A 57390-nucleotide genomic window follows, 5' to 3' on the forward strand; every position below is an offset into this window, starting at 1 on the left:
TGAAGAAGATTTAGGGCTTAGAAAGGTGGATCTCTACAGCGAAAAAACCGTTGTGGGTGAGCCAACATCATACTCAACAGTGTCTGCTGGTGAGTCAAAAACGATTCAAAGGTCGTTTGAAAATGCACCTCCGTTGATTCCACATGATGTGGAAGGAATGCTCGATATGACGAAAGAGAACAATGCGTGTACGGGTTGCCACATGCCTGAAGTTGCTGAGGCAGTGAAAGCGACTCCGATTCCGAAGTCTCACTTTTTCGATATGAGAACGCAAAAAGTGCTTACAGAGATGAGTTCTGCACGCTATAACTGTTCAGCATGTCATGTGCCTCAATCTGCCAACGAGCCTTTGGTTCAAAATAATTTTAAACCAGACTATCGTAAAGAGAGTGAGAAAAGTCGTTCAAACCTCATTGATAACCTTAATGAAGGTGTGAAGTAGCCATGACAAATGGTAGCAGAAGAGGGGTTTTTACCTCTCTTTTTGGTAACAAAAAGGCGCAAAAAAATCAAAATGAGTTGTGTGTGCGCCCTCCTTACCATCATGTGGGGTATGACTTTTTGGATCATTGCGTTACATGTAAAGATACGCCTTGCATGAATGCGTGTGAAGAAAAGATTATCGTCCTCTCTGCTGCCACCCATATCCCTTACTTAGACTTTACCAAAGGTGGATGTACCTTTTGTGAAGCGTGCGCAAGGGCGTGCCCAAGTGGTGTTTTAAGTCTTACATGTAACGATGAAAAAGATTTACATGTAAAAGCGAAGATTGATATAATAGCCTGTATGGCATGGCATCAAAGTCTGTGCAATAGCTGTTTGGATGCGTGTGAACCTAGAGCCATTCAATTTTTAGGGCTTTGGAAACCGCAAATAGAGATGGATGTCTGTAATGGATGTGGCATGTGCGTCGGTATCTGCCCCAGTAGTGCGATTATAATCCAAGAGGAGAAAAAGACATGAAATTATTTCTGTTTCTAAATCTCTTGACAAGTGTGCTGTTAAGTGCAGCGTTAGTACCAGAACGAACAATAGAAACTGCTGGAACGGTGCAGCACATAGCTTTGGTTGAGGGAAAGATCATCGCAGGAACAAGCGCAGGAACTCTTGAGGTGTATCAACTGAGTGATGCGACCAAACTTTCTCAAACCAAATTTCCGAATATAAAAGATTTTACTGGCGATGAAGTTGCTCCTAAAGTTTTTTCAGTTGATATGCTAGGCAACACGCTTCTTGCTGTCGTTCAAGCCAGTAACGGTGCGCGTGAGTTATACCTTATAGAAGAGGGTAAGCCTAAAGTGCTCATAGACGCTACGGCTAATCTTTTCATCTCCAAAGCACAATTTGTCGATAAAAAGCACATTTTGGTGGCACTTCTCAGTAATGAGATTTTTTTGTGGGACATTCAAACGAAAAAAGAGATTTACCGCATTCAACCTTCCTCTTCACACTTTAGCGATTTTGCATTGAATGAAACAAAAAGTAGGGTTGCAAGTGCATGTGAGTCGGGTGAAATCACTCTCTTTGATGTTTTAAGTGGCAAAATCACTCAAGTGCTCAAAGGCGGTAATGTGGACAATGTTTATACTGTGGATTTTAAAAAAGATAAAGTGCTCTGTGCGGGTCAAGACAGACGTGGCATTGTTTACACTCTTCAAAATAGCACGTATGAACGATTTGATGGCTCGTTTCTCATCTATGCGGGAGCACTGAGTCCTAGCGTAACGTTGGGTGCGTTTGCCTTTAATGAACAGAATGATATTGTTGTGTTTGATCTTGCCACAAAAGCGAAAGTTCATACGCTTAAAGGGCAAAAAAGTACGCTCAATACCATCATCTTTGCGACGGAGAAAGAGCTTGTCAGTAGCAGTGACGATCAATTTATTATGATTTGGAGAATCCCATGAATATTTCAAGTATTGTGATACAAACGAAGCCTTTACATGTAAAAGAGATTATTGCGATTTGTGAGGCGAGTGATTTTTGTGACTACCATTTTCATGACGAGCAAACTGGCAAAATTATTGTCACGATTGAGGGTGCAGACCTTGACGAAGAGATGGCGAAAATGAAAAAAATTGAGCAGATTCCTCATGTCATTTGCGCTGATATGATGATGGCTTACAGTGAAGATGAGCTCGACGCGGAAAGAGAAAAGCTAGCGCAATCCCCTAGTGTACCAGATATTCTCAACGATGAAACGGTTGCCCTCAAAGATATTGTCTATAAGGGTGATTTGAAAAAGAAAATCAACTAAGGAAGGGTTATGCAAACGACGTATCAGATGTTTATTGAAACTATTGTGCCAAGTGATGAGCTTATTGTCTCTCGTACCGATTTGCATGGAAACATAACCTACGCCAATGAAACGTTTGCCCATATTTCGGGCTATGAGATTGATGAACTCATTGGAAAGCCCCATAACATCGTTCGTCATCCCGATATGCCTCATTCCGTTTTCAGGACACTCTGGCAGACTTTGAAGCAAGAGCAGATGTGGAAAGGGTATGTCAAAAATCTGCGAAAAGATGGCGGTTACTACTGGGTTTACGCCGAAATTTCGGGTGTCTATAAAGATGGCGTATTGGTTGAATACAAATCATTGCGAGCACCTATAGAAGAAGAGACGAAAATTAAGATGCAGCGCGAATATGATGAAAAATGTGAAAAAGAAGAGGGAAAAAGCCGAGTTGTTGTCTATTTGAAAAGCGATATTGTTCATAAAGTTGAAACACTTGCACGTGAAAAAGCCTGTTTAGGCGATACGATCATGAATGACATTTTAAGCGATTCCCTCTTTTAATTCCTCCCTCTGGGTTGAAGTTGACCCTTCAATCCTCCCCATGATTTCATTAAGACTAAATCCTAGCCATTTTTATTTATGATTTTATAATTAATAAAAGTATATTCTTATAATTATATTTAGTATAAATTATAATTAGGAGTGTCAATGGATGAGGTTCTTACGTGCGAGAACAGTAGAGTAAAATTTTTCCCTATCATGATGTATGCGATGGTTATGGGAATGAGTGGTTTAACGATTATGTACCAAAAAGCTGCCCTTTGGTTAGGCTTTACGGATATGATTGGTCATCTCTTAATGATGGTTTCAACCACATTATTTGTTGTTATTTCTCTCATCTATCTTAGTAAATACATCAAATATGCACCCATGGTAAAAAAAGAGTTTTCACACCCCATTAGACTCAATTTTTTTGCAGCGATTTCGATTTCTATGTTAATGCTAGCGATTATTTATAAAGAGGTCAATGTCAATGTCGCTTCCATGTTTTGGTATGCAGGAACGGTTTTGCATTTTTACCTTACCATGTACACGATCTCTTTTTGGATCAATAATAATCAAGAACTAGACCACTCTAATCCTGCATGGTTTATTCCTGTGGTGGGCAATGTCCTTGTTCCTGTGGGCGGTGTAGGGTTTGCAAGCCAAGGGGTTCTGATGTACTTTTTTAGCTGTGGTATCTTTTTTTGGGTAATTCTGTTTGCTATTTTGCTCAATCGTATTATTTTTCACCATCAATTAGCCGTAAAGTTTATGCCAACGATGTTTATTCTTATCGCTCCACCCGCGGTTGGCTTTCTGGCATACTACAAAATGTACGGTGTGATTGATGTTTTTGCCACGATGTTGTTCAATCTTGCCCTTTTCTTTACGCTTTTGGTCGCTTTTATGTACAAAAATTTCATTAAAATCAAATTTTTCATCTCTTGGTGGGCCTTTGTTTTTCCCCTTGCAGCTATGAGTATCAGCGCGATGTTAATGTATCATGAAACTAAAGATGTTATACTTTTATCACTCTCGTATGTGATGGTTGGTGTGACAACAATGGTCATCTCTGTTGTGATGTATCAAACGGTATCGCATGTGCTCAAAGGTGAAATCTGCGTACAAGAGTAAACAACACTTTACAAGGAAAATTAGATGGAAAAAACACTTTTTTTAGATCAATATCCTATTCATTCACTAACCCTGAAGAAAGAAGGATTTCGTTATCAGCATATGTCTCAAATCGTTGATTATTTTAAAGAGAAGATCAACGCTGATCCTGTGGCGCACTTTATCGCAATTTTTGACCATTATGCCCATACAAAAGCACTGGGTGGAGAGATGATGGAAGGGCTCAAAGATGTTCAAAATGTTATTTTTTGTTTTGGAAAAACTATCCAAAATACCAAAATCGTAGCAGTCCGTCCACGAAGTATCGGAATCTGTGAGTTTGAAGATCGCTTTGTGATTGAATTTATGGAAGCACCCAAAGAGGAGATTCATACGATTATGCAACTGTGGATAAAAGCCTTGGTAGCTTAAACTACCAAAGTGCCGTAATCTCTTCGTCTGTAATTTCTTCTTTTAAAAGCACGGGTATTCCTTTTGTGGAAAGCATGCTTTTAAATCCTTGCCCAATGGTTCCCGTGACAAATACATTGACACGTTGATTGACAAAAAGCTCTGTTAAGACTAAAGGGGGTTTCATCTGGTTAGATGTCAGAGGATTTGGAATCATCTGGTGCTCACTAATGTGGTGATTTTCAAGTGTAAAAAAATGAATATATCTACTTTTAGGGCTCAAAGAGCTATAAGGGGAGGTTTCATTTTCACTGCAGAGTGCAACCACATAACGCTCTTTCGTATTTTCCAGATGTAACGTATGTCCACCCAGTAGTGCTAAAGCCACCTTATTTCGAGCAGATTTAATAATACGTGCAAACGTAGGGCGAGAAACTTCCATCTTTGCTGCAGCCTCTTCTTGATACAACTCCAATAAATCCATAAGATAAAGCGCTTCCACCTCTTCGGATAAAAGTGTGATCGTCTCTTGATGTGTTTGAAATTCACGAGGGTTAAATTGGCAACACGGCGGTCTGAATGAAGTAAACCGTTTGCATTTTTGCCGTGGCATAATTCTCCTTTACATGTATAGACTTTTTGCATAACCCATTGAAAAAAGAGTATCGCTTATAGCACATCACTTTTTAAAACTAAAAACATCGCTGAAGCTAAAGGCTATGACTCAATTTTGAGTTTTAAAAATTAACGCACTCTCAGCAAACTCTTTATCTTTTCAAGGGTCATACAAAAAGTTTAATATGCTCATTATAACATGATTTAAAAATACTTGACATATGTCCATTATGAGAGTATTATTTTGAACATATGCTCATTAAGGAGTTTCAATGATAGCAGTACCTGTTAAAACAGAAAAAGGCGATGTGATAGCACCCCTTTTTGGAAAAGCAAACTATTTTAGTTTGATCGATGCGCAAGGTCATATAGCAACACGCGAATGCAGTGTTCAAGGAGGCATGAATGTTGTCCCTTGGTTACAAAATTTGGGCGTTAAAACGGTTTTACTCAATCACGTGGGCGAAAAACCTTTTCATGCACTTTTGGGTGCAGGCATCGATATTTATTATGTCGGTAAAGAGCGAATTATGCTCAAAGAGGCTTTGGATCAATTATATAAGGGCACACTTGAAAAAGTGACAGTTATGAATTATATGAAGCTTTTAGGCGATGACGGAGATCATCATGATAGTGGTGGTTGTGGCTGTGGGCACTAAACCATAAAATACAAAACTCTATTAACATAAAAAAGGATCGCAAATGACAATTATATTTCCAACCATGAAAGACGAAGGGATTGGAGCAAAGAGAGGCGCACATTTTGGTAAGGCAACTTTTTATACAGCCGTTACGGTTGAAGATGGTGCGGTGAAAGAGGTCAAGGTGCATAAAAACCCTGGTCACGTAACGGGAGGATGTGCGAATGCTGTGGCAAACATACAAGCTTTAGGTGCTGATACACTGGTAGTTTCAGGCATCGGTGGAGAGCCTTTGAAAAAGTTTTTAGCGGTGAATGTTTCTGTCTATTTTGATGATAAAAATGAAACGGTAGAAGATTCGTTAAGAGATTTTCTAGCCGGGAAAACAGCTAAAATTGACCCAAACCATACGTGTGCTCACCATTAAGTATTTTTGAATTTCTGCAAGGAAGTGTTCTTGCAGAAATTTTTTGGATCACACTTTATAACCAGATAACAATGTGTATTTTTAATTAATATTTATTATTATTTAGTTATAATTTTGAAAAGGTTGATTTAAAATGCAATGGGTTAAACAGATCGTTTTTTTCTACCGTGATGGTTTTAAACAGATGCGCGTTGGCAAACAGCTCTGGCTCATTATTGCCATCAAGTTTTTCCTTTTTTTTGTTGTTTTAAAGCTCTTCTTCTTCCCCAATATCCTCCAAACACACTTTTCAAATGACATGCAAAGAGCAGACTCCGTGCTGGAACATTTGATGCAAAAATAAAAGGTATTTCCGATGGATCACACACTTCTTGTTGAGTTGTCGCGTGCGCAATTTGCGCTTACGGCACTGTATCACTGGCTTTTTGTCCCGCTTACGTTAGGACTTTCATTTATTATCGCTATTATGGAGAGCATTTACGTCAAGACAAAAAATCCTGAGTGGAAAAAATTGACGAAATTTTGGATGGCGCTCTTTGCGATCAATTTTGCGATCGGTCTTGCGACGGGCATCATCTTAGAGTTTGAATTTGGTACCAACTGGTCAAATTACTCATGGATCGTGGGTGATCTTTTTGGCGCACCGCTTGCGATTGAGGGCATTATGGCATTCTTCTTGGAATCAACCTTTTTTGCCGTCATGTTTTTTGGTTGGGAGAAAGTTTCGCCTAAAATGCACCTTTTTTCCACATGGCTTGTGGCGATTGGCTCGAACCTTTCAGCACTTTGGATTTTGGTTGCCAATGGGTGGATGCAACACCCTGTGGGGATGGAGTTTAACCTTGAGCGTGCGCGCTTTGAGATGAAAAGTTTTGCCGATGTTCTCTTCAACCCAAACGCCGTTTCCAAATTTTTACACACGATCGGCAGTGGTTATGTGATGGGCTCCCTCTTTGTCGTGGGGGTAAGCAGTTGGTTCTTACTCAAAAATCGCCATACGCTTTTCGCCAAACGCAGCATCATCGTGGGCGCTTCTTTTGGATTTTTGGCTTCCATTTTCTTGCTGGTTACAGGCGATGAATCCGCGCATCAAATAGCACAAAGCCAGCCGACCAAACTGGCTGCGATGGAAGGACTTTACGATGGAAAACATCGAGCAGGCATTGTGGCGATCGGTCAGTTGAATACGAACAAAAAAATTGGCGATACGCAAGATGAATTTATCTGGTCGATTGAGATTCCTTACGCACTCTCTTTTCTAGGCTTTCACAACATCAACGCATTTGTTCCGGGCATTGATGACCTCGTACTTGGAAACACAACACTGGGTATTGAACCTGCTCAAAGCAAACTGGACAAGGGCAAACAGGCGTTAGAGGCGTTGCGTACCTACAAAGAAGCGCAGCAGATGAACAATGTTCCAACTCAAGAAGAAGCTTTAGCACTGTTTCGCACCAATGAGTCTTATTTGGGCTATGGCTACTTAGACAAACCCGAAAAAATCATCCCGCCCGTTGCGTTAACGTTTTACAGCTTTCACATCATGGTGGGGCTTGGCAGTTGGTTTTTGGCACTCTTCTTTTTCGTACTCTACTTTAGTATGATCGGCAAGATTGGGAGCAAAAAACTCCTGCTTTACGCGGGGCTTTTTTCCATTCCGTTGGGCTACATCGCAGGTGAAGCGGGTTGGATTGTCGCAGAAGTTGGCAGGCAGCCGTGGGCGATTCAGGGCATGCTTCCTGTGGGCATGGCAAGTTCGCACATTGATGAAGTCTCAGTCATGATCACACTAGGGCTTTTTGCGATTATCTTTACCGCACTTTTAATTGCGGAAGTGAAGATTATGCTCAAACAAATTACAATCGGACCTGAGGAGGCATAAGATGTTTGGAACTTTATCTCTTTTAACGCTTCAACAGTATTGGTGGTTTTTGGTGAGCCTGATTGGGGCGTTTTTTGTGTTTATTACCTTTGTGCAAGGAGGACAAACCCTACTTTACGCCATCGCCAAAGATGACAAACAACGCAACATGCTCGTCGCCTCACTGGGTCGCAAATGGGAACTCTCCTTTACCTCATTGGTTCTTTTTGGAGGTGCGCTTTTTGCGGCATTTCCTCTGTTTTATGCGGTCAGTTTTGGTGGAGCTTATTATGTCTGGATGGCGATTTTGTTCTGTTTTATCCTGCAAGCGGTTTCGTACGAATACCGTGTAAAACCCAACAACTTTTTAGGCAAACGCACGTATGAAGCCTTTTTGTACATCAACGGAAGTGTCGGCATTATCCTCATCGGAATTGCGCTTGGTACACTCTTTACAGGTGGAAATTTTATGCGCAACAGCATGAATTTTTCGGCTTGGACACTGCCAAGTTACGGGCTTGAAGGCGCACTCAATCCCTTTAATGTGGCATTTGGCTTGAGCCTCTTTTTCTTAGCGCGCGTACAAGCAGCGCTTTATTTTATCAATAATATTGAGGATGTTCATATCATCGCCCGTGCCAAACAACAGCTTTTTAAAGACGCTCTTTTGTTTGTGGGCTTTTTTATACTGCTTGTGGTGATGCTCTTGGTGATGAACGGCTTTACGTACCATATGGGCGTGGTCTTTCCCGAATCGCATAAGTTTTTGAACAACTTTTTAGCCACGCCACTGCTTATCGTTACCTTTCTTAGCGGTACACTTTTGGTATTGTATGCCATCTTTAGTACGCTTTTTAAAGGAAGCAGGTGCGGCATTTGGTTCAGTGGTTTTGGCGTGATTTTAGTCGTAACGAGCCTGCTCTGTCTGCTTGGTTTTAACGCCACACCTATTTATCCTTCGCTTTCCGACTTGGCGAGCTCGTTGACCATTGAAAACAGCTCCTCTTCACACTATACGCTCAGTGTCATGAGTTATGTCTCGTTGGGCGTTCCGTTTGTCCTTGGCTATATTTATTTTGTATGGCGCGCTATGGATAAAACCAAAATGACATCAGCCGAAATCGAAGCTGATTCACATCATTATTAGGAGTTATTATGGAAGCAATCAATTATACCTCAGGGTTTTTGTGGCTCTGCACATGGCCTGTTATTATTTACGTTTCATATCGCTTCATTGCGCTTAATATTGACCATTTTGAAGCGTATTTGAAAGAGAAATAACCTTTACATGTAAAGCTCAAATCCTATACTTGTAGATTGAGGACATATGTCAGTTTTTAAGACGATTTAAGGTAAAATCCCCCTTAAAAGTTAATTAAAAAGGTCAATCTATGGGTTTAGGTGTCGGTATCGTAGGACTCCCCAATGTCGGAAAATCAACCACGTTTAATGCGCTGACTAAAGCGCAAAATGCAGAATCTGCAAACTATCCTTTTTGTACCATCGAGCCTAATAAAGCCGTTGTTCCAGTTCCTGATCCAAGACTTGAAGAGCTGGCTAAGATCGTCAATCCTGAGCGTATTCAGCACTCAACGGTCGATTTTGTCGACATCGCAGGACTTGTAAAAGGTGCGAGTGCGGGCGAGGGGCTTGGCAATCAATTCTTATCAAACATTCGTGAAGTCGAAGTTATTTTACACATGGTACGTTGTTTTGAAGATGAAAACATCACGCACGTTGAAAACAGCATCAATCCGCTTCGTGACATCGAAATCATCGAAAGCGAACTCATTTTTGCGGACGTTCAACAACTCGATAAAAAACTCGATCGTCTGAAACGCCAAGCGAAAGTCGACAAATCGGCCGCAGGTATCGCTGAGATCGCCGAAGCACTTCGCGCACACCTTGATGAGATCAAACCGGTCAGTACGTTTGCTAGGCGTGATGATGAAAACTTTCAAATCCTTGATAAAGAGCTACGTTTTCTTTCCAACAAAACGATCATTTACGGTGCCAATGTCGATGAAGCAGGACTTTTAGAAGAAAATATTTTTGTCAAAGCCGTCAAAGAACATGCTAAAGCAGTGGGTGCGGACGTTGTTGTGCTTTGTGCCAAAGTTGAAGAAGAGATGATAGCACTTGAAGAGGATGAGGCCGAAGAGTTCTTAAAAGAGCTTGGCATTGAAGAATCAGGACTTAAACAGATCATTCGTCTTGCGTTTGACAAACTTGGACTTGCATCTTACTTCACCGCAGGGGTTAAAGAAGTGCGCGCATGGACGATTGAAAAGGGTTGGAAAGCACCTAAGGCAGCTTCTGTCATTCACAACGACTTTGAAAAAGGATTTATCCGTGCCGAAGTCATTTCTTACAATGATTTTATCGCGTACAAGGGTGAGGCTGGCTCAAAAGAAGCGGGTAAAATGCGCTTAGAGGGTAAAGAGTATGTCGTCCAAGATGGCGATGTAATGCACTTTAGATTTAACGTTTAGTCTGCTTTAAATGTTTACATGTAAGCTTTTACATGTAAACATTCTTCTTTTTTATTTCAAATTTTTTTTAGGGAGTTATTCATGAAATTATGGGTTACTTTAATGTTTTCAGCAATGGTTCTTTTGGGTGCTGAGACACATTATGCAGTCGAGGATTTAGATGTCAGGGAAGATGGCACTTTAATAGAGGTTAAAACACAAAAACTTGCCAATGGTATCGGTCAATTTTTCTATGAATCGGGAAAAATTAAAAGTGAGACACCGTTCAAAGAGGGCTTACGTGATGGTCTTGGTAAGATGTATTATGAATCAGGAAAGCTCCAAAGTGAAACGCCGTTTAAAAACGATAAGATTGAAGGACTCAAAAAAGAGTATTATGAATCAGGAGTGCTTCGAACCGAAGTTACTTTTGTTAATGACCAAGCCGAAGGTGTAGGCAAGTTTTACTATCCCACAGGTAAACTTCAAGGGGAAACTCCTTTCAAAAAGAACCAACCTGATGGCATTACGAAGCTTTTCAATCCAGCAGGTAAGTTGATCCGTACGATTGAGTTTAAAGAGGGCAACATCGTCAAAGGCTATGATTATAATGATCAAGGAACCAAACTTGAACTGAGCCGTGAAGAGCTTTTAGAAGCGACGAAGGAAGTATCAAATCCAGAAGAAGCTACGAAGTAACTTCTTCCTCGATAGAGTGTTACTCTCCGTTTTCACATTCCCCATCATATGCCATAATACCGTGTTCAAGGTTGAGCACGGTTTTGTAGCCCATTTGCAGTAATATGCGCTGACAGTATGCGCTTCGACTTCCACTGTAACAGTATAAAATAACAGGGATGTTCTCTTTGCCACTGAGTTGGGAGAGCGCGTCATGAAAACTGGTAGTTGGGATGAGGAAGTCCGTTCCTGTGATGCGATTGCTGATCCATTCCATCCATTCACGAGTGTCTACAAGATTAAAATTCACAACGCCATGCTTTCGTGCTTCGAGCAACGCTTCAAGTTCATTGCCATCAATCTGCTTTTTCTTCATTAACGCGTCACACTCTTCTTTGCTGAGTCCTCTGGTATGCGTATGCGCTATCTCTTCCATATTTTCTTCTTTTGCGAGTTCTCGCGCATGTTCAGGTGTACAGAAGATCGTGCAGTGGCATTTGCCCGTTTGGGGAATTTCAACGGTGAGTGCAGGCGTGCAAGGACACAAGCGGTTACCCGCATTAGCTTGTTCTTCGGGTGTGCTACCTATCACCATAAAACAGGGACAGTAACGTTTGCCATAGATGAGTTTATTGCGGGTTAAGCCTTGTTGAATGGACTCTTTGACTTCATCAAGGGGTGTGTAGGCAAATCCAAATTGTTCGCAAACTTTATCGGTAAATGCTTCTGTTTTTTCAAATTCGGCTAAAAATTCGGGAGAGTTCATATCTATTTTAGTTATCAAAGATATTCCTTTTATTTATTTTTATGCACCATTATAAAGAGTTTGCATTGGAAAAAAATTAAAGAAAGGTTTTACATGTAAAGCATCAAGAAAGAGAAGGGGTTACGCTTTACATGTAAAACGATTGTGTTCCTTTTTGACTCAGTTACCTCCTTTACTTTAAAAATGTCAAATTCTTACATGTAAAATCTTTCTTGCGATTTTTTTGCTCTTTTTTTGCTTTACCATTTCCCTAGTTGGTTAAAAAAATAAATTAAAAAAAGAGTTTAAGATGCAAACTTTTCAACCGCAAACGACTTCCAGACTCGATGACATCAAACACCTTCGTGATATCTTTAATGCCCAAAATTCTAAAGAGCTAAAAGTTGCGTTTGATGCGCTGAATCCTTCCTTCACTATTTCAGAAGAGGATTTAGAAGTGCAGTTTAATCGCTACTTTGTAGGTCCCATGGAAACCGTTGCCGATCCATTTGCTTCCGTTTACCTTGATAATCCTGATGTTTTTATGTCTAAAAGTACCTTACATGTAAGAGATTTGTACGAAACAATGGGATTTTCCTATTCGCTTAAAAACGTCATACCAGAGGATCATTTAGGCGTTGAACTTGACGCGTATTACCAACTACTTTTTCTAGAAGAGGCTAAAGAGATAACTTATTTGAGTGACCTTCGTCACTATTTTTTACACGAACACTTAGCCCTTTGGATACCGCGCTTTTTGGAGCGTGGTTTAGCGCAGAGTGAGAAAGATGCACCTGCTATTACCTTTATTTTACAACAGCTCAAATCGTTACTGATAAGAGAAACCACGACAACAAGGAGTTCTTGAATGAGTTATTCCAAAGAAAAAGTTGAGAGCATTCTCAACAACGGCATCAGCCGAAGAAGTTTTCTAAAAGGCTTAGCAGCCAGTGGTGTATTATCGTCACTTCCAGGAGGCATTCTCCAAGCCAATGAAGACCTTAATACTAAAATCCCCTACCTTGGGCAAAAAAATTATCAAACCTTCCGCAATGCGTGTCCTAGAAACTGTTACGACACGTGTAGTATTAAAACCTACGTTAAAGATGGGGTTATGCAGTTTATCGAAGGTGCAACGGAATCCACATACACCCGAGGTGGTTGTTGTGTGAAAGGAAATTCGTACGTTAAGAGAGTTTACTCAGCACGACGTCTTAAATTTCCGATGATGCAAGTGGGCGGCAAAGGTTCAGGCAACTGGAAACGTGTCTCTTGGGATTATGCGATGGAAACGATTGCTAAAAAATTATTAGAGATGAAAAAAGAAGATGGAACTTTGTTGGGGGCAGCACTCACCAAATACTCTGGTAACTTTGGTATCACGCATTATGGTGTTGAGGGAATGTTTAACTCTATTGGCTATACGACACGCCTTGCAGGAACGCCATGCTGGCCAGCGGGAATTGACGCGCAAAACCTTGACATGGGTGATATGTGGTGTAACGATCCTGAAGAGATGAAAGACAGTAAATTTATTATTCTCTGGGGTGTTAATCCTGCGAGCAACTCGGTTCACTCGATGAAATACATCTATGAAGCCAAGAGCAAAGGGGCAAAAGTTGTAGTGATTGACCCTGTATTTACCGAAGCCGCTTCAAAAGCAAGTCAGTACATTCAGATTAAAACAGGTACAGACGGCCTTTTAGCGCTTGGAATGGCAAAAATTATTATTGATGCCAATTTACACGATCAAAAATGGCTCGATGCAAACTCAAAAGGGTACAAAGAGTACAAAGCGTATTTGGATAAAGAGATTAAATTAGACAACGTTTCCAAAATCACAGGTATTCCTCTTGCAATGATTAAAGAGTTGGCTTTATCATTTGTAAAAGCAAAACCTGCGACCATTTGGATGGGCTATGGTATGCAACGTCACACCAATGGTGGCTCAATGATTCGTGCGATTGACGCGTTGGTGGCGGTTTCTGGCAACATCGGCAAATACGCAGGTGGTGCTCGTTATGGACACCTTAGCACATGGGGCTTTAATTATGCGGCACTCAGCCAAACTAAGCCAGAAGGTAGTGTAGGGTACACAGGTCCAGAAGGGGCTAAAGGTGAATTTGCTCAAGTGGGTGGTGAAAAAGCGGCGTATACCGATCGTTTCTTAAACATCAACAAAACGGCACGTGAACTTCTCAATGCAAAAGAGCCAAAAGTAAGACTCTTGTGGGTAGCGTGCAAAAATGTCTTTTCTCAAGATTTTGACCGTAATCAACTCATTCGTGCCTTTCAACAACTTGATCTCGTTGTCGTTGCCGATCAGTTCTTTAATGAAACGGTGAAATGGGCAGACATTGTCCTTCCTGTTGCGACACAGTTTGAAGAGTACGATGTCAATGTCTCTTACTGGCATTACTGGTTGAGTCTTAATGAACAAGCGATCAAACCTCTTTTTGAAGTCAAATCGGACGTTGAAATCGCAGCACTGCTTTCCAAACATATGAATAAACTAGAAGCTGGCTCATGTACCTTCCCTCAAAGTGTTGATACCAAAGCGATGACGATCAAAGAGTTTAACCCTGGCATTTACGAGCAATTTGGCATCAAATCATGGGAAGAGCTTAAAAATGGTTCTGTAAAAGCTAAAGCGGTCATTCCGTATGCTGATGGCAAATTTAAAACACCCAGCGGTAAGTTTGAGTTTTATTCAGACAAAGCATTAGAGCTTTTTGGAAGTGCATTGCCAACCTACCTTGAAGTGCGTAAACCGTACGACAAATTCCGTATGACGTCACCTCACAGTAGATGGAGCTTGCACTCACAGTTTCAAAACTTAGAGTGGATGGAAGATATGCATCCAGAACCGTACGTGTACATCAACCCTGATGATGCTGAAGCCAAAATGGTTAAAGAGGGCGACACGGTAGCCGTTTTTAACAAACAAGGACTCTTACGTGTGAAAGCCAAAGTGACCGATAACGTTCAAGCAGGTACGGTTTTGATGTACGAGCAATGGTACAACAACAATATTTACAACGTCAATGAACTCGTTGATGACACCAGTTCAGACATGGGTGCGTTTAAAACGGGAGCACCAGGTGTTGCTCTTCATGATACCTTTGTCAATTTTAGAAAACTATAACAGGAGATTGTGATGCAAAAAGCTTTTTTAGTCGATGGCAGTATCTGTCTAGGATGTAATACGTGTGCAATGGCCTGTAAAAATCAGTATCATCAAGACGATGGAATTTTATGGCGCAAAGTAAGAGAGATTGGGGCAGAAGATTATTTGATGGATAACAACAATATCTTGCCAACTTTAACGTCGTATCAAAAAGCACCCAAAGTGAAAATGCCGATGGAGCGTTTCTACTTTTCACTGGCGTGTAACCACTGCGAAAACCCAGCCTGTGTGGCAATTTGCCCTGTGGGAGCGCATACGAAAGACCCTGAAACGGGTATCTGTAAACACGACCAAACGATTTGTATTGGTTGTGGTGGTTGTGTCAAAGCGTGTCCATTTGGTGCGTCTAAATTCAATACCAAAATGGGACAAGCTGAGAAGTGCAGTATGTGTTGGGAGAGACAAGCTGATGGTAAAACAACGGCATGTGTTCAATCATGCCCAGTGCATGCCATTACGATTATTGACTTGCATGATCCAAAATACAAAGAGTATGCCAATGCGTCTCCAATAGGAATCGACTATGCGATCAATGCGGAAACACATCCAAGTACACGGTTTATTCTTCCTCATATGCCTAAAGAGGTTTACAGGCAAGCAAAAGGATAGTCTCATGAAAACAACGCTGCGATGGATTTTGAGTCTTTGTGGTGTTTTTCTTTCACTCGCTTGGGGGCAAATTGCCCCAAGCACCTGTAGTTTTGGTGATCCACTTTTTAGTGAATTGTCCCATCAAAAAGCTGTTTTGATTGAGCCCAAAAACTACGTGGTTGGCGAAGAAAACTTCGTTATAATACAACTTGAAAAGCCAAGTCTTCCTTCGGGCTACATGGTGAGTGTCTTTGTCGATACGATTCAATCACCCAAGAGTGAACCTGAAGTGCAAGGGTGGTATCCAAAAACAAATATCAAGCCTTTAAAAGAGGGATTTTATGAATTATCGGTTCGCGTGAACCTCATGTATAAAGGAAGTTGAGGCGGTATGTTGGTTGCAAGTCTTGCAAATACGAAGATTAGCTTTACCGCAAAGAAATCTAAATAACACTATGTTCAAGGAGTCTCAAACGTGGATAAACCCTTTTTAGAACGATTGAAGACGCTCACAATTCTTTATGCTGAAGATGAAGAGGGTATACGAAAAAATATTGCCGCATCGCTTCGCTATTATACTAAAGAGGTGATCGAAGCAGAAAATGGCAAAATTGCCTTAGAGCTCTACAAAAGTGAAAAACCTGATATTGTGATTACCGATATTTTAATGCCTGTGATGAATGGCGTTGATCTTGTAAGAGAAATTCGTAAAACCGATGAAATGACTCCCCTTGTCATTATTTCGGCACATACGGATAGGGAGTATCTGCTCAAAGTCGTGGATCTTCATTTAGAGCAGTACATCATCAAACCGGTGACACTCAATGGCCTTTTAGAGGCACTTTCACGCTGCCTCAAACGTATTACTCAAACGCATACGATTGTCTATGAACTTCCTTGTGGCTACTTGTACGATGTTGATCATAAGTTACTGACGTATGAGGGAGAGATCATTCATCTCAATAAAAAAGAGGCGGGATTTTTAGAATTACTGTTGCATAATAAACAACGCATTGTCTCCTACGATGAGTTACAAGCCCATGTGTGGCAAGACGATGTGATGACCGATAGTGCGCTTCGTTCACTGGTGCGTAATTTACGCAAGAAGTTACCGAAAGATTTTATTACCAATTTATCAGGGGTTGGGTACCGATTTGAGATGTGCTAAACTCTTACTTTTAGTGCTTGTGTGTGTGACCTTTGGTAGGGCACAAGAGTGGAAAAATCCTTTTTATTACCGCAGTGATGATACCACTTCGGTACTGATTAATGAACGCGTTTCGGGTTCTCACATCAAAGTCTTTTTACCGACCATGCCTTATTTGTATGTCTCTAAACTGGTCAATGGTACGCTGGTTCGCTCGAGTGGTAACCATGAAGGATGGGAGTATATGATGGCAACATCGTATACCAAGATAGACGATCTTACTTATGAATTTTCCCTGCGAAAAGGAGTGCTTTTTCAAGATGGAACGCCGTTTAACGCGGATTCAGTGGTCGAAAATTTCACCTATTTTATGAAAGATCCTGTGGTTTATTCGGATATTCATAAGCGACTTAAAGGTGTGAGTAAAGTGGATGATCATACCATTCGTATTCACCTGTATAAACCCTATGGGTTGCTCTTTAGCGATCTGACTTCTATCAATTTGTACACATCCGCCTACCTCAAACGTTATGGATGGAGTACGAAAGAGGGCTCTACGTGTAACAGCATGCAAGCTCCAGGTCCTTATGGATTGGGTCCGTATATCTTAAAGCAAGGCTACGCAACAGGGCGGTTTCAAACGCCTATTTTAGAGCTTCAAGCCAATCCAAACTATTATGAAGCGGGTTTGCCTTACATTGAGAATGTAACCATTTATACAGAACTGACATCTGCCCAATCGGTCAGTATGGCGTTGGAAGAAGAGCGTTTGGATATAACACCGATTCCTTTCAATAAAAAAGTAGAGACGGTTCTTTCTAAGTATGCAAGACTCTATACGAAACCTTCAACGCACAGTATTTCGATCTATTTTAACCTGCTTAAGCCCAACAGTAAATTGAGAAATCAAAAAATACGTATAGCGCTTAATAAAGCGGTCAATCAAGCCAATTTGCTTAATTTTGTCTACAAAAAAGAGGGTGAGCTTGCACCTACAGAAGCTTCCGTGAATTATCGTTCTGTAAAACTGGCAACGGCAAACCTTCAAACATGGGGTGAACATACACTTCATAATCCAGATGAGGAGAAGGAACTTAAAGCGATTTTAAATGGGTTGGAGCTGGATGTCATTACGATGGATCGTTTTATGTTTTTATGGCGAGGCATTGAGTATCAGCTCAAAAAATACGGTGTTACGCTTCATTACACCACAACACCCAATGAAAAAGAGATCTATGAGCAACTTCTCACGAACCGTCAGTCACCTAAAACATGGGATATTTTAACATGGGGTAATGACGATTGGAGCAGTAACAATCCTTGGACAGCGTTCTTTGCGTACCGTATCTCCGATAAATGGTCGGCGATTGATAAAGATGATATCATGCAAGAATACATTGAACATTTTTTTGATGTTGAATTTCAAAGTGAGGCTTTTGATGAGGTCGTCGCAAAGATTGTCAAACGGGCATATGAAAAAGCGTATATGCTTTTTGTTCCATCTCCAAACATTGTGTTAGCGGTCAATAAAGAAGTACGTTATGAGCCTTCATCGGTTTTATTGATGCCTCTATGGAAGGCAAAACTGACCAAGTATCACTGGTCGATTAGGGGTAATGCTGCTTATCCTAAAGAGCGTGAAGCACCCATGTTACCTTTAAGGTTTGATTATGATTAAGTATCTTTCCATGCGTTATAAATTTTTTCTGATGGCCTCTTTGGGCATTTGTGCGATTGTTACGCTCTCTTTTTTAGCGTTTGACATTACTAACAAAGGGGTCGTGAATGTCAACAATGTTTTTGAAGGCTCGAAGCGGGTTCAAACGATTCAGCAGACCTACATTTTACCACTGTTTAAACTCAGGGAACAATCCCTTTCATTGATTATGGCGCCGAATGAAGACTTACGTAAGGATATTCTCAAAAAAATCAATGAGATGCACACGCAAATGGAAGAGCCCTTTAGTAAACTGCCAGCAACGCTCTATTATCAGTGGAAAAACTATGTCACACTCATCTTAGCCAACCAAGCCTACCTCAAAGATGACTTTGAAGAGGGCGCATTTATCAATGCCAATACGGTTGAACGTGATCAGTTTTATGCGCTGATGGATTCACTCGAAGTATTACAGCAAAACGAGCTGACACACTCTTCTGAGACCTATGCCAAAGCCAATAAAGAGGCGATCAATTCGCGTTATTTTATTGCCACTTGGTTGATTATTATTGTGCTTTTGACTTTTTTGGTGGGCTTTTTTATTGCCAAAAATATTGTCGATTCTATTTTACATGTAAGGCATGGACTAAGAGAATTTTTTGACTATCTCAAATCTCCTTCCACTGAAGAAGCCACACGTATTCATATTCCTCTGACGAACAAAGATGAGTTGGGCGATATGGCAAGGCAGATCAATCAAAACATTGAGATCATTCAAGCCAATTTGGAACAAGACAGCCAACTCATTGAAGATGCTACGAATGTCGTAGAAGATTTAAAATTAGGCAATCTCAACCGCAGACTCGTGGCTTCAGGCAATTCCGATCAGCTTAACTTACTCAAAGCTGTGATGAATGAGATGCTGGATAATTTGGAGCTTCGCATTCAACAAGAGATCGATGAGCGCACCCGTCAAGAACAGCTCTTAATTCAGCAAAGTAAACTCGCCGCAATGGGCAATATGATCGGCAATATCGCGCATCAATGGAGACAACCTCTTGGTGAGATCAATGCGCTTTTGATGATCATTCAAGTCAGGCAACACTTTGATGACTTTAATGAAGCCTTTTTAACAGAGAAGATTGAAGAGTGTAATCGCATCACGGCGTACATGTCCAACACGATCAGCGACTTTCAAAACTTTTTTAAACCCTCTAAAGATAAAGAGATTTTTGAAATCAATTATGCGTGTGAACGGGCGAGCTCCATTATCCAAGCTTCGCTTCGTTATCACTCCATTGAGTTCTCATTTAAAGCCACTGAAGAGATCAAAGTCCTTGGCTATCCCAATGAGTTTGCTCAAGCATTGTTAAACATACTCTCCAATGCCAAAGATGTTTTAACCGACAGGCAGATAGAAAACCCTTTCATTCGAATGAATGTCAAAAATGGGGAACAATACACGCTCATTAAAATCGAAGACAATGGCGGTGGTATTTCTGAAGAGTATTTGGAGCGTATTTTTGAGCCTTACTTTACGACCAAACACGCTAAGCAAGGTACGGGAATTGGACTGTACATGACCAAGATGATTATTGAAAACAATATGAATGGCATCGTGACCGTTAGTAACACAGAGCATGGTGCACTCTTTACGATCAAAATAAAGCACCATTAACCTTATTAAACGCTTGACACGTCTTTAAAGTAAAGTTTCAAAGATTACGTTAACACTGCGTACACTTGGGCAGAGTGTCCACTCACTTTTGTGCTCTATTAACTTAAAAAGAAGAATTAACTTCTATTTTTCATCTCAGCCACATTTTTTTGCCACTTTTTTTCACTACTATTCTCGAAACATTTAAGGAGTCGTAGATGAAAATTATCTCAAAATCACTTATTATTGCCACAACATTGGCAATCAGTGCACAAGCAACCCCATTGTACACCAAATGTGTTGCGTGTCATGGTGCTGCGGGTGAGAAATCTGCTTTAAACAAAAGTCTTATCATTAAAGATATGAGCAAAGTAGATTTTATCAGCGCTATGAAGGGCTATAAAGATGGCAGTTATGGAAAAGATCAAAAAGCGTTGATGAAAGTCCAAGTGGCACCACTCAGTGATGCTCAGATTGAAGAGATCGCCTCTTTTATTACAAAAAAATAGCGGTCTTTACGATGGAAACTTGTCAAAAAAGACGTGATTTTATTGGCATGGCACTCGCAGGCGTTACCGCAGTGGGCGGTGTCTGTGCATTGAGTGCGATGAAAAAGAGTTGGGATCCACTCCCAAGTGTTCAATCGGCGGGCTTTGTTACGGTGGATATTTCCACGATAGAAGAGGGTGAAGCGCGCAGTTTTGCTTGGCGTGGGAAGCCCATCTTTGTATTGCGCAAAAGCGCAGACACCCCTAAAAATGCAAGCCGTGATGTGGTCATTGGCGAGAAAGTCTTTACCCTCGTCATTGGACTTTGCACCCATTTAGGGTGTATTCCTTCGTATGAAAGCAGTTCTAAAACGTTTAAATGCGCATGTCATGGTGGCGTTTTTGATGCTAGTGGCATTAATACCTTTGGCCCTCCACCTCGCCCTTTGGATATTCCTCCCTTTAAAATTGCCGGTGAAACACTTGTCTTAGGCGAGGAAGGCGAAGAATACAAAAAATTAACCGCGAAAAAAGCGTAGGAGTAGGGCATGGCAGAAATTAGAAAAAGCGAAGGCTTTATGGACTGGCTTGACCAACGTCTCGCGGTCAAAGCGTTTATGCGCGTGATGATGACCGAATACTGGATTCCTAAAAATATCAATTTCCTTTGGGCGATGGGTGTCGTTTTGGTGGTTCTTTTTGGCGTGTTGTTGGTAACGGGGCTACTTTTATTGATGTACTACAAACCAGACATCAACCTTGCGTTTGACAGTGTAAACTATACGATCATGCAAGAAGTAGAGTACGGTTGGTTGTGGCGCCATATGCATGGTGTGGCGGCTTCAGCGACGTTTCTCATCATCTATGTTCACCTTTTTACGGGTATTTACTATGGTTCGTACAAAAAAGGGCGTGAGATGATTTGGATTACGGGCATGGTGCTGTTTATTGCGTTTTCCGCTGAAGCGTTTAGTGGTTATATGCTTCCGTGGGGACAGATGAGTTACTGGGCGGCGCAAGTGATTACCAATCTGTTTAGCGGTATTCCTGTGATTGGTGATGACGTCGTCATTTGGATACGCGGTGATTATGTGGTGGCAGATGCGACGTTGACACGTTTTTTTATGCTTCATGTGGTACTTTTGCCTTTGGTCATTATTCTCGTGATTGCGGTGCATTTTTACTCGCTTCGCTTCCCGCATGTGAATAATCAAGATTCTGCTGAGTTTGACTTTGAAATCGAGTCCAACAAGTTTTTAGAAGGGCGCAAAAAAGAGTCCAAGGTCGTGCCATTCTGGCCTGTTTTTCTCTCAAAAGACTTCTTTGTGGTTGGCTTTTTTATGACATTTTTCTTTTTCCTTGCATGTTATCAGTTTGATTTTGCGATGGACCCGATCAACTTTGAGCCTGCCAATTCGATGAAAACACCGGCACATATCTACCCTGAGTGGTACTTCTTGTGGAACTATGAAGTGCTTCGAGGCTTTTTCTTTGACATCGGTGGCATTGCGGCAATGAATATTGGTTTGGTTGCTTTTGTGATCGCTAACATCGTCTTTATGATTTTGCCTTTTTTAGATCGCAATCCGATGAACACAGCCCCTGCGCACAAACGACCTATCTTTAAATACTGGTTTTGGCTTTTGGTGTGCGATATGATTGTGCTCACCGTCTATGGAAAACTTCCTCCCACAGGTATGAACGCATGGGTTGGATTTGTCGCAGCCGTTATTTTTCTAGGATTGTTTATCGCCCTGCCATTTATTACCAAGCACGAAGCCAAAGGAGATGAACAATGAAAGAGATCAAAATTTTAGCCATTGTGCTCTTTTTTACAGCGGTGACCTATTGGGGTGTGGAACCTTATGCTCATTCACAAATGCACCCACATGTCGCCCCTGCTGACTTTAGTTTTAAAGACATGGAACCTTTACATGTAAACGGAAATATTGACAATGGCAAAGCCCTTGTCGAAGCCAATTGCATCGCGTGTCATAGCATCAAAAGTTTAGGTTTGCAAGCGCCTATGAGCTTTGAAGAGGCTGCAAGTGCCTATGGTGTTGTACCACCGGATCTCAGTCATGCAGGGGTGATTTACGATAAAAATTACCTTGCAGGCTTTTTGAAAGACCCTGTGGGGGCGACCAAACTTTCGCATAAATTTAGCGATGCCAAACCTTACGCGATGCCGAGTTTTGCTTTTTTAAGTGAGCAAGAGATCGCTGATGTGGTGGCGTATCTAGGTAATATTGTCGCTACCAAAGCTTCCAATAAAATGGTGTTTGAAGAGGCATGTGGCAGATGCCATAGTATGAAGTATGATGGACTTAAAGCGCAAACGCCTACACTGTCTATTCAAAACTATCTTGGAGCCGTTGCTCCTGATGTGTCGATGATGATTCGTTCTAAAAAAGCAGAGTATTTAAACACGTTTATCAACGAGCCACTGAAGATGGTTGAAGGCATTGCCATGCCTCGTGTGGGTCTGACCGAAGCGTCTCAAGAGCAAGTGATCGCTTACATGGAAAGTGTGGGAGATCGTAAAAAAGCTGAGCGTGAAAGCTTAGGCTTAAAGCTCATTGGATTTATGGCTATTTTTACCCTAATAGCGTATCTGTGGAAAGTTCAAATTTGGAAGGAGGTGGAGTAATCCACCCCCTTTTACTTCGTTTTCTCATTAGAGTTCTTACAGAACTCTAAACACGCTTTTAAAGCCAAGCTCTAAAAGCTACGCTAACACTGTGTTTTCTTCGGCAGAATGCCCACGCACCTTGGGTGCTTTTACTTCTTCTAAATTTAATTTTGCAAAAAATCTACTATTTTTTTTCGTCAATAAAACTCTTTTTTCCTGCGATTATTTTGCTCTTTTTTTTATTTAAAATTTTCCTTGAAGCTTCAAATTAATTATTAAAACAACGGGCATATTAAAGGTTTTAGGCAGATGCGTTTATGGGTCTGTCTGGATGCGGTTTTGATTGAAAATAGCGCATCGTTTTTGGCATAAATTAACGTCATAAATACTTTACATGTAAAGTGTTTTTACTACAAAGGAGAAACGGATGAAATTGGCAAATCTTAGCTTGGCAGCTCTTTGTGTTGCAGGACTTAGTACCTGTTCTTTTGGTGCCGATACGTTGGCGGATGCTTTTAAAGAGGGCAAAATAAGTGGCGAGTTAAAGGCATTTTACTGGGATCGTGATCGCAATCCATCCATTCCGAGTGATTCTATTTTTAATATGGGTGTCATGCTCAATTATAAAACAGGTTCTTTGAATGGCTTTAGCCTTGGCTTAACGGGACAATCCAATAATGCCCCCTTTGCGAGTTCCAATGCAAAACAACAATTTGGTTGGGATGAATACGGCTCTGGCGCACAACTTTCTGAAGCATATCTTGCTTACCATACAGGTAAAACTACCGTTCAGGTGGGGCGTATGTTCTTAGATACGCCACTCATTGCCTCGTTAGGTAATCGTATCATCAAAGAGTCCTTTGAGGGTGCAAGCATCGTCAATACCGACCTTCCCAATACGACATTAACCGCAGCCTACGTTCAAAAATTCCAAGCGCAAACCGATGGGGCTGGAAACGTCGGCAAATTTACCACGTATAACAATCCTTACGGAACATCCCCTCTTTTGGAAGATGGCGCATATACCCTCGTAGCGGTGAATAAATCCATCACTGGTTTGACGTTAACCGCAGCGTATGCGGAAGACATTAACACCAAAGGATCCATGGCGTATGCTGAAGCGGCGTACAGTGTTGCTGTGAATGCGTTTACCTATGGTTTGGCGGCGCAATACTATTACAACGACAAAGAGATTACGGGTACGAAAAGCTCTGACTTGTACGGACTCAAAGCAAGCCTTGGATACGGTGCTGTGAGTGGTTATGTAGCCTACACCAGTGTCAGTAACGACGCAACCGTCACACCGGGCATTGGTTGGGGTGCAGACCTTGCATATACGGGCACGATCATACTTTCAAGCAGTTATCCTGCCAATACCGATGCTTATGCCATAGGTCTTGGATATGCGTTTACACCAACGACGACGGTGAATGTCGCTTATACGGTAACGGACGATGATGACCTCTCTTACGGCAAAGCAACCTACATTTCATTGACGGGTAATTATGCCTTTGATGGAGCGTTAAAAGGGCTTAATTTCTTAGCAATGTACGATAAAGAAAATCGTGATTATGCAGGTGCTAAAGATAAAGATGAATTTAGATTTAGTGCCGTGTATAAGTTCTAAAACCAATACACTCTTTTACATGTAAAGTTTACATGTAAAAGAGTCTTTTAAAACATTTCAGGTCTTCCGAAGTAATAGCCTTGTGAGTAATCAATACCCATTTCACACACAATCTCATAAATTGCTTCATTTTCAACAAATTCAGCGACCGTCGTGAGATGCTGTTTTTTTGCAAAAAGAACCATTGTCTCAACAATGTGTTGATTGAGTTCGTTGTGTTGAATATTTTTAATGATGCTTCCATCAATTTTCAGGATATCAGGCTCATAAGAGAGCAATCGCTCAAAATTTGAGTAACCTGTGCCAAAGTCATCAATCGCAATTTTGACTCCTTGGGCTTTAACCGTTTGAATGAATTTCTTAATCATTAAAAAATCTTTGATATCTTCGCTCTCTAATAGCTCGAAAATAATGCGATGTGCTTCTGTATGGTGTTGATGAAGAAGGGTTAAAATGTACTGGGTAATCTCTTCACGTTCAATGTCATGCATGGAAAGATTGATAGAAATAGAAGCTTCGGGTATTTTGTAGAGTGCTGCAAATGAATTGTCTAAGACGATTTTAGTAATTTTAGTATAGTAACGCCCTTTTTTGGGCGGTTTCTAAAAAGTACGCAGGTGTTAAGAGCTGTCCATCTTCGGTAATAAGGCGCACTAAAGATTCGTATTTTTCAATTTTTTGGGTTGTATTGTTGATGATAGGTTGAAAATAAGAGATGATTTTACCTGTATCAATCGCTGTTTTGATCATATGAATGGTCTCTATATTTTTCAGAGCATTGTCATACTCAATACCTGAGAGTCCATCGGCATAGACGATAGATTGTTTATTTTGAATTGCATGGTCGATACCGATTTTAGCGTCTTCAAAAACTTTAAAAATGCCATACGTGAAACTGCAAATAACGGAAATGTCATACTCGATAGAATCGATTTTGACGATGTGTTCTTTAACATTAAGAAGAAACTGCTCTAAAACTTCATAGATTTCTTTCTTTTTTAGCACGGCAACTTCGCCTATCGATGGCAAAGGCATAAAGACCATTTTCAAGATTGTAAACGCGCTGAAATCCCCAGCGATTAGGCATCAGATAGAGCATAACTCTACCAAATGTATCTTCGATTTTACCGACACTGGCTTTGTCGTAAAACTTTTCCAAAATAGGATAGTCTTCAATTTGCACTAAAATGAGAACGGAAAGACGGTTCGCTTCCAAAAAATCAAAAAGCTGTTTTTTATCGCTCATAATAGCCGTAATGTCGTGGCGCAAGGAGATGTACTCTTCAACCTCGCCCTCTGGGTTTAAAATGGGCTGGACGGTTGTTTTAACATAGTACGTATCGCCGTTCTTTGCGCAGTTTTTGACAATGCCTTGCCATGTTTGTTTCTCATCTTTAATTGTTTTCCAAAGGTCTCGAAAAGCAGCTTTGGGCATATCGGGATGACGAATGACGTTATGCGATTTACCAAGAAGCTCTTCTTTGGAGTACCCTGAAATTTGACAAAATTTATCATTGACAAAAGTGATAACACCCTTAGGATCGGTTTTAGAGATGATTGAACTGACGTTGGTAATGTTTTCGTACTGTTTGAGTAAAAGTGAATTTTTCTTGTTTTCATAGCGTAAATGCAGTTTTTCAAGAACACGGTTGAGTGTTTGTGTCAGTTGTGCTTGATGCAGAGGTTTGAGCAGGTATCCATCGACACCTATTTCGATGGTTTGAGTGAAATCATGTGCCTCATCCTGTGAAGAAAGGACAATAATTGCAACTTCAGGATTAACCTTTCGTATACTCTGAATCATCTGAATGCCGTTCATGCGAGGCATCGTAATGTTGGTTATAACAAGATCGATAGTATCGTGGTAGCGTTCATATAAATGGACACCATTTTCTCCATCGACTCCTACGATTATCTTGGCAAAAAACTCTGAAAAAAGGTTTGTTGCTATCTCTCTATCGTGGGCATTGTCTTCAATGTAAAGAAGCGTCTTCTCTTGACTGGTCTGTTGGATGGGCGCTGTTTGCATGAATTCCATTGATTAATCCTCCTATAGGTTGCCCAAACTGGACTTGTGTGATACCACCAAGTTCGAGATTGATAGATTCTTTTTCAAAAAGCATAACAATGGTTGAACCCATTTCAAAATGACCAAGTTCATCGCCTTTTGAAATGAAAAGATCGTCATAAAGATAGCATTGCTGAAGGCTTGACTTGGCATTGGTTTGGATGGTCTTATCAAAGGTAAATGCCATTTTCCCGACATTTAAAGCACCCACAAAAACCATGTAAAAAAGGGTGTCTTCTTTGGTATAGCATTCTAGTACAACACGTTCATTTTCGAGAAACAATCCCTGCACTTTTTTTAACCAACAAAAATTGACAGGATACAGTTTACCTGGAATATGTAACGCTTTTGTAACACGCATATCAATCGGTGCATGGTAACGGTGATAATCACGAGGAGAGAGGTAAAAATTAACATAAGAGCCGCCCTCTAAACGGTCTTTCTCCTGTTTTGCAATGTAATCACCTAGCAATTTTCTTACACTGTAGCTAAACCCTTTAATTTGAAGGGCTAACGCATTTTCTATGGTTCCAAAAGCACTGACAAGACTATCGCATGGCGAGATGATCGTTTCTTTATTGATATTAAAAAGGCGTCTGGTTTTAAATTTTCGGGTAAACAGCTTATTTAAACTTTTGTAAGCAGAAGCTTCTTCAAATTCCATCAGATCAACCTTCATCATGGAAACATAGGTTTGATTAATGATGCGTTGTATTGGACTTGGAAACTCTTTGGATGCAAAAATACCAAAAAGACGAGACGCAATAGAACTTTTAAAATTAGGATAGCGTTGCATATGACCCTTTTATATAACCTTTTTCGCCTTTTAAGAACGGTAAAAAAAGTATGAAATTTTTAAAAGAATAGATTATACCAAATGAAATAACTTTTTTGTTGTTCAAAGAGTATACAGGCTAAAATTATGCTACGATTTGACATCTTAGAAAGAATGAATTTTATTTAAAATTATGCAAAGGTTTCCATGTTTAACGCGTTTATCACCGAGCCTAAAATGCTCCAAAACCTCAATGATTTGGGCTATGTGTCCATGACACCGATTCAAAAAGCGTGCATTCCTTTAGCGCTTGCAGGTCGTGATCTTGTTGCTAAAGCCAAAACAGGTAGTGGCAAGACAGCCGCATTTGGAATACCCCTTTTGATGGCGTTACATGTAAACTCCATGCGCATCCAATCGGTGGTACTTTGCCCAACCCGTGAGCTAGCCGAACAAGTCAGCGCGGAGCTAAGAAGGCTTGCCAGATTTGCCCACAATATCAAGATCGTCACCCTTTGTGGTGGAGCTCGTTTTGTACCGCAGTGCATCAACCTAGAGCATGGCGCGCACATCGTGGTAGGAACTCCTGGGCGCATTTTGCAGCATTTGCAAGAGAAAACCATCAATTTTGAACACATTAAAACGCTCGTACTTGATGAAGCGGATCGCATGCTCGACATGGGTTTTTACGAAGACATCGAAAAAATCATCGCCAAAATGCCAACCAAACGCCAAACGCTACTTTTCTCTGCCACGTTCCCCAAAGAGATCGAGCGCATGTGCAATGAAGTGCAAAATGACGCTTTACATGTCAGCATCGAAGAAGAAGCAACCACGTCTCCCAACATCACCCAAATCTGCTACACCGTCGAGCCACGCGAAAAAGAAGAAGCACTTAAAGGTGTTTTACTGGAAAGCGATGCTAAGTCGGTCATCATCTTTTGCAAAACCAAAATCGGTGTAGCGGAACTTCAAGGCTACCTTTTAGACGAAGGCTTTGATGCACTTTCCTTGCATGGCGATTTAGAACAAATCGACCGTGACGAACACCTACTTCTCTTTGCCAACGGCAGTGCGCAAATCCTCGTAGCGACCGACCTTGCCTCACGTGGCTTGGATGTCAAAGATATCGAAATGGTCATCAACTACGAACTCCCCCAAACCATGGAAATCTACACCCATCGCATCGGACGAACAGGACGCATGGAAAAAGAAGGCATGGCAGTCAGCTTTGTCACGCCACGCGAAGAGAGCTTCCTTGAAGAGCTTAAAGAAGCCAATTTTGCCTTTACATGTAAAAGCCTCAGCGACTTAAATCCAACCCTATCAAAGCCCAAAAAAGCCCAATACATCACGCTTTGCATCGATGCAGGCAAAAAACAAAAAATGCGCGCCGGCGACATCTTGGGCACACTCACCAAAGACTTGGGACTAGAGGGCAAATTCATCGGCAAAATTGACATCTTAGAAAAATTTTCTTACGTCGCCATAGCGCGTGAATACGCCGATAAAGCGTTTGATGGACTGTGCGCCACGACGATTAAAAACAGACGGTTTAAGATATGGAAGTTGGGGTAAACCAATGAAAAAAACGCTTGCCGATTTTCAGCCTTTAAAACCTGCGGAACAAGAACTTTTTGAGTGTTGTCAACGTGGAGATATTGCTATTATTGGTGAAGAGAGACCAACAGAAAAAATAGAAACGAATGAAATACGAGCAGAGTTTTTACGATGGCTTATCCTTTTTTCAAAAATAGACATTAATCCAAAAGGTATACAACTTTATGGTGCCTGGATTAGTGGCATCCTTAATTTAGATAATGCTCAGTTTTTAAATGTTTTGGGTTTTTGGAAATGTGTTTTTGAACAAAAGCTCTCTATCATAAGGACTACTATAAAAGACATTTATATGGATGGTTCTTTATGTGAACAAGGTATTCGTGCTGATGGATTTAGGTGTCATGATTTACATTTACGAAATGGTTTTGAAGCAAAAGCAGAAGTTCGTTTTGCAGGTGCTAAAATTAAAGGAAATTTTGATTGTACTAATGCAATCTTTAAATCACTAGATAAAAAACAGAAAGCTTTAGATTGCAATGGCATATATGTTGATGGGCATGTATTTTTACGAGATGGTTGTAGTGCTGACGGAACAGTGCGCTTTTCAGGAGCAAAAATTAAGGGTAATTTTTCTTGTTTAAAAGCAACATTTAAAGCTTTCACTGAAGAAGAAAAAGCTTTAAATTTTAATGGAATGATTTTAGGAGGGGGGTTACAATTACGTGATAATTGCACAATATTAAATGGAAAAGTTGATTTAATCAATTTAACTGTCAATGTATTAGATGATAAAGAATTTTGGGAACAAGTTACATTAAAAACGGTTTATCTAGATGGTTTTAATTACGGACATATTTATGGTGATACCTCTGCTTCTTTCCGCCTTAAAAACATGCTTGGCAAAGTGTCAGAATTTAGTCCACAACCATATAAGCAACTTACCAAAGTCTTACGTAATATGGGACATGATAGAGATGCCGATGAGGTAATGATAGCTTTACATGATAAAAAGCTAGAATTTAGCAAAGAGTCTTGGCTGTATAAAGTGTTTCGTAAGATTTACAAATGGACTTCAGAGTATGGCTATCGCCCGATGCGTATCTTAAAAATCATGTCAGGTATTTGGTTCCTTTTTGGATGTATTTATTGGTATGGTGCAAATGTTACTGTTTTCGCTCCTTCCAATCCATTGATTTTTCAAAAGCAAGATTATAACTGCACGATTGATAAAAATGGTACAAAATGGTTTGCTTCTCCCCAAGATTACAATGCTACTAATAACTGGTATAAAGCATCGCCTCCTGAATACACAACGTTTCAACCCTTTTGGTATTCGCTTGACATCATCTTGCCTGTGGTGGATTTGAAGATGGAGAAAGATTGGGGTGTGGTGATTCCTTCGCCTGATGGAAGTTTTTTTACAACCTTCAATTATTTTATTCGTTTTTTAACATGGAGCGAAAATATCATTGGTTGGATACTCAGTTTATTGCTTGTTGCGATTTTATCGGGACTTGCGAAAAACGAAAAAGAGTAATTGCTCTTTACATGTAAAGCGGTGAGTTAACCTCTCACCACCTTCAACCAGTTATAAATCGTAGCTTTCGAGACATTTAACACCGAGCAGATATACCCCACGACGTTGCGAATGGCGAAGATGCCTTCGCTTTCTAAGAAAATCACCAACTCTTTTTTATCGTCGCTTGAAAGACCTGATAGGGCGATGTTTTTACTGCTTAAGTACTTCTCTATCGTCTCCTCGGTATGTTCTCTCCAACTTTGGGAAAAAAGTACGGAAGGTTTGGGCGCGGAGTCGTTTACATGTAAAAAGCCTTTGAGCGATTCAAACAGCGTTTCGATGGGTTCAGTGTTGTAATTAATGCAGATCATTCCGATGGGTTTTTCCTCCATGTCTCGCACGATGATGCTCACCGCCTTAAGGCGTTTGCCATCACTACTGGTTTTATCGTACGGTCCGACCCAGTTTTCTTTGATGCCATCTAAGTCTTTGAGCTCACTAATCATCGCATCACCCACACGACGCTTTGAGAAGGCATTGACGATGTGAACGAGCTTCTTGGCTTCCAAGTCGTGCATGACGACTTCAACATTGGGGTAAAACAGTTTCGTGATGGCATCGCACAAGGCGACATAAGGTTTAAGTTCTTTTTTCATAGGGAAATCATAACACAACTTTTGAAAAATTATCTTGATAAAGTGTCTAATTTAGACTATAATTCTAAAAACTACAACAAGGAATGAACATGGCAATCGGTTTTATAGGACTCGGAAATTTAGGAACGGCGATCGCAAAACGGTTAATGAGTATGAATGAAGAGGTTTTAGTGTGGAATCGCACCAAAGCGAAAGCCGAAGCCAAAGGTTTTGTGTGTGAAAGTTCCCCCAAAGCACTTATCGAAAAATGTGACACGGTGCTCATGTGTCTGTTTGACTCAGCAGGTGTACGCAATGTTCTCACGATGGAAAACGGACTTTTAAGTGTCAATCTCAAAGGCAAAACCATCATCGACCTTACGACCAACCATTTCAACGATGTCATTGAATTTCATGCGATGGTTGAAAAACACGGAGGCAGTTACCTCGAATCGCCTGTTTTAGGCAGCGTTGTGCCAGCCAGTAAAGGTGAGCTCACTGCCGTTTGCGCGGGGCGTGAGAGTGTTTATCTTACATGTAAACCACTTCTTGAAAAATTTGCCTCAACCATTTTTCATCTCAAAGAAGCTGGATTTGCGGCGAAGATGAAGCTGATTAACAACCTCTGCTTAGGATCATTTATGGCGACCATCGCAGAGTGTACGGCTCTTGGTGAGGCGTGTGGCATTGATAAAAAAGAGCTTTTAGAGATTTTGGGCGCGGGTGGTGGAAAGTCATTGGTATTGGCAGCAAAAACACAAAAACTCATCGATGAAGACTTTAGTCCGCATTTTAGCACTTCTGCGATTACGAAAGATTTGCATTGTCTGCAAGACTTGGCGTACAGTCTGAACCGTCCGCTTTACACCGCAAGTGTCACCAAAGAGCTTTTTTCCAAAATGAAAATGATGGGCAAAGGCGATGAAGACTTTAGTTCGATCTATCAGCTTTTCAAAGCGTAATTTCACCCTTCGGAGAGCTTTACATGTAAAGCTCTCTTGCTGGAAAAAGGATGCTCTCTTAGAGTGTTTTAAATTGAGCGAGAGAGAGGTTCAGGTCTTCGGAGAGTTTGGCAAGGTGTTCAGCCGCTGCGGCAATTTCTTCGACACTTCTAGCATTCGTATTTGAGATAGAACTGATGTGTCGAATACGATCAATGACATGAATGGCTTTTTCACGACCCATATTGGCATCACTGGCGGTTTGAATCGCTCCCGTTTTGGCGTTCTCCATACTGGTAACCGTTGTTCTCATCAGCGTTTGTGTCGTTTCCGCTCGATCTCCTAGCTGTTGAATTTCTGTTGCACTCTTACGCATCATCTCTGAGGCAGCACTGACGGATTGAACAATGACGGCAACGGTTGCATTACTTTCCACAAGGCTTTTTTGGGTACGTTCCGCAAGTTTTCTCACTTCATCTGCGACCACGGCAAAACCACGACCATGTTCACCTGCACGAGCCGCTTCTATGGCGGCATTGAGTGCTAAGAGATTCGTTTGCTCGGCAATATCGGCGATTACGGAAAGGACTTGTTTAACTTGCGCAACGTCTTGATCCAAATGTTCAAGTCTGGAAGAGAGGTCTGTTTGATTGACAACGACGTTTTTGAGTTCATCGGAAACGGCAAGCACCTCTTCTGAAGCATTGGTCAGTTCGTTTGAAACATTGGCAATCACGTGACCCGATTGTTGAGAGCTATTGGAACTTACTTCTAAAATAGAGACAACGGATTCTGTTTCTTGTGTGGTCTCTTCAATCTCGCGTGCTGCATTTTCGGTACTTCGACCAATATGAAGTGAAGTGCTTGAAAGCTCTTCTGCCACGGCTGCATTTTCTTGAGCACTCTGTTTTGCTCCATCGATTGCTTTGGCAAGTTGGGCTAAAAGGGCATTGAAGATGTTCATCATTTGTGCAATTTCATCCTTCTCACCCGTTTGTATTTTATAATTGAGATCTTTATTTTGAGCGATGTAGGTGCAACCATCAGAAGCTTTTTGGATTGAAAGACGAATTTTGCTGATAATAAATAAAAAAAGTAACGTGACTACAACCATTAAAATAACAGAAGCTGTAATGCCGATAATTTTTGAGGTTTCCAGTGATTTAAATTCAGACTCTTGAATCGTACTGCTTAATTCTTTGATCTTTGTTAGAAGTTTAAAATAATGCTCGGCTCCTTCTTCACTCAGCTTTTGAAGCAGTTGACCGTCTTTAGAATCGATAAACTCTGGCGCATGGATTTTATACGTATGTTCTTTAATAATACGAAAACGTGTTTCATTGCCTGTATGATAGGCAACCGTGCTCTCTTTGATCGTATCCAAGTTTTTGGAATACACTGGATTTTTGACTTCTTCCCTTAAGATATCAATCGTTTTGATGATTTCTTTATAGGTTAAATCATAGCCGTCATAATTTTTTGTGTCATAGTTGAGTTGATAGCCTCTAGCATAGGTTCCAAGCGTAGCACTTAAAGAACGCAATGCACCGACTGTTTCTATCGTAGTCGCTGTATTACGGGCGATTGTTGTACTTGAAATGAGAAGATAGGTGAGACTTCCGGTACTGAGAAGAAACAGTAATAATAAAAATATCATTTTGGATTTGATCGTTAATAACATGTGTTGCCTTTGTAAAAATAATATAACCTGAAGTGTTATAGATTGACAACACTTCAGGTTATTTCTAACCAGTCAAACTGGAATCTAAGCCCTTTGTTTTTCATATTAGACATCTTGCAAAACTCATTTGTATTCCACAGCAAAACCACGGTCAAAGTTGATTAATCCACATATCAAATTAAAGCGTAGATTGAATCGTTTTCTTCTGTTTCTGTATTTTTGGGTGAGTATCTGAAATGTTTTGATTTTAGCATTCACATGTTCAACACATATTCTAGCACTTGCTTTTTGTCTGTTTTCCTCTTTTTGCTCCTCACTCAAAGGATGAAGTTTGGAGGCTTTATGGGGAATTTGACAATGGCTATGTTCTTTGGCAATACCCAGATATCCCAAATCAACATAAACACAGGTCTTGGGCATCAAGGGGAGATTAGATTCTTGAAACAGTCTAAAATCATGTGTCGTACCTTTAGCGGTATGCACACACATAATCCTCTCCTCTTTATCAATCACAATCTGTCCTTTAAGGGTATGACGCTTTTGCTTACCTGAGTAGTACTCTCTTTGCTTTTTTTGGGTCTTTGACAAGGCGTTTCTGTCGCATCAATGACAACAAAAGAGAGGGCAACATCACTTTTATAGAGTTCTCTCTTGCTTGGCAATGAAAATCTACCAGACTTAATCAACACTTCTTCTACTTCACATACAATCCTTGAAGCCGTTGATTCACTCACACCATAATCAAATCCAATATGTTCAAGGGTGCGATACTCACGATAATAGCCAAGCATCAAAAGTACTTTATTTTCTGGTGAAAGAGATCTCCTCCCTCCTACACCTAATCCTTTTTTACGATTCTCATCGTATTGCCTAAACACCTCTATCATTGCGTTAAATGTCTCTTCATTAACGCCAATATGGCGCTTAAAATCTTTGGGTTTATGCTTTTGCATTTGTTCATATTTTTTCATGCCTCTTGCCAAGCATTTTTAGTGCCTTTTATTTGAGTTTTGCAAGATGTCTATTAAAAATTTTATATCAAATTTATAGCATGAGAATAGCATGCTCAAAAATAGTACCAAAGTAATATTGTTTTAATATAAATTATTTTTTAATGTATTTTGCGATTTTTCAACTTCTGTGCTATACTACGCTTTATAAATTTTCTTAAAGGAGAACAGATGGAAACTTTTATCACCCATCAAACCATACACCAACCTCAGAGCATTGCGCAATTTTCTAACGCATCACTCGTCGTCGTCCTCCTCCTGAAGCTCCGTTAAACCTTCATTCTTAACCCCTTTTTTTTCACTGTTGATTTTTAAATTGGCTTTTTAGCCCTGAGGACACCTCTACCTAATCAGCTCAATTTTTATCATTTTCATTGTTGTTTTTCTTGTCCTAACACAAGATTTTCTGCCTGATTTTGGCATGTATGAGCCTATAGCTCATTTGAACACTTAAGGATATTTCTATGCAAACTGAACAAACTTTTAAAAAATACAAACCGTACCCGTTGGTACATTTAGCTCACCGCGAGTGGGCAAGTAACGTTATCACAAGAGCGCCTATTTGGGTTAGTACGGATTTAAGAGATGGCAACCAAGCTTTGGTTGAGCCGATGAATGCGACCAAAAAATTGGCGTATTTTCAAAAATTGGTCGAGATGGGATTTAAAGAGATCGAGATCGCGTATCCGAGTGCGTCGCAAACGGACTTTGACTTTTGTCGAACATTGATCGAACGGAACTTAATTCCTGAGGATGTTAGGGTTGCGGTTTTGATGCCTTCCATCGAAAAATACATCAGAAAAACGTTTGAAGCGATGAAGGGGGCTAAAAAAGTAACGATGCACCTTTACAACCCAACGGCGGACAATCAGCGCAAAATTGTGTTTGACAAAAGCAAAGCGGAGATCATCGCTTTAGCGGTTGAAGGGACACGCATTATCAAAGAAGAGGCGGCAAAATTTAAAGGTGATGTGATGTTTCAGTACTCACCCGAGAGCTTTTCGCAAACGGAGTTGGAGTTCGCACGCGATGTGGTGAATGCGGTTATCAGCGAGTGGATGCCCACGAAAAATGCACCGATGGTCATTAACTTGCCGAACACCTTGGAAGCCTGCACGCCGAACATTTATGCCGATCGAATCGAGTGGATGAGCAAACAGATGTTGGAACGCGACTCCGTTATTTTAAGCGTTCACCCGCACAATGACAGAGGGTGTGCGGTAGCGAGTGCGGAGATGGCGATCTTAGCAGGGGCACAAAGAGTAGAGGGAACGCTTTTGGGCAATGGCGAGAGAGCGGGCAATGTTGACTTGATTACCTTAGCGTTCAATCTTTACTCGCAAGGGATCGATCCGATGTTAGACATCTACAACATCGATACGATTTTACAGGAGATCATTACATTGACGCACAGTAGCATTCCTCCCCGTCACCCTTATGTAGGTTCTATGATTTACACGGCTTTTTCGGGTACCCATCAGGACGCAATAAAGAAGGGTATGGAGTACCAGAAGGTGGCGTTAGATGGTTATTGGCACGTACCGTACCTTGTGATCGACCCCAAGGATATCAAGCGGGATTATCGCGATGTGGTGCGCATTAACTCCCAATCGGGCAAAGGGGGCGTGGCGTATGTGCTGAAGGAGTTTTACGGCATTGAGACGACCAAAAACATGCAAATTGAAATTGCGTTGGAAGTCCAAAGGCTTTGTGATGAGAAGGGTATTGAAGTTACGGCAGAAGAGATTTTTAAAGTTTTCAGGCAAATATGCAAGCTTTGAGCTTTACATGTAAAGAGGAGAAAATGATGAGTGGACAATGGAAAGCAGATGCCTACGCGGCAAATTCAAAAGGGCAAGCGGTTTGGGCGCACGAGTTAATTGAAAAGATGGAGCTTATGGGTGATGAATCCATTTTGGATATTGGATGTGGCGATGGAAAGATTACGGATACGCTCAGTCGCCGCACCCGTAGTGAAGTGGTTGGCATTGACTTTAGTGATGAGATGATCGCGTATGCTAAAGCGTCTTTTTCAAAGCCTACATTTATGCAGATGGACGCACAAGCTCTAAGCTTTAACGAGCGTTTTGATGTGGTGTTTTCCAATGCCGCGTTGCACTGGGCAAAAGACCATCACGCCATTTTAGAAGGTATCTATCAAGCGCTAAAGCCAAAGGGCAGAGCGATTTTACAGATGGGAGGAGCGGGGAATGGCGAAAAAGTGTTTGAAGCCTTCACCCAAATTCTTCCAGACTATGCAGCATATTTCGGAAGATTTGAGTCACCTTATACCTTTCATTCGGACATTACGTACGAGGCATTGTTAAACAGTATAGGTTTTAGTACGCATCAAGCGCATTTAGTGTTTAAAGATATGGTACATGAAAATCTTAAAGCATTTCGCGGTTGGCTTGAAACCGCGTGGTTTCCATTTATCAATCCTGTGCCACATGCGCTCAAAGAGACATTTGTTGAGGCGTGGATAGAGGCGTATAGTGCGCTTTGCCCACCCGATCATGAGGGTAGAGTGCATGTGGGTATGATGCGCCTTGAAGTGCAATTGAGCAAGTAAAAACGTTTACATGTAAAGATAAGGATTCAAAGGATGAAGCGATGATGATCAGTGAAAGTCAACACGAAAAGTATCTCACACGTTTTACCAATGGTATGTTAAGTGCCTACGCCGATACGACAAAAAATAAAGGAGGTTTAGAGCAAGGCTTTAGACCTCATGAACTCTTGGAAGCGGCGTTGGCGTGTTGTATGAATATGTCACTTAGAATGAATGCCGAAAAACTTTGTATTCCCCTTAAAGAGGTGAAAGTGCAGGTTTCTTTAAATCGAGAAAACTCTGAGCAGTCAACATTTGAATACAGTGTATCGTTTGGAGAATCACTCTTATATGAAGACGAACAAAAACTATTGAGAGCGCTTGAGTGTAGTTCGGTTCGTTCGACATTATCAAAGCCATTAGCGTTTAAGCTCGTCAATGAAAAAGCGAATCTGTGATAAAATCGTTCTACTCTTTTACTCTAAAGGTCGTGTCATGATAAGTGTTGAATTTTTGATTACCGCTTTAATTGTAGTACTAATTCCTGGTACGGGCGTTCTTTTTACGATTTCCACGGGATTAGCGCAAGGGAAAAAAGCGAGTATGTATGCGGCTCTTGGGTGTACAGCAGGGATTGTTCCGCATCTTTTAGCGACGATTTTTGGGCTTGCGGCTATTATGCACACGAGTGCCCTCGCATTTGAAATTCTAAAAATTGCGGGGGTTATGTATCTGTTTTATCTGGCGGTTATGACATGGAGGGACAAGGGTGGTTTTGAAACAGAGGCGATTTCAGCGCGCACCAGTGCTTTTTCGCTAGCGTCTAAAGCATTTTTACTGAACATCCTCAATCCCAAATTAACGATTTTCTTTTTAGCTTTTTTACCGCAATTTATTGCACCAGAGACACCATCGCCAGTGTTGGATATGATGGTGTTAAGTGTTGTGTTTATGCTAATGACCTTTGGTGTATTTGTTCTCTATGGTCTTTTAGCGCACGTCTTTCGCCAGCGTGTCATAGCGTCACACCGTGTCCAAACATGGCTACGACGTGGGTTTGCATTGACGTTTGCAGGACTTGGTATACAACTAGCTTCTTCTTCACAGAAGTGACGAAAAACTTTACATGTAAAGCTTTGTGAGTTTCGAATGATCGTCTTTCAAAGAGGTCAATACCTCTTTAGCATTCTTAATTAGATAGCATAGGTAAGAGCATCTTTAAGACTATCGCGGATGGCTAAAAAATCCTCTTTAGCATTCAGGAAAAGATCAACAATTTGCGGATCAAAATGTTTTCCACGCTCATTTTCAAAAAATTCAAAAATAGCCGCATCTTCCCATGCTTTTTTATAACAACGGTCATGGCTCAGAGCATCAAAAACATCGGCAACACTCACAATGCGTGCATAGAGATGAATCTCTGTGCCTTTAAGATTCATGGGATAGCCTGAACCATCGTATTTTTCATGGTGCTCTTTAGCAATGGTCGCGGCTGCTTTAAGGAGTGGTCGCGTAGAGTTTTGTAAAATGGTGTAGCCAATCATCGAGTGTGTACGCATAACCGTCCACTCTTCGTCGCTTAAAGAACCTGGTTTATGTAAAATAGCATCGGGAATCCCCACTTTTCCTATATCGTGCATAGGTGAAGCTGATGCGATGAGGTCGGATTCTTTTTTATCAAGACCGTATTTTTGAGCTAATAGGTGAGAATAGGCCGCGACACGCCTGACATGATTGCCTGTCTCTTTACTGCGGCTTTCTGCAATCTCGCCCATGCAGTAAATAACCTCTTGTTGCGTTGCTTCAAGCTCTACATGTAAGGTAATGATTTCGCTGACATCACGCCGTATTGCCATATATTCTAAAGGGGTATTGTTCTTGTTGAAAATCGGTAATATCGTTGAATAAACCCAATACGCTTGACCATTTTTCTTCTGATTTTTCAAAACGCCTTTCCAGACTTTGCCTTTTTTAAGTGTATCCCATAAATCAATAAAGACTTCGTTGGGGGTATCTTTATGGCGAGTAATGTTGTGATTTTTCCCAATGACTTCTGCTTCTTTAAAACCGGTTGTTTTATAGAAATTTTCATTGGCAAAGGTGATGTTACCATCCAAATCCGTACGCGTCAGGATGGTACTTTTATTGATGGCATTTTCATATTGTTTGGACATATGGTACGCATCTTCAAAGTTCTTTTCAGAAATTTTAAGTTGATTTTGAAGAGAGTCATGAATTTCACGCACATTGCTAATATCGGTTCGAATGCTAATGAATTCAACAATGTTGCCATTGTGGTCAACAATGGGATTAATCACCGCATTGACCCAATACGCGGTACCATCTTTGCGTCTATTTTTGACCACACCTTCCCACTTTTCACCTTTTAAAAGAGTGTCCCACATCTGTTTAAACGTCTCTTTGGGCACACTTGGGTGACGCACAATGCTATGCGGTTGTCCTATTAGCTCTTCATAACGATAGCCTGAGATTTTACAAAATTTATCATTGGCATAGGTGATAATGCCTTCTTTATTGGTCTTTGAGACAATCGTACTGCGATCAACCGCATTTTTATACTCTTGTAAAATCGTTTTTTGATAGAAATTTTCTTTGGTTTTTCGCCCAAAATCAATCCAATAATCGACTTTTTGTAAAAGCTCTTCTTCAATAAAAGGCTTATGAAAAAACTCATTAGCACCTTGCTTAATAAGCTTTCTCACCGTATGCGCATTGTACTGTTCTGTAAGAATAAAAATAGGGATGTGCATACTTTGGGGCATAGATCGAAACTCTACTAAAATGGCTTCGCCCATAGCGTTTGAAGAGGAAAAATCAAGGATTATAAGATCAAAGGGTGTGTTTTTGAGGAGCCCTTGCGCACTGGGACTATCATATGCAATCTCTACGTGATAGTTTAACGGTTCTAAAAGTTCTTGAATATGCTGTGCACTTGTAGGTGAATCGTCAATGACTAAAATGGAGTTGGTTGTATTTTTTAAAAGGGCTTTCATGGTTCTATCAATCTCTTGACCCACAAATGAAAGGGGGGAAGTTTTACACAAATAGCCTAAAACACCATAGTGCGCCCACTCATCACATTGTTGGGTTGTAGCATCGGACGTATAAACAAGAATCTTATGTTTTTCAAAAATATGAAGATTTTGTAAAATAAGCTCCCCTTCACCATCGGGAAGTGTGAGATCTAAAACAATCAAGTCAAAGGATAAAAAAGTGAGAAGTTCTATCGCTGCGTGTAATGTGTTCGCATGTCGTATTGTGTAACCCAAAGTTTTGAGTTCTTTTTGAAGCATTTTTGAAAACATTCGTGAATGATCAATGATAAGAATTGAGCCAACATTGGCTTCCTTTTGAATTGATTTTAGGTCAATTGTCATAAACATTCCTCATAAAACATTAAAGATAGAAAGCAATCAAATAGGATCAAACGATCATTTGTCAATACGTTTACATGTAAAGTAAGGAGGCTTTCCTTTCTTTACATGTAAAAAATATAATTCTACTGAAACTGTCCTAATTTTAGATTGAGATTTTCGGCCAATTTAGAGAGATGATCCGCAGCAGAGGCGATTTCTTCAACACTTCTCGCATTTTCACTGGTAATGGAGTTGATGTTGGTGACAAGGTCAACAATTTTATCCGTATCTTTTGCAATTTGATGCGAATTATTAGCACTAATAGTGACAGATTCCACGCTCTCGTTCATAACCGAAGTTGTGCTAATAATGCTCTCTTCCACATTGATGGAAACAGAAGCTAATCGCCTGATATTTTGAGCATTCTTGGTCATCTTATCGGAGGAATCGATAATGGATTGAACAATAATATTGATGGTTGCATTAATCTCTTGTAAACTTCGCTGTGTGCGTTCAGCCAACTTTCGGACTTCATCGGCAACCACGGCAAAACCACGTCCATGCTCACCTGCACGTGCCGCTTCAATCGCCGCATTGAGTGCCAGTAAGTTGGTTTGATCAGCAATATCAGAAATGACCGTTAAAATTTCTTTAACCTGTTCTGCATCTTTGCTCATTTGCTCTAATTGTCCTGCTAAAGTTGTTTCTGCTTCACTGGCAAGTTCCACATCGTCTTTCAACATAATGACCTCTTTCTTCGCTGATTCCAGTTTATCTCCAGCAAGTTCAATACTTTTTTTCATCTCTTCTGAGAGAATAGCCGTTTCTTGAACAAACTTTTTAATGGTGACAATCTCTTCAATCGTATTATTGACAATCACGGTGCTGTTTTCAGCATTACGCCCAATTTGCATACTGGTGGTTGAGAGTTCATGAGAAACAGAAGCATTTTCAGACGATGAATGTTTGACATCATCAATAATGGTTTCTAGGGTATCGACTAAACTATTAAAGCTATTGACGATCTCTTGAATCTCATTGTTTTTGCCATATTTTATTCTAAACTTGAGCTCTTTATTTTGAACAAAGCCTGAGATGCCATCACGAATAAGGAAGACTCCATTCATGATGTTATTGCGTATGATAATGACAAGAACAATGACAGCAAGCGTGACCATCAGGGATAAACCTATCATGATGGTTGTTGCACTACTTTTGGCACTCATTGCTTCTTTGGCATCATTTTGAGCTAAAGTTTGGTTATATGCCATGTGCGCTTCAAGTGTTTTTACCATATCACCAACGATTGAGCCATGATCGTAAGCAGATGTTTTTGCTTCAGCATTTTTTCCGTCATCAGAAAGTTTAAAAATTTTATCAACCACGGGAATATAAATAGCCATTATTTCTTGTTCTTTTTTGTAAAATGCTTTGTCTGTATCATCGGAAAGCATGACTTCATATTTCTTAAAATAGGTATCAAAAGAGGCATGATACTCTTTGAATTTTGCTTCAAGTCTTTTTTGTTCATTTCTATCCTCTGTCGCTAGATGTTCCCACATCGTAACACGCATCGTGCTAAAATCCTGTAGCATATTGCCCATTATTAATACGCTAGGTAATGAATTGACATTGCACGTATTTGTCTTTTCGTAGACTTGCTCCATCTTCTGGATACTTATGATAAAAACTGCCCCAATACCTAAAATGGCAATAGCTAATATTGCCATCAACTGTTTTGATATGCTCACAATTGACTCCTTTTGAATTAGTGTATTTTAATTTTTAGTGTAAGTATTAAGGACTTTGTGAGTTTTTTTAATTTTTAGACTAATGTATTGTTTCGCGAAGAGTGAATTTAAAAAATATACTAAATGGATATAATGACCTCTTATCAATACGTTTCACACTAAAATCCCTGCATCATTGCTAATAAAAAAATAATAAACCTAATAATAATAAAACTGCTAAAATTTCGATTTGCATTTATTCTTCCTGAAAATACAAAATAACGAAACAATGATAGAATAAGAATTGATTAAAAATTAATACTACGTGTATTGTAAGCCAATATATAAAATACATCAATGTCCCATGGGACATTGATGCAAAAGAGTTATCAAAGTAAACTCATAAAAAAGTCTACCTATGTCAGGAACTGTTTAGAAAGAGCAAGAAGGTCATGAATTCATATGATGCTGAAGCAATTCATGCTCAAATACGCCATAATGTAAAGCTATTGAGAGAAAAAAAGAGGTAAAAGTCAGCTTGAGATGGCTTTGGCGATTGGACATTCTTCAGCAGCATTTTATGCCAAGGCGGAGCTTGGTATCCAGCATAAAAAATTTAATGTTGAGCACTTATGTAAAATTGCTAATGTATTGGAAGTCGATATTTGTGATTTTTTTAAAAATATGGAGGAGTAGGGCTTTACATGTAAAGCCCTTGGAAAGGTTATCCGATGTTGGTATAAACGGCTTGTACGTCGTCATCATCTTCGATTTTTTCGATGATTTTTTCGACATCAACCATTTGTTCTTCCGTAAAAGTGATAGGTGTGTTTGCAATGCGCTCTAGGTTTGCTTTGGTTAAGCTAATTCCAAGACGATCAAATGCGGCAGAAAGTGTTCCAAAATTGGTGTAGTCAGCATAAACCAGTACCACGCCATCTTCTTCCTCAATCTCTTCAAGACCTGCATCAATCAGTTCAAGTTCTAATTCTTCAATGTCCATATTTGCAGTCTTAGCAAACTCAAAAACAGCCTTACGAGAGAACATAAACTCCAATGAGCCATTATTAAGCATCTCACCGCCCGCTTTTTTAAAGGCACTTTTGATGTTAGCGACTGAGCGAGTATTGTTGTCCGTTGCACACTCGACAAAAAAGAGTGAACCATGCGGTCCTTTGCCTTCAAACGTAACTTCATTCAGGGTCTGTGCATCTTTGCCAAGCGCTCGTTTAATCGCGGCATCGATGTTGTCTTTAGGCATATTTTCCGCTTTAGCATTGAGGATAGCCGTGCGGAGTTTTGCATTACTCTCAGGGTCTCCACCGCCTTCTTTAGCCGCCATCATGATCGTACGGCCCAGTCTTGGAAATACGCGTGACATATTTCCCCATCGTTTCATTTTCGCTGCTTTTCGGTATTCAAACGCTCTTCCCATAGGGGTCAATTCCTTGTATGATATTCTAAATAGTGCATTATTATAGCTTGTTTAACCCTTGTTTAAAATAAGAGTTTTTTCTATAATGCTTCAGCACTTCATGCATTCAAAGGATAGTAGAATGGAAAATCTCAAAAAAATTTACAAGAAACATGGGTTTGAACTCATTTGTGTTCCCACAAAAGAGGAAGCACTTAGTGTTGCGATGAGTTTCATTAAACCGCATATGAGTATAGGTTTGGGTGGATCAACGACAGTGAAAGAGGTAGGTTTGTACGATCATGTTACTTCTCGTAAGGATATTACACTTTTTAATCAGTACGAATCTGGAATTAGTATGGAAGAGAATAGCAATCGTAGACACAAAGGAATACTGGCTGACTTGTATATTACGAGTACAAACGCACTGACTAAAAACGGTGAGCTTGTCAATGCCGATGGCAGTGGAAACCGAGTCGCAGCACAGATTTTTGGACCTAAAAAGGTGTTAATTATCGCAGGAGTCAATAAACTGGTTGAAAATGTGGAAGAGGGCTTTAAGCGTATTCATGATGTGGCAAGTCCTAAGAATATTGAACGTATCAATAATCTTGCCATTAGCATGGGAAAAGAACCTCGCTATAACATCAATAATATTGGTAAAAAATTCACGTATATCAATGGTGATGATGAAGGTCGTACCACGATTATTTTAGTGGATGAAGTGCTTGGCTATTAAAATGTTTCTATACGAAGCATTTTACATATACTAAACGGGTATTTTTGTTAGATTCTCCAAGGAAATTTGCATTAACGTAAAATTATAAGAAGTTTATTAAGCTCCTATCGTTAGGATAAGACAAATAGGGCTTAATAACTCATTTTTGTAATATTAAAATTTCATAAGGAGTCATCAATGAGAAGATCACTTTTGGTAAGTGCGGCAGCGGTGTGTCTTGGGGCATCTCTCTATGGGGCAGAGTTTATCAACGTTTTGACGGGTGGAACAAGCGGTATTTACTATCCCCTCGGTGTTGCGCTTTCTCAAATGTATGCTAAAGCAATTCCCGATTCTAAAACAGCGGTTCAAGCGACAAAAGCCAGTGTTGAAAACCTCAATCTCCTTCAAGCAGGGCGCGGTGAAGTTGCGATCTCTTTAGGCGACTCTTTTTCGGATGCGTACAAAGGTGATGTTGATGCTGGTTTTAAAGCTCCCCTTTCTAAACTTCGTACTATTAGTGCTTTATATCCTAACTACATTCATTTTGTTGCAGCAGCCGATTCGGGTATTAAATCGTTTGCAGATATTAAAGGAAAACGTATCTCTGTGGGTGCACCAAAATCAGGCACCGCATTAAATTCTAAAAAGATTTTAGAAGCTGCAGGGATTAAATACGAAGATTTTTCTAAAGTTGAGTACCTCTCCTATGCTGAGTCTGTAGAACTTATGAAAAACAGACAACTGGATGTCACTTTACTCTCATCAGGTGCGGGTGTTGCAGCCCTTCGTGATCTTGCAACTTCACAAAAAGTCGTCTTTTTGAGTATTCCTGAAGAGATCGTAAAAAAAATTGACGATCCTGCGTATCAAGTAGGCATTATTCCCGCCAATACCTATGAAGGCCAAACAAGCGATGTTCAAACTATTTCTGTTCAAAATTTCCTTGTAACTCATTCAGGGGTATCTGAAAAAACGGTTTATACCATGACAAAAACAATGTTTGAAAACTTAGACCAGATGGTAGCAGCACATGCCGCAGCTAAAGGAATTAGTCTTGCGAATGCGGCTAAAAATCCTCCGGCACCTTTGCATCCTGGTGCTGAGAAATACTACAAAGAGATGGGAATTATTAAATAAAAATTGTTGAAGGAATCAGTATGTCTGCCTTAGTAACCGAAGAAGTTCACGAAGATACTTCCGATTTTGAAGAGCACGGTCACCAACGCCAACTTATAGGCTGGGCGTCACGGCTAGTGATGTTTGGTGCGCTCGCATTTTCTGCCTATCAGATATCTGTTGCAGCATTTCATCCGTTTTCGAGTTTGATTATTAGAGCTTTACATGTAAGCTTTTTGATGTTTCTTATCTTTATGCTTTATCCCGCTACCTCAAAGGGACGTACACAGAAAAGTATCCCTTGGTATGACCTTTTACTCGCACTTCTTGGCTTTGCGCTTGGTTTTTACCATTTGGTTTTTGAAGCAGACCTCATTGAGCGTTCAGGCGATCCGACAACCGCCGATCTCGTCGTTGCAACACTCGCTTCACTGTTGGTATTTGAAGCGGCACGCCGTGTAGTGGGGTTTGCTTTAACGCTGGTATGTGGACTCTTTTTGGCATATGGATTTTTTGGGCAGTATTTGCCTCTTTCCATTGCACACCGTGGATTTGGTTTTGATCAAATTGTGAGTCAACTCTACCTTGGAAGCGATGGCATTTTAGGGACACCTACATTGGTTTCTGCTACCTATATCTTTTTGTTCATTCTTTTTGGCACGTTTTTGGAAAATGCGGGCATGATTCGTCTTTTTAATGCGCTTGCTCTTGGACTCGTAGGTCGCGCACAAGGTGGACCTGCTAAGGTTGCCGTTATCTCTTCTGGACTTATGGGAACCATTTCAGGCTCAGGTGTTGCCAACGTCTTAACCGTAGGGCAATTTACGATTCCATTGATGAAGCGCTTTGGATATAGCTCCGTTTTTTCGGGTGCGGTTGAAGCGACTTCCTCCATGGGTGGACAGATTATGCCTCCGGTTATGGGTGCAGTTGCCTTTATTATGGCAGAGACGTTGAATGTAGCATATTCGGACATTGTTATGGCGGCGATTATTCCTGCTATGTTGTATTACTTTACCGCTTTTTGGATGGTCCATCTTGAAGCAGGACGTTTAAAGCTTTTAGGAATTCCTGCCGATCAATGCCCAAATCCTTGGAAAGAACTCAAAGCAAGCTGGTATTTAGCGCTACCTTTGGCAGCATTGGTTTACATGCTTTTTCATGGTTTTACACCTATGTTTGCAGGTATGATGGGCTTGACACTCACTTCGGTGTTAATCTTAGGAGCGGCTCTTGCCGCACGCATTTCTCAAGTTGCATTGCGTTATGTCTTTTGGATCGCCATTGCCTTTGGAGCATCAACCTTTTTACAATGGGGCATTGTTCCAGTTTTAGGGGTGATTGCTCTTTTGGTTGTCCTTAACTTTGTGGTTCAAGGGGGGCGTGATACGCTTCGTACCATGAAAACGGCGCTGGTTGATGGTGCAAAACAAGCATTGGGCGTGGGAATCGCTTGTGCAATTGTCGGTGTCATCATCGGTGTTTTAACCCTTACGGGTGCTGCATCAAACTTTGCAGGGTTTATTCTTGAAATTGGAGAAAAAAGCCTCTTTCTTTCATTGCTTTTAACGATGGTGGCGTGTTTGATCCTAGGTATGGGCATTCCAACCATTCCTAACTACATTATCACCAGTTCTATCGCGGCACCCGCACTTTTAAAACTGGGTGTTCCTCTTATCGTCAGTCATATGTTTGTCTTTTACTTTGGTATTATGGCAGACCTTACCCCTCCCGTCGCCCTTGCCGCTTTTGCCGCTGCTTCCATTGCGAAAGCTTCTGCTATGAAAATTGGCTTTAAAGCAACACAAATAGCCATTGCAGGGTTTGTTGTGCCGTTTATGGCGGTGTATGATCCTGCTTTAATGCTTCAAGGTGATCCAACGATTATGGCTGTGGTGTATATTGTTATCAAAGCTTTGCTGGCGATTTATCTCTGGGGTTGCGCGGCGATTGGGTATCTGTGGTCACCTCTGCATGTGTATGAGCGTGTGATAGCCGCATGTACGGCGGCGCTCTTGGTAGCGGCACTCCCTGCAACGGATGAAGCTGGATTTGCGTTAGGATTCCTATTTATTGCATGGAATTGGTGGAAAAATCGTAAACGATGATGGCTTTATGTATGAGTTCAGGAGCAGTTACGGTGACACTGTTTCTGAATTCTTTTACCCTTGCATGGATGCATTCCGTTGAGAAGATTCGTTGGGAAGAGCAGTGGAGAATAGAAGGAAACTCTTTACATGTACTCTCTGCAAGCATACGTGGAAGTGGGGCAGGGATGGAACCACCGCTAGATTCTATTTTCAAAGAAGGTGCTTGGCACTACACGCCTCATGTCCCACCCCAAAAAGAACTTAGACTTGCCCATTCACCTTTTACCAAAGAGTATGAACTCTGCTTTGATGAGCGATGTACCCCTTTAAATGAGTTTTTTACTTCGCTTCCTCAAATCGACACTATTGTTCTTGAAGCCTGCGAACGCTAGAATACCGCCACTTTTTACATGTAAGGCAGTTTTTGTGAAATCAGAATTTAAAAATTACAGTTATATCTTTTTAGGCTCACTTTTTTTGAGCTTTGGCGTGGTCTCTTTATTTATTCCCAATGCGTTAGTAACGGGTGGAACATCGGGTATGGCGCTTTTGGGACACTATATTTTTCAACTCCCAGTAGGTGTGTTGATGGTGGCGATTAACGTACCACTGTTGTTCTTAGGCACCAAATATTTTGGCAAACACTTTACGGTTCGAAGTATCATTGCCATTGGGTTTACCTCTTTGTGTATTGACTTCATGGTAGAGTATTTACATGTAAGTGCTCTCAGCCATGATGTGATTTTGGCGGCTATCTTTGGTGGTATTGCGGTAGGTATTGGCTTAGGATTTATTTTAAGCGGCCATGCTTCAGCAGGAGGGTCGACTATCATTGCTAAAATTGTGGCATCCAAAACGAGTATCAAAGCCTCATCGGTGATGTTTTTTATCGATATGCTGATTATTCTCTCTATTGCATTGATCTCCCAAAATATAGACCTAGCCCTTTGGAGTATGGTGAGTATTTATATTAGTGCTAAAAGTATCGACATGTTTTTAACGCGTGGCCCTTCTAAAAAAGTAGTTCATATCGTCTCCACAAAAATCGAAAAGCTCTGCGCTGAGATCGTACTGCATTTAGGCAAAAATGGCACCATTGTGGAAGGTGATGGTATCTATGCGCATGAAAATAAACGTATGATCTTTTTGGTGGTGGAAAATCGTAAAATTCCAACGCTTAAAGAATTGATTCAAAAAGTGGATAACGAGGCATTTATGGTCGTGATGGAAGCATCAGAACTATTGGGGCGTGGACACTAAAACTTACTTTTAATGTTAATACTAAACTGGTCACTTTGTTTATCAATCCCTGTTTTATCGTACGACAAACCAAGGTTGAGTCCTTTGGCAATTTCATTAAGTTGAAAGTTGCTGTAAACACCCGTGTAGGAAAGATTTGTTTGCACCTCATTGGCGATAACATAGCGAGAACCTAGCGTAATGTCTTTTCGAGGCGAATAGTTGACATCAACAGCATAGGCGGCAGTATTGGGTGTGTAATTGTTGGAGCTGAGCACTGAAGAGGTTGGCAAAAGGTGGTCTTTTCCCTCTAGGTCACCGTTGGCACCGCGAGCACCACTCAACACTTTTGAGTAAGCGATATAGCTACCAAAATTCTCATAATTCATTTGCGCTTTGGTTCCAAATGCGTTGGTTGTTTCAAAACCACCTTGCATCAAACTTTGACGGTAGGTGTCAGCATAATAGTTAGCACTCAGTTTATACCCAATATCTTCGGTATTTCCATGGTAAAGAGCTTCTGTGTAGTAGATCGTATTGTCGGTACTGGTTTGATGTGTTTCTGTGGCAAAGGATTGGGTAGCAACTTCCAATTTCAATCCCCCGAGCGGAGCTGTTTGATAATGAAAAAGAATTTTTTGTGTTTTGGTGCTCGAAAAGGGTGTCTCTTCCTCTTCATCACCTTCTTTGTAATTAGAACTAATTTTATGGGTAAGATTGCCATCTAAGAGAGCATCCATAAGCGAATCTGCTGCGAAAAGGGAATGAGATAAAATGATGAGGAAGAAAGTGAATTTTTTCATGGTATGATAAAGCGTAAAGCCACCGAAATGACTTTACATGTAAAGCAGGAGGGAATGAATTACATCATTCCGCCCATGCCTCCCATTCCGCCCATGCCACTCATATCTGGCATTGCAGGAGCTTTGTCCTCTTTCGCATTGGTAATCGTAGCTTCTGTTGTCAACAGTAAGCTTGCAACTGAAACGGCATTTTGAAGCGCAATACGTGAAACTTTAACAGGATCAACGATACCTGCTTCAAACATATCCACATACTCACCCGTTGCAGCATTGAAGCCATAGTTTGCTTTGTTGCTGACAAGAACGTTATTTGCCACAACTCCGGCATCAAAGCCTGCATTTTCAGCAATTTGTTTCAAAGGTGCTTTAAGAGCACGTGTAACGATGTCAGCGCCGATGGCTTCATCACCACTGAGGTTCAGTTTGATTTTGGCGTTTGCAAGTAAGAATGCAGAACCACCACCCACGACGATACCTTCTTCAACCGCTGCTTTGGTTGCTGAGAGTGCATCATCGACACGGTCTTTTTTCTCTTTCATCTCAGTCTCCGTTGAAGCGCCCACTTTAATGACCGCAACACCACCACTGAGTTTCGCTAAACGCTCTTGAAGTTTTTCTTTATCATAATCACTGCTTGTCTCAGCGATTTGTGCTTTAATTTGTCCAACACGAGCATCAATTCTTGCTTTTTCGCCATTGCCATTCACGATGGTTGTATTGTCTTTATCGATCACAATGCGCGCTGCTTGACCAAGATCTGCCAATGTTGCTGCTTCAAGTGTGCGTCCTAGCTCTTCACTGATCACTTCACCACCACTGATAATCGCGATGTCTTCAAGCATTGCTTTTCTTCTATCGCCAAAACCTGGAGCTTTAACCGCAGCAATATTTAAAACACCTCTAAGTTTGTTAACAACAAGGGTAGCCAACGCTTCACCGTCAATGTCTTCAGCGATGATCAGAAGTGGTTTACCTGTTTTTTGAACTTGCTCAAGGACTGGGAGAAGGTCTTTAAGGTTAGAAACTTTTTTGTCAAACAATAAAATAAATGGATGCTCTAAAACGGTTTGCATTTTCTCTGGGTTGGTAACAAAATAAGGAGAGAGGTAACCACGGTCAAACTGCATACCCTCAACAACGTCTAACTCGTCTTGGATACCTTTGGCTTCTTCAACGGTTATAACGCCGTCTTTGCCCACTTTTTCCATAGCTTCAGCGATCAATTCACCGATAACTGTGTCAGAGTTGGCAGAAATCGTTGCAACTTGTGCGATCTCTTTTTTGTCTTTAACAGCTTTTGCCATTTTTTTAAGCTCAGCGATGATCGCTTCAGCCGCTTTGTCCATACCACGTTTGACTTCAACTGGGTTTGCACCTGCAGTGATATTTCTAAGACCTTCTTTAAAAATAGCATGTGCTAAAACCGTTGCAGTCGTTGTACCATCACCTGCTTGATCAGCCGTTTTAGAAGCAACTTCTTTGACCAGTTGTGCGCCCATATTTTCAATCGTATCTTTAAGCTCAACTTCTTTTGCCACAGAAACACCATCTTTGGTGATGCTAGGAGCGCCAAAGCTTTTTTGAATGAGAACATTGCGACCACGTGGTCCCATTGTAACTTTTACAGCATCATTAAGTTTTTTAACACCTTCATAGAGTGCATTACGTGCAGTATCTGAAAATAGAATATCTTTTGCCATGTTTATTTCCTTTGTCTAGTGATTGATTATAAAACGCCTAAAAGGTCGTCAATGTTCATTACAAGGTATGTTTTACCATCTATGGTAAGCTCAGTACCAGCATATTTAGCAAATACTACTTTATCACCAACTGAAACAAGACCTTTCTCTGCAACTTTTGGACTTATCGCTCTAACAATACCGCTTAGAGGTTTTTCCTTAGCATTGTCAGGGATGATAATACCAGAAGCAGTGGTAGTTGCTTCTTCGATTCTTTCAAGAAGCACTCTTTTTCCTAATGGTTTGAAAGTCATTTGTATGTCCTTTTAACTAAAATTTTTAGCACTCGTTTGTTTTGAGTGACAAAATTTTACACAAATATAGTAAAAAAGTCAAGAAAAAAGAGCTTAACGTTTAGTCCTATATACTCAATGTTTTTTAATTTTTTGCATGTTCTTAGAATGGGGCTATAATTAACCAAAGTATAAGTTTGATGACTATATAATGCCAACCTCTTTTAACCATGTCAAGGTAGCTCAGCTGGTTAGAGCGCTGGTCTCATAAGCCGGAGGTCGAGGGTTCGAGTCCCTCTCTTGACACCACTAAAACCCCGATATTACGGACTTCCAAAGACTTTAAAACTTCACAGTGCCATTATGGTGTCCTTGTTTTCATTCACACTGTATATATCTATTGTCTTATTAAACGGTTTTCGCTCTGCTGATATGCTTCTTGTATAACGTTCAAACAACATTTGTGGTGTCGTATGCCCTAAAACGGATGCAATCTCATTGACACTGTATTGACCGCTCATAAGAAGATTCGTTGCACACGTATGGCGCATTTCATACATTCTTCGATGAGTAAGTCCACATTTTTTGAGAATATCTACCCACTGATTAGAACCTATAGTCTTGTAATCATAAAAAGGTCGTCCAAAGTGATTTACAAATACATATTCTTTGTCACCACTGAACTCTTTTTGACTCTCAATAAAAGGAGCTAATGTATCAATGATCGGGATGTACCGAATACTACTTTGTGTTTTTGTAGTTCCTTCGACACCCATTGACCTTGATGCACATACATAGATTTCTCGTGTCTCAAGATTGACATTTTCCCACTTTAAAGCCACAATCTCACCTACACGCATACCCGTCATAAATCCAAGTGCTAGATAGTTTTTAAACCATCCGTGCGCTGTATCTAAAATGAGTTTGACCTCATGAGGCATAAAAGGTACCACATTGGGCTTTTTCACTTTTAAAGAGTCCAACGCATCAAAGGGATTTTTATTCACTTCTTCATCTTGAAGTGCTTTTTGAAAAATACCTCTAAAGACAATTTGATACTCTTTAACCGTTTTGGCAGTAAAACGTTGTAAAAGATCACTACGCCATTTATCAATATGTGAAATTCTTAAATCCTTAATAGGTGTATCGCCCAACAAAGGTAAAATTCCATTCTCAATAATTGACTCGTAACGTTTATGTGTCTTTGCAACAGTAGTTTGTCGCTTAGATACGATAAATGACTCAGCATAGTAGCGCACCGTTTTAATGCGCTCTTTTTGAAGGGATAACGTTCCTGTCATAACGCCCATTCTAAGCTGTGGTATCAGCTCTTTTTCGACCTTTTTGACATTGGACGCTGTCCACTCCAGACCTGTAGACTTTCTGATTCTCGCTCCATTGGCGAACAAATCTATCCACACCCGATTGTTTTTTTTGAATACTGACATTGTTTGACTCCTGAGTTGTTTCCCAAAGCCAAGTATCCAGTTTCTCTTTTGCAAATAGTATTTTACCTGCTTTATCTGAATAATGAACTCCAAGAATAAAAGTTTGATCGGCAATTTTATGCCTTATGGTATGTGGGGAGAGGCGCAAATAACTTGCCACCTCTTCAACGGTCATTAAGGGTTTTGCATAGCCCATAATGAGTGCTTTTAACTCCTCTAAATCCTCTTTAGTGATAAGTTCTACGCTTGCCATAGTTCAAGCTCACTTTGCTCATACTTACGATTTTTAATCTCTGATTCGATAGTTTTGAGGTTCTTCATAATCAACGAAATATCCCAATCTTTTTCTGCTAGCTCACTGTGTAAAGCTCTCAAAAGCGCTGATTCAAATTGTTTTAACTCATGAGTGCTTATGGGTGATAAATTAGAGGGGAGGGTTTTAATGGGTGTACGATTACGAGAAAGAACATAATTCACTCCATCTACAATCAAAGGAAGAGGCTTAAAAGGTTTTAAGAGTTTTTTAGTGCGTTCAGTAAGCCAAAGACCACTTCGTTTTAATATCTCTTTCACATCCTCTTGCGATAAATAGACATCATTTTCGACACCTTTATTAAGGAGACTTTCAAATTCAGTCATAAAGACTTTAGAATCATAAACGCTCTTTTTAGGGATAATCTTTTCCAATGCTTCGTATGATTGAGGAATGGCATTAAAGGTATAAGATTGGTCGATATACTCCCATAAAGGATGTGTCTTAGCACGATGTAAACGATTTGCTTCTAAGTCTTTTTGAGAGAGGGTTGTTTTATCCACAAAGCGGATGATTTTCATAGAATGATGAAAGAGTGTCTCTACTTTTTTAAGCCCATCTTCTACGGTTCTAATGCCATAGCGTTTGAAAAAATCACGATGCCATTCAAACTCAAAGTTCCAAATGGGTTTATTAAGGTCAAAGCCATGAAACAAAAAATACGTCTCCATTAACGAGCGTTTTTCTTTACCAACTAGCTCTATTCTTTTATCGTAAAAACGTGCTAAAAAAGGATTGTCACCGATTTTGAGCGATTGATAGCCTCTTCGTCCGCCATCTTCTCGTCTATGTTTGCGCTTTTTACTGACAATAAAGTCTTTTTCAATGACAGAGCTTAGATCAAACTGCACAAAAATATTGCCATCAATACGCGTTAATTCAGATTGAATAATTGCTATAGGAAAGAGGAGGGCTTCAATATGCTGTATTAAACCTACAAGCCCTAATAAGTAGATGCCTGTTGCTTCACATTGCACTTGAATATCTAAAAGATTGGTATTTTTAGAGGGATGCTTTAATCCAATACGAACCCAACGAGAGGTATCAATAAAGAAGTAAAAACCTTTACTCATGCCATTAAAGAAAAACTCTTTATCGCCTATAGAGATGCGAAGTGTATCTTTGGGGATAAAGCCACCGTTTAGCTCTTTAGCAGATACTATCTCTTTTTCTAGTGATTCAAAGAAACCACGATATGCTTCATTGCTTGGATAATAACAATACAGTGTATCGACACCGCTTATCGTTTTAAAATCATAGCCCTTTGAAAGGGAAACATTTTTTAGACACCAGTATCTCATTTGAAGTTGAGACAAGACTTTTTTTATTAGACATTTAGACCTCAATAATGAGGCTCCACACAATCCGAGTATTATCTATTTGTCATATGTGTCAAGCGAAGCGCAGAACTGGTCAGTTTATAGTGTAAAAAAGTTGCGAATTGAAACTTAAACCACCTCTTGATTTTGACCTTCTATGTTTGAAGATTTAGCTTCAAACTTATAGATTTCTGAGTGTAAAACTCCTGTTTGTTTCTTTCTCTTTAAGTCGGTAGCTATCTCCTTGAATATTGATGATATGTGAGTGATGTAACACTCGATCTAATATAGCGGTTGTAACGATTTTATCTCCTGCAAAGACTTGAACCCATTTACTAAATACAAGATTTGAAGTAAAAATGGTAGAGCTTTTTTCATAGCGTTTAGAAATAATTTGAAAAAAGTGATTGGCTTCTTCTTTGCTCATATTGAAATATCCAATCTCATCAATGACAAGTACCGATGGAGAGGCGATAGATTTCAAGAAGCTATCATATTTTTTCTCTTTTTTGGCTCTATTTGCATTACTTAAAAGCTCACTTATGGTGGTAAATCTTACTTTATAGCGATGTTGCACCGCTTTGAGTGCTAGCGCAATAGCAAGATGTGTTTTACCCACACCACTTTCACCTAAGAGGATGATGTTCTCATACTTTTTAACAAATATTAGGCTTGAGAGTTCTTCAATCTGTTTACGGTTCACGCCAACGGAGAAAGTGTAATCAAACTGCTCTAATGTCTTAATAACTGGGAATCCTGCGAGTTTGGTCAACATATTTTTAGACCTTCCTAGTCTATTATCTACTTCCACTCGTAATACCTCCTCCAAGAACTGTGTATATTGCCAATTCTCTTTAGCTGCCATACTGGCAATATCATGATATTTTTCGCCTATGATAGAGAGCTTGAGTTCTTTACATAACTCATCGATAGAGGTATCTAACTCCATAATGCACCACCATAAAATCCAACAGGAAGGATGATGTTTGCAACCATGGGTATAAACTCATCGTAACATTGAATGTCTCTATTGGGGATATATAATTTCCAAGTCTTTGTGAGAATTGATTGGGGAATATTTTTTAGCTACACTTTCAATCAAAGCTTTAGGGTGGATTCCTTGATAGGCTTTAGGCACAGGAAGTAGCTGTAACTGCTCCTGTGCTAACAACTCAAATGGCATCTGTAATGTCGTTTGGTGGATGCGTTTATTGGCGGTATTGTCCAACCATTTTAGAACTTCCGCATTTGCATTATCAAGCGTTAATGTGTAATGTTTCATAGAGAGTCTCACTCGTAATCCATTATGAAAGTTATACCGCAGATAATGGTTAAATCTCTCAACTTTTCCTTTGGTTTTAGCGCGATAGGGTTTGCATACTTTGATACTAAATCCACAGTGTTTGGCAAAGTCAGCAAACAAGGGATTGAATCTATGATCACCTTTACCATAGTCATTTCGTGACAATATGACAGTTTTCATATTGTCATATAAACACTCTTTTGGAACACCACCAAAGTAGGCAAAAGCGTTCATATGGCACCCTATCAAGGTCTCAATCTTCTCATTATTAACGTATTCCACATAAGATGCTCTAGAGTAACCCATCGTCGCTACAAAGGCGGATAAATTATCCTTGGGAAACTCTACCCAGTCAACTTGCATCTGCTGGGCTGGTTTGGTTTCAAAGCGTATAATAGGCTCATCTAATTTGGCTCGAGCTCTAAGCTCATATCTTAGTATGACTTGTTGAAGCCACCTTAGACTTCCATCATATCCAAGCTTCTTAATCTCTTCATAAATGACGGTTAAGGGTATTTCACTTTTCTGCTGCTCTGCCGTCTCTAACATCTTGGCGATATGTGGCAAATAAGGATCAACACTGTTAATCACAGGAGGTCTATTGATATGGGGAATATAATCATCTGGAAGATTGGCATAGCGCCTTACAGTTTCTCTTGAAATACCTAACTTTCTAGCAATGGCACTTTTACTAAACCCTTCAGCTAAAAACTTCTTTATCATTTTAATTTCACCTTTTTTTAACATTCAACTCCTTTCCAAAAAATTGAAAATGGAGTTTAACCAATTTAACTTGGTTCTTTAAGGTTTTAAATCAAAATGCAACTCTCAAATTACATTTTCTACTGACCAGTTTAGCAGTTCGTTTGACAGTACCTGAAGGTCAAGTAAGGCTTTACGTTGAAAATAAAACAGATCCAGCAACACCGATGGAAAAACGCTATGTACGTGTTTCGTGTCAGCAGTGTGAAGATGCGCCCTGTGTTGCAGTGTGTCCTAGTAAAGCATGTCACAGAGATAGCAAAACAGGCATTGTGACGATGAATCCAGATGATTGTATTGCCTGTAAATA

61 protein-coding genes, 1 tRNA gene and 1 pseudogene (2 of these 63 only partly in view) are annotated in these 57390 nt (G+C 40.3%); 42 read left to right on the forward strand and 21 right to left on the reverse strand.

Annotation, left to right across the window (positions count from 1 at the left end):
- The 7 genes from FA584_RS04115 to FA584_RS04145 all read left to right on the forward strand — a co-directional run.
- Nucleotides 1-442, forward strand: the 3' portion of a protein-coding gene (locus tag FA584_RS04115) for a nitrate reductase cytochrome c-type subunit (protein ID WP_096046126.1). The gene continues 83 nt to the left of window position 1, outside the view; 442 of the gene's 525 nt are visible here — the last part of the coding sequence; its start codon lies beyond the left edge, outside the window; the stop codon is at nt 440-442.
- Between the two features lie 2 nt (nt 443-444).
- Complete coding sequence (locus FA584_RS04120; protein WP_167750696.1) at nt 445-963, forward strand: ferredoxin-type protein NapF; 519 nt, start codon at nt 445-447, stop codon at nt 961-963.
- Complete coding sequence (locus FA584_RS04125; protein WP_087438054.1) at nt 960-1907, forward strand: WD40 repeat domain-containing protein; 948 nt, start codon at nt 960-962, stop codon at nt 1905-1907. Before FA584_RS04120 ends, FA584_RS04125 begins: the two co-directional genes overlap by 4 nt.
- The gene (locus FA584_RS04130; RefSeq protein WP_096046130.1) at nt 1904-2257 is read left to right on the forward strand and encodes a chaperone NapD; all 354 of its coding nucleotides are present in this window, start codon (nt 1904-1906) and stop codon (nt 2255-2257) included. The genes FA584_RS04125 and FA584_RS04130 overlap by 4 nt, the downstream gene beginning before the upstream one ends.
- A gap of 9 nt (nt 2258-2266) precedes the next feature.
- Nucleotides 2267-2803, forward strand: coding sequence for a PAS domain-containing protein (locus FA584_RS04135; protein WP_096046131.1), 537 nt, complete (start codon nt 2267-2269; stop codon nt 2801-2803).
- A gap of 147 nt (nt 2804-2950) precedes the next feature.
- Nucleotides 2951-3919, forward strand: a complete 969-nt coding sequence (locus tag FA584_RS04140) for an SLAC1 anion channel family protein (RefSeq protein ID WP_167750302.1) — start codon at nt 2951-2953, stop codon at nt 3917-3919.
- Nucleotides 3920-3943: 24 nt separating this feature from the next.
- Complete coding sequence (locus tag FA584_RS04145; RefSeq protein ID WP_087438058.1) at nt 3944-4330, forward strand: DUF6858 family protein; 387 nt, start codon at nt 3944-3946, stop codon at nt 4328-4330.
- 1 nt (nt 4331) lies between these two features.
- On the opposite strand, the gene FA584_RS04150 is transcribed toward FA584_RS04145, so the two are convergent.
- A complete protein-coding gene (locus tag FA584_RS04150) occupies nt 4332-4922 on the reverse strand; it encodes a DUF134 domain-containing protein (RefSeq protein WP_167750303.1) in 591 nt (196 codons plus the stop codon).
- A 274-nt stretch (nt 4923-5196) separates the two neighbouring features.
- Here FA584_RS04150 and FA584_RS04155 point away from each other — a divergent pair, with 274 nt between their 5' ends.
- The 8 genes from FA584_RS04155 (at nt 5197) to FA584_RS04185 (ending at nt 11023) form a co-directional block, all read left to right on the forward strand.
- Entirely contained in the window at nt 5197-5583 is a 387-nt protein-coding gene (locus tag FA584_RS04155; RefSeq protein WP_167750304.1) for a NifB/NifX family molybdenum-iron cluster-binding protein, read from the forward strand.
- Nucleotides 5584-5626: 43 nt separating this feature from the next.
- The gene (locus tag FA584_RS04160; RefSeq protein WP_167750305.1) at nt 5627-5992 is read left to right on the forward strand and encodes a NifB/NifX family molybdenum-iron cluster-binding protein; all 366 of its coding nucleotides are present in this window, start codon (nt 5627-5629) and stop codon (nt 5990-5992) included.
- A 133-nt stretch (nt 5993-6125) separates the two neighbouring features.
- A complete protein-coding gene (locus FA584_RS04165) occupies nt 6126-6335 on the forward strand; it encodes a DUF4492 domain-containing protein (protein WP_167750306.1) in 210 nt (69 codons plus the stop codon).
- 12 nt (nt 6336-6347) lie between these two features.
- A complete protein-coding gene (locus FA584_RS04170; RefSeq protein ID WP_167750307.1) occupies nt 6348-7874 on the forward strand; it encodes a cytochrome ubiquinol oxidase subunit I in 1527 nt (508 codons plus the stop codon).
- 1 nt (nt 7875) lies between these two features.
- A complete protein-coding gene (locus FA584_RS04175) occupies nt 7876-9000 on the forward strand; it encodes a cytochrome d ubiquinol oxidase subunit II (RefSeq protein WP_167750308.1) in 1125 nt (374 codons plus the stop codon).
- Between the two features lie 8 nt (nt 9001-9008).
- The gene (locus FA584_RS14680) at nt 9009-9134 is read left to right on the forward strand and encodes a hypothetical protein (protein WP_256431226.1); all 126 of its coding nucleotides are present in this window, start codon (nt 9009-9011) and stop codon (nt 9132-9134) included.
- A gap of 110 nt (nt 9135-9244) precedes the next feature.
- Nucleotides 9245-10345, forward strand: coding sequence for a redox-regulated ATPase YchF (ychF, locus tag FA584_RS04180; protein WP_167750309.1), 1101 nt, complete (start codon nt 9245-9247; stop codon nt 10343-10345).
- An 81-nt stretch (nt 10346-10426) separates the two neighbouring features.
- The gene (locus FA584_RS04185) at nt 10427-11023 is read left to right on the forward strand and encodes a toxin-antitoxin system YwqK family antitoxin (RefSeq protein WP_167750310.1); all 597 of its coding nucleotides are present in this window, start codon (nt 10427-10429) and stop codon (nt 11021-11023) included.
- Between the two features lie 19 nt (nt 11024-11042).
- Here the strand turns inward: FA584_RS04185 and FA584_RS04190 are convergent, their stop codons facing one another.
- Complete coding sequence (locus FA584_RS04190) at nt 11043-11786, reverse strand: ferredoxin-thioredoxin reductase catalytic domain-containing protein (protein WP_167750311.1); 744 nt, start codon at nt 11784-11786, stop codon at nt 11043-11045.
- 271 nt (nt 11787-12057) lie between these two features.
- Here FA584_RS04190 and FA584_RS04195 point away from each other — a divergent pair, with 271 nt between their 5' ends.
- From FA584_RS04195 to FA584_RS04250, 12 genes are all read left to right on the forward strand, one after another.
- Nucleotides 12058-12615, forward strand: a complete 558-nt coding sequence (locus FA584_RS04195; RefSeq protein WP_167750312.1) for a TorD/DmsD family molecular chaperone — start codon at nt 12058-12060, stop codon at nt 12613-12615.
- Nucleotides 12616-14892: a molybdopterin-dependent oxidoreductase gene (locus FA584_RS04200; protein ID WP_191342082.1), complete on the forward strand. Its 2277-nt coding sequence runs from the start codon at nt 12616-12618 to the stop codon at nt 14890-14892.
- 12 nt (nt 14893-14904) lie between these two features.
- Nucleotides 14905-15543, forward strand: a complete 639-nt coding sequence (locus FA584_RS04205) for a 4Fe-4S dicluster domain-containing protein (RefSeq protein WP_167750313.1) — start codon at nt 14905-14907, stop codon at nt 15541-15543.
- A 4-nt stretch (nt 15544-15547) separates the two neighbouring features.
- Nucleotides 15548-15910, forward strand: a complete 363-nt coding sequence (locus tag FA584_RS04210) for a hypothetical protein (protein ID WP_167750314.1) — start codon at nt 15548-15550, stop codon at nt 15908-15910.
- 90 nt (nt 15911-16000) lie between these two features.
- The gene (locus FA584_RS04215; protein WP_167750315.1) at nt 16001-16693 is read left to right on the forward strand and encodes a response regulator transcription factor; all 693 of its coding nucleotides are present in this window, start codon (nt 16001-16003) and stop codon (nt 16691-16693) included.
- Nucleotides 16680-18350, forward strand: coding sequence for an ABC transporter substrate-binding protein (locus FA584_RS04220; RefSeq protein ID WP_167750316.1), 1671 nt, complete (start codon nt 16680-16682; stop codon nt 18348-18350). The genes FA584_RS04215 and FA584_RS04220 overlap by 14 nt, the downstream gene beginning before the upstream one ends.
- Nucleotides 18343-20007: a sensor histidine kinase gene (locus FA584_RS04225; protein WP_167750317.1), complete on the forward strand. Its 1665-nt coding sequence runs from the start codon at nt 18343-18345 to the stop codon at nt 20005-20007. Before FA584_RS04220 ends, FA584_RS04225 begins: the two co-directional genes overlap by 8 nt.
- Nucleotides 20008-20204: 197 nt before the next feature.
- Entirely contained in the window at nt 20205-20495 is a 291-nt protein-coding gene (locus FA584_RS04230) for a c-type cytochrome (protein WP_167750318.1), read from the forward strand.
- An 11-nt stretch (nt 20496-20506) separates the two neighbouring features.
- The gene (gene petA / locus FA584_RS04235; protein ID WP_167750319.1) at nt 20507-21013 is read left to right on the forward strand and encodes a ubiquinol-cytochrome c reductase iron-sulfur subunit; all 507 of its coding nucleotides are present in this window, start codon (nt 20507-20509) and stop codon (nt 21011-21013) included.
- Between the two features lie 9 nt (nt 21014-21022).
- Entirely contained in the window at nt 21023-22273 is a 1251-nt protein-coding gene (locus FA584_RS04240) for a cytochrome b (RefSeq protein ID WP_167750320.1), read from the forward strand.
- Nucleotides 22270-23124, forward strand: a complete 855-nt coding sequence (locus FA584_RS04245; protein ID WP_167750321.1) for a c-type cytochrome — start codon at nt 22270-22272, stop codon at nt 23122-23124. Before FA584_RS04240 ends, FA584_RS04245 begins: the two co-directional genes overlap by 4 nt.
- Nucleotides 23125-23533: 409 nt before the next feature.
- Nucleotides 23534-24733 carry an OprD family outer membrane porin gene (locus FA584_RS04250; RefSeq protein WP_167750322.1) on the forward strand — a complete coding sequence of 400 codons (1200 nt, stop codon included), beginning with the start codon at nt 23534-23536 and terminating at the stop codon, nt 24731-24733.
- Nucleotides 24734-24780: 47 nt separating this feature from the next.
- Here FA584_RS04250 and FA584_RS14415 read toward each other — a convergent pair whose 3' ends face one another.
- The 4 genes from FA584_RS14415 to FA584_RS04260 are packed head-to-tail and all read right to left on the reverse strand — an operon-like array spanning nt 24781 to nt 27597.
- A complete protein-coding gene (locus FA584_RS14415; RefSeq protein WP_369806288.1) occupies nt 24781-25302 on the reverse strand; it encodes an EAL domain-containing protein in 522 nt (173 codons plus the stop codon).
- A 1-nt stretch (nt 25303) separates the two neighbouring features.
- Nucleotides 25304-25738: an EAL domain-containing protein gene (locus FA584_RS14685; protein WP_256431227.1), complete on the reverse strand. Its 435-nt coding sequence runs from the start codon at nt 25736-25738 to the stop codon at nt 25304-25306.
- Entirely contained in the window at nt 25713-26771 is a 1059-nt protein-coding gene (locus tag FA584_RS14420) for a response regulator (RefSeq protein ID WP_228448593.1), read from the reverse strand. Before FA584_RS14420 ends, FA584_RS14685 begins: the two co-directional genes overlap by 26 nt.
- Nucleotides 26707-27597, reverse strand: a complete 891-nt coding sequence (locus FA584_RS04260) for a phosphatidylserine decarboxylase (RefSeq protein ID WP_167750323.1) — start codon at nt 27595-27597, stop codon at nt 26707-26709. The genes FA584_RS14420 and FA584_RS04260 overlap by 65 nt, the downstream gene beginning before the upstream one ends.
- Nucleotides 27598-27783: 186 nt before the next feature.
- On the opposite strand from FA584_RS04260, the gene dbpA reads away from it, so the two are divergent.
- On the forward strand, nt 27784-29154 hold the full coding sequence (gene dbpA / locus FA584_RS04265; RefSeq protein WP_167750324.1) for an ATP-dependent RNA helicase DbpA: 1371 nt from the start codon (nt 27784-27786) through the stop codon (nt 29152-29154).
- Nucleotides 29155-29158: 4 nt separating this feature from the next.
- Nucleotides 29159-30673 (forward strand): hypothetical protein, encoded by a 1515-nt coding sequence (locus FA584_RS04270; protein WP_167750325.1) that lies wholly within the window; start codon nt 29159-29161, stop codon nt 30671-30673.
- 26 nt (nt 30674-30699) lie between these two features.
- Here the strand turns inward: FA584_RS04270 and FA584_RS04275 are convergent, their stop codons facing one another.
- On the reverse strand, nt 30700-31311 hold the full coding sequence (locus FA584_RS04275; RefSeq protein WP_167750326.1) for a helix-turn-helix transcriptional regulator: 612 nt from the start codon (nt 31309-31311) through the stop codon (nt 30700-30702).
- 89 nt (nt 31312-31400) lie between these two features.
- Between FA584_RS04275 and FA584_RS04280 the strand changes: the two genes are divergently transcribed.
- Nucleotides 31401-32252 (forward strand): NAD(P)-dependent oxidoreductase, encoded by an 852-nt coding sequence (locus FA584_RS04280; RefSeq protein WP_167750327.1) that lies wholly within the window; start codon nt 31401-31403, stop codon nt 32250-32252.
- Between the two features lie 58 nt (nt 32253-32310).
- On the opposite strand, the gene FA584_RS04285 is transcribed toward FA584_RS04280, so the two are convergent.
- From FA584_RS04285 to FA584_RS04295, 3 genes are all read right to left on the reverse strand, one after another.
- Complete coding sequence (locus FA584_RS04285) at nt 32311-33912, reverse strand: methyl-accepting chemotaxis protein (RefSeq protein WP_167750328.1); 1602 nt, start codon at nt 33910-33912, stop codon at nt 32311-32313.
- A 123-nt stretch (nt 33913-34035) separates the two neighbouring features.
- Nucleotides 34036-34500 (reverse strand): transposase family protein, encoded by a 465-nt coding sequence (locus FA584_RS04290; RefSeq protein ID WP_084613060.1) that lies wholly within the window; start codon nt 34498-34500, stop codon nt 34036-34038.
- Nucleotides 34422-34883 (reverse strand): transposase family protein, encoded by a 462-nt coding sequence (locus tag FA584_RS04295; protein WP_025343414.1) that lies wholly within the window; start codon nt 34881-34883, stop codon nt 34422-34424. The genes FA584_RS04290 and FA584_RS04295 overlap by 79 nt, the downstream gene beginning before the upstream one ends.
- Nucleotides 34884-35386: 503 nt before the next feature.
- Between FA584_RS04295 and FA584_RS04300 the strand changes: the two genes are divergently transcribed.
- From FA584_RS04300 to FA584_RS04315, 4 genes are read left to right on the forward strand one after another with little or no spacing between them, the layout of a single operon-like run.
- Nucleotides 35387-36703 (forward strand): 2-isopropylmalate synthase, encoded by a 1317-nt coding sequence (locus FA584_RS04300; protein ID WP_167750329.1) that lies wholly within the window; start codon nt 35387-35389, stop codon nt 36701-36703.
- A 26-nt stretch (nt 36704-36729) separates the two neighbouring features.
- A complete protein-coding gene (locus FA584_RS04305; RefSeq protein ID WP_167750330.1) occupies nt 36730-37494 on the forward strand; it encodes a class I SAM-dependent methyltransferase in 765 nt (254 codons plus the stop codon).
- A gap of 41 nt (nt 37495-37535) precedes the next feature.
- Complete coding sequence (locus FA584_RS04310) at nt 37536-37931, forward strand: OsmC family protein (protein ID WP_167750331.1); 396 nt, start codon at nt 37536-37538, stop codon at nt 37929-37931.
- Nucleotides 37912-38586 carry a LysE family translocator gene (locus FA584_RS04315; RefSeq protein ID WP_228448119.1) on the forward strand — a complete coding sequence of 225 codons (675 nt, stop codon included), beginning with the start codon at nt 37912-37914 and terminating at the stop codon, nt 38584-38586. Before FA584_RS04310 ends, FA584_RS04315 begins: the two co-directional genes overlap by 20 nt.
- Nucleotides 38587-38666: 80 nt before the next feature.
- On the opposite strand, the gene FA584_RS04320 is transcribed toward FA584_RS04315, so the two are convergent.
- A complete protein-coding gene (locus FA584_RS04320) occupies nt 38667-40871 on the reverse strand; it encodes a PAS domain S-box protein (RefSeq protein ID WP_167750332.1) in 2205 nt (734 codons plus the stop codon).
- Between the two features lie 122 nt (nt 40872-40993).
- On the reverse strand, nt 40994-42601 hold the full coding sequence (locus FA584_RS04325) for a methyl-accepting chemotaxis protein (RefSeq protein ID WP_167750333.1): 1608 nt from the start codon (nt 42599-42601) through the stop codon (nt 40994-40996).
- A 522-nt stretch (nt 42602-43123) separates the two neighbouring features.
- Here FA584_RS04325 and FA584_RS14425 point away from each other — a divergent pair.
- Nucleotides 43124-43276 (forward strand): hypothetical protein, encoded by a 153-nt coding sequence (locus tag FA584_RS14425; protein WP_228448594.1) that lies wholly within the window; start codon nt 43124-43126, stop codon nt 43274-43276.
- Nucleotides 43277-43304: 28 nt separating this feature from the next.
- Here the strand turns inward: FA584_RS14425 and FA584_RS04335 are convergent, their stop codons facing one another.
- Nucleotides 43305-44015, reverse strand: a complete 711-nt coding sequence (locus tag FA584_RS04335; RefSeq protein ID WP_096046167.1) for a YebC/PmpR family DNA-binding transcriptional regulator — start codon at nt 44013-44015, stop codon at nt 43305-43307.
- Between the two features lie 121 nt (nt 44016-44136).
- Between FA584_RS04335 and FA584_RS04340 the strand changes: the two genes are divergently transcribed.
- The 5 genes from FA584_RS04340 (at nt 44137) to FA584_RS04360 (ending at nt 49181) form a co-directional block, all read left to right on the forward strand.
- Complete coding sequence (locus FA584_RS04340) at nt 44137-44733, forward strand: lactate utilization protein (protein WP_167750334.1); 597 nt, start codon at nt 44137-44139, stop codon at nt 44731-44733.
- A 177-nt stretch (nt 44734-44910) separates the two neighbouring features.
- Nucleotides 44911-45852 (forward strand): TAXI family TRAP transporter solute-binding subunit, encoded by a 942-nt coding sequence (locus FA584_RS04345; protein ID WP_167750335.1) that lies wholly within the window; start codon nt 44911-44913, stop codon nt 45850-45852.
- Nucleotides 45853-45872: 20 nt separating this feature from the next.
- Nucleotides 45873-47939, forward strand: coding sequence for a TRAP transporter permease (locus tag FA584_RS04350; RefSeq protein ID WP_167750336.1), 2067 nt, complete (start codon nt 45873-45875; stop codon nt 47937-47939).
- 11 nt (nt 47940-47950) lie between these two features.
- Nucleotides 47951-48313 (forward strand): DUF1850 domain-containing protein, encoded by a 363-nt coding sequence (locus FA584_RS04355; protein ID WP_167750337.1) that lies wholly within the window; start codon nt 47951-47953, stop codon nt 48311-48313.
- A 34-nt stretch (nt 48314-48347) separates the two neighbouring features.
- A complete protein-coding gene (locus FA584_RS04360; RefSeq protein ID WP_228448121.1) occupies nt 48348-49181 on the forward strand; it encodes a YitT family protein in 834 nt (277 codons plus the stop codon).
- Here FA584_RS04360 and FA584_RS04365 read toward each other — a convergent pair.
- The 3 genes from FA584_RS04365 to groES all read right to left on the reverse strand — a co-directional run bounded on the left by FA584_RS04365 (nt 49178) and on the right by groES (nt 51956).
- Nucleotides 49178-49900: a hypothetical protein gene (locus FA584_RS04365; RefSeq protein ID WP_228448595.1), complete on the reverse strand. Its 723-nt coding sequence runs from the start codon at nt 49898-49900 to the stop codon at nt 49178-49180. The two genes, FA584_RS04360 and FA584_RS04365, sit on opposite strands and share 4 nt — an antisense overlap.
- A gap of 122 nt (nt 49901-50022) precedes the next feature.
- The gene (gene groL / locus FA584_RS04370; RefSeq protein ID WP_096046174.1) at nt 50023-51663 is read right to left on the reverse strand and encodes a chaperonin GroEL; all 1641 of its coding nucleotides are present in this window, start codon (nt 51661-51663) and stop codon (nt 50023-50025) included.
- Between the two features lie 26 nt (nt 51664-51689).
- A complete protein-coding gene (gene groES / locus FA584_RS04375; RefSeq protein WP_167750340.1) occupies nt 51690-51956 on the reverse strand; it encodes a co-chaperone GroES in 267 nt (88 codons plus the stop codon).
- Between the two features lie 211 nt (nt 51957-52167).
- Between groES and FA584_RS04380 the strand changes: the two genes are divergently transcribed.
- A tRNA-Met gene (locus FA584_RS04380) sits at nt 52168-52244 on the forward strand.
- Nucleotides 52245-52285: 41 nt separating this feature from the next.
- On the opposite strand, the gene FA584_RS04385 is transcribed toward FA584_RS04380, so the two are convergent.
- From FA584_RS04385 to istA, 5 genes are all read right to left on the reverse strand, one after another.
- A complete protein-coding gene (locus FA584_RS04385; RefSeq protein ID WP_369805712.1) occupies nt 52286-53356 on the reverse strand; it encodes a tyrosine-type recombinase/integrase in 1071 nt (356 codons plus the stop codon).
- Nucleotides 53247-53636, reverse strand: coding sequence for a helix-turn-helix domain-containing protein (locus FA584_RS04390; RefSeq protein WP_167750342.1), 390 nt, complete (start codon nt 53634-53636; stop codon nt 53247-53249). Before FA584_RS04390 ends, FA584_RS04385 begins: the two co-directional genes overlap by 110 nt.
- On the reverse strand, nt 53624-54997 hold the full coding sequence (locus FA584_RS04395; protein ID WP_167750343.1) for a hypothetical protein: 1374 nt from the start codon (nt 54995-54997) through the stop codon (nt 53624-53626). Before FA584_RS04395 ends, FA584_RS04390 begins: the two co-directional genes overlap by 13 nt.
- A 199-nt stretch (nt 54998-55196) precedes the next feature.
- Entirely contained in the window at nt 55197-55964 is a 768-nt protein-coding gene (istB, locus tag FA584_RS04400; protein WP_167750344.1) for an IS21-like element helper ATPase IstB, read from the reverse strand.
- 78 nt (nt 55965-56042) lie between these two features.
- Entirely contained in the window at nt 56043-57065 is a 1023-nt protein-coding gene (gene istA / locus FA584_RS04405; protein ID WP_167750345.1) for an IS21 family transposase, read from the reverse strand.
- 125 nt (nt 57066-57190) lie between these two features.
- Here istA and FA584_RS04410 point away from each other — a divergent pair.
- A pseudogene (locus FA584_RS04410) lies at nt 57191-57390 on the forward strand (4Fe-4S dicluster domain-containing protein) (its annotated part continues 277 nt past the right edge of the window); the annotation flags it as partial.

The organism is Sulfurospirillum diekertiae, assembly GCF_011769985.2.
Lineage (GTDB): Bacteria > Campylobacterota > Campylobacteria > Campylobacterales > Sulfurospirillaceae > Sulfurospirillum > Sulfurospirillum diekertiae.

Bases quoted from the DNA above. Each gene is read 5' to 3' on its own strand.
- petA (WP_167750319.1), top strand. From the start codon at position 20,507: ATGGAAACTTGTCAAAAAAGACGTGATTTTATTGGCATGGCACTCGCA.
- FA584_RS04165 (WP_167750306.1), top strand. From the start codon at position 6,126: ATGCAATGGGTTAAACAGATCGTTTTTTTCTACCGTGATGGTTTTAAA.
- FA584_RS04390 (WP_167750342.1), bottom strand. From the start codon at position 53,636: ATGGCAAGCGTAGAACTTATCACTAAAGAGGATTTAGAGGAGTTAAAA.
- FA584_RS04310 (WP_167750331.1), top strand. From the start codon at position 37,536: ATGATGATCAGTGAAAGTCAACACGAAAAGTATCTCACACGTTTTACC.
- FA584_RS04170 (WP_167750307.1), top strand. From the start codon at position 6,348: ATGGATCACACACTTCTTGTTGAGTTGTCGCGTGCGCAATTTGCGCTT.
- FA584_RS14425 (WP_228448594.1), top strand. From the start codon at position 43,124: ATGGCTTTGGCGATTGGACATTCTTCAGCAGCATTTTATGCCAAGGCG.
- FA584_RS04200 (WP_191342082.1), top strand. From the start codon at position 12,616: ATGAGTTATTCCAAAGAAAAAGTTGAGAGCATTCTCAACAACGGCATC.
- FA584_RS04335 (WP_096046167.1), bottom strand. From the start codon at position 44,015: ATGGGAAGAGCGTTTGAATACCGAAAAGCAGCGAAAATGAAACGATGG.
- FA584_RS04140 (WP_167750302.1), top strand. From the start codon at position 2,951: ATGGATGAGGTTCTTACGTGCGAGAACAGTAGAGTAAAATTTTTCCCT.
- groES (WP_167750340.1), bottom strand. From the start codon at position 51,956: ATGACTTTCAAACCATTAGGAAAAAGAGTGCTTCTTGAAAGAATCGAA.
- FA584_RS04240 (WP_167750320.1), top strand. From the start codon at position 21,023: ATGGCAGAAATTAGAAAAAGCGAAGGCTTTATGGACTGGCTTGACCAA.
- FA584_RS04365 (WP_228448595.1), bottom strand. From the start codon at position 49,900: ATGGATGCTCTCTTAGATGGCAATCTTACCCATAAAATTAGTTCTAAT.
- FA584_RS04280 (WP_167750327.1), top strand. From the start codon at position 31,401: ATGGCAATCGGTTTTATAGGACTCGGAAATTTAGGAACGGCGATCGCA.
- FA584_RS14680 (WP_256431226.1), top strand. From the start codon at position 9,009: ATGGAAGCAATCAATTATACCTCAGGGTTTTTGTGGCTCTGCACATGG.
- istB (WP_167750344.1), bottom strand. From the start codon at position 55,964: ATGGAGTTAGATACCTCTATCGATGAGTTATGTAAAGAACTCAAGCTC.
- FA584_RS04320 (WP_167750332.1), bottom strand. From the start codon at position 40,871: ATGACAATTGACCTAAAATCAATTCAAAAGGAAGCCAATGTTGGCTCA.
- FA584_RS04245 (WP_167750321.1), top strand. From the start codon at position 22,270: ATGAAAGAGATCAAAATTTTAGCCATTGTGCTCTTTTTTACAGCGGTG.
- FA584_RS04300 (WP_167750329.1), top strand. From the start codon at position 35,387: ATGCAAACTGAACAAACTTTTAAAAAATACAAACCGTACCCGTTGGTA.
- FA584_RS04295 (WP_025343414.1), bottom strand. From the start codon at position 34,883: ATGAAAAAATATGAACAAATGCAAAAGCATAAACCCAAAGATTTTAAG.
- FA584_RS04155 (WP_167750304.1), top strand. From the start codon at position 5,197: ATGATAGCAGTACCTGTTAAAACAGAAAAAGGCGATGTGATAGCACCC.
- FA584_RS04305 (WP_167750330.1), top strand. From the start codon at position 36,730: ATGAGTGGACAATGGAAAGCAGATGCCTACGCGGCAAATTCAAAAGGG.
- FA584_RS04260 (WP_167750323.1), bottom strand. From the start codon at position 27,597: ATGCAACGCTATCCTAATTTTAAAAGTTCTATTGCGTCTCGTCTTTTT.
- FA584_RS04355 (WP_167750337.1), top strand. From the start codon at position 47,951: ATGAGTTCAGGAGCAGTTACGGTGACACTGTTTCTGAATTCTTTTACC.
- FA584_RS04130 (WP_096046130.1), top strand. From the start codon at position 1,904: ATGAATATTTCAAGTATTGTGATACAAACGAAGCCTTTACATGTAAAA.
- groL (WP_096046174.1), bottom strand. From the start codon at position 51,663: ATGGCAAAAGATATTCTATTTTCAGATACTGCACGTAATGCACTCTAT.
- FA584_RS04145 (WP_087438058.1), top strand. From the start codon at position 3,944: ATGGAAAAAACACTTTTTTTAGATCAATATCCTATTCATTCACTAACC.
- FA584_RS04340 (WP_167750334.1), top strand. From the start codon at position 44,137: ATGGAAAATCTCAAAAAAATTTACAAGAAACATGGGTTTGAACTCATT.
- FA584_RS14420 (WP_228448593.1), bottom strand. From the start codon at position 26,771: ATGGAATTCATGCAAACAGCGCCCATCCAACAGACCAGTCAAGAGAAG.
- FA584_RS04270 (WP_167750325.1), top strand. From the start codon at position 29,159: ATGAAAAAAACGCTTGCCGATTTTCAGCCTTTAAAACCTGCGGAACAA.
- dbpA (WP_167750324.1), top strand. From the start codon at position 27,784: ATGTTTAACGCGTTTATCACCGAGCCTAAAATGCTCCAAAACCTCAAT.
- FA584_RS04120 (WP_167750696.1), top strand. From the start codon at position 445: ATGACAAATGGTAGCAGAAGAGGGGTTTTTACCTCTCTTTTTGGTAAC.
- FA584_RS04275 (WP_167750326.1), bottom strand. From the start codon at position 31,311: ATGAAAAAAGAACTTAAACCTTATGTCGCCTTGTGCGATGCCATCACG.
- FA584_RS04135 (WP_096046131.1), top strand. From the start codon at position 2,267: ATGCAAACGACGTATCAGATGTTTATTGAAACTATTGTGCCAAGTGAT.
- FA584_RS04150 (WP_167750303.1), bottom strand. From the start codon at position 4,922: ATGCCACGGCAAAAATGCAAACGGTTTACTTCATTCAGACCGCCGTGT.
- FA584_RS04185 (WP_167750310.1), top strand. From the start codon at position 10,427: ATGAAATTATGGGTTACTTTAATGTTTTCAGCAATGGTTCTTTTGGGT.
- FA584_RS04285 (WP_167750328.1), bottom strand. From the start codon at position 33,912: ATGTTATTAACGATCAAATCCAAAATGATATTTTTATTATTACTGTTT.
- FA584_RS04230 (WP_167750318.1), top strand. From the start codon at position 20,205: ATGAAAATTATCTCAAAATCACTTATTATTGCCACAACATTGGCAATC.
- istA (WP_167750345.1), bottom strand. From the start codon at position 57,065: ATGTTAAAAAAAGGTGAAATTAAAATGATAAAGAAGTTTTTAGCTGAA.
- FA584_RS04205 (WP_167750313.1), top strand. From the start codon at position 14,905: ATGCAAAAAGCTTTTTTAGTCGATGGCAGTATCTGTCTAGGATGTAAT.
- FA584_RS04315 (WP_228448119.1), top strand. From the start codon at position 37,912: ATGAAAAAGCGAATCTGTGATAAAATCGTTCTACTCTTTTACTCTAAA.
- FA584_RS04225 (WP_167750317.1), top strand. From the start codon at position 18,343: ATGATTAAGTATCTTTCCATGCGTTATAAATTTTTTCTGATGGCCTCT.
- FA584_RS04350 (WP_167750336.1), top strand. From the start codon at position 45,873: ATGTCTGCCTTAGTAACCGAAGAAGTTCACGAAGATACTTCCGATTTT.
- FA584_RS04210 (WP_167750314.1), top strand. From the start codon at position 15,548: ATGAAAACAACGCTGCGATGGATTTTGAGTCTTTGTGGTGTTTTTCTT.
- FA584_RS04195 (WP_167750312.1), top strand. From the start codon at position 12,058: ATGCAAACTTTTCAACCGCAAACGACTTCCAGACTCGATGACATCAAA.
- FA584_RS04175 (WP_167750308.1), top strand. From the start codon at position 7,876: ATGTTTGGAACTTTATCTCTTTTAACGCTTCAACAGTATTGGTGGTTT.
- FA584_RS04395 (WP_167750343.1), bottom strand. From the start codon at position 54,997: ATGAGATACTGGTGTCTAAAAAATGTTTCCCTTTCAAAGGGCTATGAT.
- FA584_RS04345 (WP_167750335.1), top strand. From the start codon at position 44,911: ATGAGAAGATCACTTTTGGTAAGTGCGGCAGCGGTGTGTCTTGGGGCA.
- FA584_RS04125 (WP_087438054.1), top strand. From the start codon at position 960: ATGAAATTATTTCTGTTTCTAAATCTCTTGACAAGTGTGCTGTTAAGT.
- FA584_RS04250 (WP_167750322.1), top strand. From the start codon at position 23,534: ATGAAATTGGCAAATCTTAGCTTGGCAGCTCTTTGTGTTGCAGGACTT.
- FA584_RS04160 (WP_167750305.1), top strand. From the start codon at position 5,627: ATGACAATTATATTTCCAACCATGAAAGACGAAGGGATTGGAGCAAAG.
- ychF (WP_167750309.1), top strand. From the start codon at position 9,245: ATGGGTTTAGGTGTCGGTATCGTAGGACTCCCCAATGTCGGAAAATCA.